Origin of the sequence: Bacteroides sp. ET225, from assembly GCF_024733745.1 — a bacterium.
GTDB classification, from domain to species: Bacteria; Bacteroidota; Bacteroidia; order Bacteroidales; family Bacteroidaceae; genus Phocaeicola; species Phocaeicola excrementipullorum.
Genome location: NZ_JANRHN010000016.1, coordinates 1 through 57671, shown reverse-complemented (window position 1 = coordinate 57671; position 57671 = coordinate 1). Strand labels below are relative to the sequence as shown.

Annotated in this window: 45 protein-coding genes (1 of these 45 running past the window's edge); 29 read left to right on the top strand and 16 right to left on the bottom strand. The window is 50.6% G+C overall.

Annotation, left to right across the window (positions count from 1 at the left end):
- From NW212_RS08555 to tilS, 3 genes are all read right to left on the bottom strand, one after another.
- On the bottom strand, positions 1-2270 hold the 5' portion of the coding sequence (locus NW212_RS08555) for a DUF5113 domain-containing protein (protein WP_258338234.1). 2131 nt of this gene lie to the left of the window's left edge; only the first 2270 of its 4401 coding nucleotides appear in the window; its start codon is at positions 2268-2270; its stop codon lies off the left edge, out of view.
- 213 nt (positions 2271-2483) lie between these two features.
- The gene (locus NW212_RS08550; RefSeq protein WP_258338233.1) at positions 2484-2660 is read right to left on the bottom strand and encodes a histone H1; all 177 of its coding nucleotides are present in this window, start codon (positions 2658-2660) and stop codon (positions 2484-2486) included.
- A gap of 117 nt (positions 2661-2777) precedes the next feature.
- The gene (tilS, locus tag NW212_RS08545; protein WP_258338232.1) at positions 2778-4061 is read right to left on the bottom strand and encodes a tRNA lysidine(34) synthetase TilS; all 1284 of its coding nucleotides are present in this window, start codon (positions 4059-4061) and stop codon (positions 2778-2780) included.
- A 146-nt stretch (positions 4062-4207) separates the two neighbouring features.
- Here tilS and feoB point away from each other — a divergent pair, with 146 nt between their 5' ends.
- Both feoB and NW212_RS08535 read left to right on the top strand, forming a co-directional pair.
- Positions 4208-6682, top strand: a complete 2475-nt coding sequence (gene feoB / locus NW212_RS08540; RefSeq protein ID WP_258338231.1) for a ferrous iron transport protein B — start codon at positions 4208-4210, stop codon at positions 6680-6682.
- A 12-nt stretch (positions 6683-6694) separates the two neighbouring features.
- Positions 6695-6898, top strand: coding sequence for a FeoB-associated Cys-rich membrane protein (locus NW212_RS08535; RefSeq protein WP_258338230.1), 204 nt, complete (start codon positions 6695-6697; stop codon positions 6896-6898).
- 101 nt (positions 6899-6999) lie between these two features.
- On the opposite strand, the gene NW212_RS08530 is transcribed toward NW212_RS08535, so the two are convergent.
- Positions 7000-7716, bottom strand: a complete 717-nt coding sequence (locus NW212_RS08530) for a DNA alkylation repair protein (protein WP_258338229.1) — start codon at positions 7714-7716, stop codon at positions 7000-7002.
- A 114-nt stretch (positions 7717-7830) separates the two neighbouring features.
- Here NW212_RS08530 and NW212_RS08525 point away from each other — a divergent pair, with 114 nt between their 5' ends.
- The 11 genes from NW212_RS08525 to NW212_RS08475 all read left to right on the top strand — a co-directional run bounded on the left by NW212_RS08525 (position 7831) and on the right by NW212_RS08475 (position 18566).
- A complete protein-coding gene (locus NW212_RS08525) occupies positions 7831-8244 on the top strand; it encodes a hypothetical protein (protein ID WP_258338228.1) in 414 nt (137 codons plus the stop codon).
- 98 nt (positions 8245-8342) lie between these two features.
- Positions 8343-9524, top strand: coding sequence for a tryptophan synthase subunit beta (trpB, locus tag NW212_RS08520; RefSeq protein WP_258338227.1), 1182 nt, complete (start codon positions 8343-8345; stop codon positions 9522-9524).
- Between the two features lie 43 nt (positions 9525-9567).
- Positions 9568-10968, top strand: coding sequence for an anthranilate synthase component I family protein (locus NW212_RS08515; RefSeq protein WP_258338226.1), 1401 nt, complete (start codon positions 9568-9570; stop codon positions 10966-10968).
- 18 nt (positions 10969-10986) lie between these two features.
- Positions 10987-11550 carry an aminodeoxychorismate/anthranilate synthase component II gene (locus tag NW212_RS08510; RefSeq protein WP_258338225.1) on the top strand — a complete coding sequence of 188 codons (564 nt, stop codon included), beginning with the start codon at positions 10987-10989 and terminating at the stop codon, positions 11548-11550.
- A 12-nt stretch (positions 11551-11562) separates the two neighbouring features.
- The gene (gene trpD, locus NW212_RS08505; RefSeq protein ID WP_258338224.1) at positions 11563-12558 is read left to right on the top strand and encodes an anthranilate phosphoribosyltransferase; all 996 of its coding nucleotides are present in this window, start codon (positions 11563-11565) and stop codon (positions 12556-12558) included.
- A gap of 23 nt (positions 12559-12581) precedes the next feature.
- A complete protein-coding gene (gene trpC / locus NW212_RS08500) occupies positions 12582-13373 on the top strand; it encodes an indole-3-glycerol phosphate synthase TrpC (RefSeq protein WP_258338223.1) in 792 nt (263 codons plus the stop codon).
- Positions 13370-14008, top strand: coding sequence for a phosphoribosylanthranilate isomerase (locus tag NW212_RS08495; protein WP_258338222.1), 639 nt, complete (start codon positions 13370-13372; stop codon positions 14006-14008). The genes trpC and NW212_RS08495 overlap by 4 nt, the downstream gene beginning before the upstream one ends.
- Positions 14005-14781: a tryptophan synthase subunit alpha gene (gene trpA, locus NW212_RS08490; RefSeq protein ID WP_258338221.1), complete on the top strand. Its 777-nt coding sequence runs from the start codon at positions 14005-14007 to the stop codon at positions 14779-14781. The genes NW212_RS08495 and trpA overlap by 4 nt, the downstream gene beginning before the upstream one ends.
- A gap of 108 nt (positions 14782-14889) precedes the next feature.
- The gene (locus NW212_RS08485) at positions 14890-15939 is read left to right on the top strand and encodes an asparaginase (RefSeq protein ID WP_258338220.1); all 1050 of its coding nucleotides are present in this window, start codon (positions 14890-14892) and stop codon (positions 15937-15939) included.
- Positions 15940-16041: 102 nt separating this feature from the next.
- Positions 16042-16731, top strand: coding sequence for a response regulator transcription factor (locus tag NW212_RS08480; protein ID WP_258338219.1), 690 nt, complete (start codon positions 16042-16044; stop codon positions 16729-16731).
- A 26-nt stretch (positions 16732-16757) separates the two neighbouring features.
- The gene (locus NW212_RS08475) at positions 16758-18566 is read left to right on the top strand and encodes a cell wall metabolism sensor histidine kinase WalK (protein WP_258338218.1); all 1809 of its coding nucleotides are present in this window, start codon (positions 16758-16760) and stop codon (positions 18564-18566) included.
- A 245-nt stretch (positions 18567-18811) separates the two neighbouring features.
- Here the strand turns inward: NW212_RS08475 and NW212_RS08470 are convergent, their stop codons facing one another.
- Both NW212_RS08470 and NW212_RS08465 read right to left on the bottom strand, forming a co-directional pair.
- The gene (locus NW212_RS08470; RefSeq protein WP_258338217.1) at positions 18812-19600 is read right to left on the bottom strand and encodes a DUF4738 domain-containing protein; all 789 of its coding nucleotides are present in this window, start codon (positions 19598-19600) and stop codon (positions 18812-18814) included.
- Between the two features lie 34 nt (positions 19601-19634).
- Entirely contained in the window at positions 19635-20951 is a 1317-nt protein-coding gene (locus NW212_RS08465; RefSeq protein WP_258338216.1) for a UDP-glucose/GDP-mannose dehydrogenase family protein, read from the bottom strand.
- A gap of 119 nt (positions 20952-21070) precedes the next feature.
- Here NW212_RS08465 and NW212_RS08460 point away from each other — a divergent pair, with 119 nt between their 5' ends.
- From NW212_RS08460 to hydF, 6 genes are all read left to right on the top strand, one after another.
- Positions 21071-22138 carry an SPOR domain-containing protein gene (locus NW212_RS08460; protein WP_258338215.1) on the top strand — a complete coding sequence of 356 codons (1068 nt, stop codon included), beginning with the start codon at positions 21071-21073 and terminating at the stop codon, positions 22136-22138.
- A 24-nt stretch (positions 22139-22162) separates the two neighbouring features.
- On the top strand, positions 22163-22705 hold the full coding sequence (locus tag NW212_RS08455; RefSeq protein WP_258338214.1) for an FHA domain-containing protein: 543 nt from the start codon (positions 22163-22165) through the stop codon (positions 22703-22705).
- A 101-nt stretch (positions 22706-22806) separates the two neighbouring features.
- Positions 22807-24282 (top strand): 4Fe-4S dicluster domain-containing protein, encoded by a 1476-nt coding sequence (locus NW212_RS08450; RefSeq protein WP_258338213.1) that lies wholly within the window; start codon positions 22807-22809, stop codon positions 24280-24282.
- Between the two features lie 9 nt (positions 24283-24291).
- A complete protein-coding gene (hydE, locus tag NW212_RS08445; RefSeq protein WP_258338212.1) occupies positions 24292-25347 on the top strand; it encodes a [FeFe] hydrogenase H-cluster radical SAM maturase HydE in 1056 nt (351 codons plus the stop codon).
- A 2-nt stretch (positions 25348-25349) separates the two neighbouring features.
- Positions 25350-26768, top strand: a complete 1419-nt coding sequence (hydG, locus tag NW212_RS08440; RefSeq protein ID WP_258338211.1) for a [FeFe] hydrogenase H-cluster radical SAM maturase HydG — start codon at positions 25350-25352, stop codon at positions 26766-26768.
- Between the two features lie 45 nt (positions 26769-26813).
- Entirely contained in the window at positions 26814-28004 is a 1191-nt protein-coding gene (gene hydF / locus NW212_RS08435) for a [FeFe] hydrogenase H-cluster maturation GTPase HydF (RefSeq protein ID WP_258338210.1), read from the top strand.
- Between the two features lie 104 nt (positions 28005-28108).
- On the opposite strand, the gene NW212_RS08430 is transcribed toward hydF, so the two are convergent.
- The 4 genes from NW212_RS08430 to NW212_RS08415 form a co-directional block, all read right to left on the bottom strand.
- Complete coding sequence (locus NW212_RS08430; protein WP_258338209.1) at positions 28109-28582, bottom strand: DUF4625 domain-containing protein; 474 nt, start codon at positions 28580-28582, stop codon at positions 28109-28111.
- A gap of 64 nt (positions 28583-28646) precedes the next feature.
- Positions 28647-29408: a DUF4625 domain-containing protein gene (locus NW212_RS08425; RefSeq protein ID WP_258338208.1), complete on the bottom strand. Its 762-nt coding sequence runs from the start codon at positions 29406-29408 to the stop codon at positions 28647-28649.
- 51 nt (positions 29409-29459) lie between these two features.
- On the bottom strand, positions 29460-31655 hold the full coding sequence (locus NW212_RS08420) for a TonB-dependent receptor (RefSeq protein WP_258338207.1): 2196 nt from the start codon (positions 31653-31655) through the stop codon (positions 29460-29462).
- Between the two features lie 135 nt (positions 31656-31790).
- Entirely contained in the window at positions 31791-32123 is a 333-nt protein-coding gene (locus NW212_RS08415) for a hypothetical protein (RefSeq protein ID WP_258338206.1), read from the bottom strand.
- A gap of 130 nt (positions 32124-32253) precedes the next feature.
- Here NW212_RS08415 and NW212_RS08410 point away from each other — a divergent pair, with 130 nt between their 5' ends.
- The 5 genes from NW212_RS08410 (at position 32254) to NW212_RS08390 (ending at position 40091) form a co-directional block, all read left to right on the top strand.
- Positions 32254-32676: a Fur family transcriptional regulator gene (locus NW212_RS08410; protein ID WP_258338205.1), complete on the top strand. Its 423-nt coding sequence runs from the start codon at positions 32254-32256 to the stop codon at positions 32674-32676.
- A 404-nt stretch (positions 32677-33080) separates the two neighbouring features.
- On the top strand, positions 33081-33704 hold the full coding sequence (locus tag NW212_RS08405; RefSeq protein WP_258338204.1) for a hypothetical protein: 624 nt from the start codon (positions 33081-33083) through the stop codon (positions 33702-33704).
- Between the two features lie 458 nt (positions 33705-34162).
- Positions 34163-34819: a response regulator transcription factor gene (locus NW212_RS08400; RefSeq protein WP_258338203.1), complete on the top strand. Its 657-nt coding sequence runs from the start codon at positions 34163-34165 to the stop codon at positions 34817-34819.
- A gap of 40 nt (positions 34820-34859) precedes the next feature.
- Entirely contained in the window at positions 34860-36950 is a 2091-nt protein-coding gene (locus NW212_RS08395) for a leucine-rich repeat domain-containing protein (protein ID WP_258338202.1), read from the top strand.
- A 510-nt stretch (positions 36951-37460) separates the two neighbouring features.
- Positions 37461-40091 carry an AAA family ATPase gene (locus tag NW212_RS08390; RefSeq protein ID WP_258338201.1) on the top strand — a complete coding sequence of 877 codons (2631 nt, stop codon included), beginning with the start codon at positions 37461-37463 and terminating at the stop codon, positions 40089-40091.
- Between the two features lie 75 nt (positions 40092-40166).
- On the opposite strand, the gene nqrF is transcribed toward NW212_RS08390, so the two are convergent.
- From nqrF to NW212_RS08360, 6 genes are read right to left on the bottom strand one after another with little or no spacing between them, the layout of a single operon-like run.
- Complete coding sequence (nqrF, locus tag NW212_RS08385; protein ID WP_258338200.1) at positions 40167-41435, bottom strand: NADH:ubiquinone reductase (Na(+)-transporting) subunit F; 1269 nt, start codon at positions 41433-41435, stop codon at positions 40167-40169.
- A gap of 18 nt (positions 41436-41453) precedes the next feature.
- Entirely contained in the window at positions 41454-42077 is a 624-nt protein-coding gene (nqrE, locus tag NW212_RS08380) for an NADH:ubiquinone reductase (Na(+)-transporting) subunit E (RefSeq protein WP_258338199.1), read from the bottom strand.
- 20 nt (positions 42078-42097) lie between these two features.
- Entirely contained in the window at positions 42098-42736 is a 639-nt protein-coding gene (locus NW212_RS08375; protein ID WP_258338198.1) for an NADH:ubiquinone reductase (Na(+)-transporting) subunit D, read from the bottom strand.
- Positions 42737-42750: 14 nt separating this feature from the next.
- On the bottom strand, positions 42751-43434 hold the full coding sequence (locus tag NW212_RS08370) for a Na(+)-translocating NADH-quinone reductase subunit C (protein ID WP_258338197.1): 684 nt from the start codon (positions 43432-43434) through the stop codon (positions 42751-42753).
- 11 nt (positions 43435-43445) lie between these two features.
- Complete coding sequence (locus NW212_RS08365; protein ID WP_258338196.1) at positions 43446-44621, bottom strand: NADH:ubiquinone reductase (Na(+)-transporting) subunit B; 1176 nt, start codon at positions 44619-44621, stop codon at positions 43446-43448.
- 26 nt (positions 44622-44647) lie between these two features.
- Positions 44648-46000 carry a Na(+)-translocating NADH-quinone reductase subunit A gene (locus tag NW212_RS08360; protein WP_258338195.1) on the bottom strand — a complete coding sequence of 451 codons (1353 nt, stop codon included), beginning with the start codon at positions 45998-46000 and terminating at the stop codon, positions 44648-44650.
- A gap of 457 nt (positions 46001-46457) precedes the next feature.
- Here NW212_RS08360 and NW212_RS08355 point away from each other — a divergent pair, with 457 nt between their 5' ends.
- From NW212_RS08355 to NW212_RS08335, 5 genes are all read left to right on the top strand, one after another.
- Entirely contained in the window at positions 46458-49199 is a 2742-nt protein-coding gene (locus tag NW212_RS08355) for a SusC/RagA family TonB-linked outer membrane protein (RefSeq protein ID WP_258338194.1), read from the top strand.
- Positions 49200-49210: 11 nt separating this feature from the next.
- On the top strand, positions 49211-50848 hold the full coding sequence (locus NW212_RS08350; protein ID WP_258338193.1) for a RagB/SusD family nutrient uptake outer membrane protein: 1638 nt from the start codon (positions 49211-49213) through the stop codon (positions 50846-50848).
- A gap of 254 nt (positions 50849-51102) precedes the next feature.
- Positions 51103-55644: a translocation/assembly module TamB gene (locus tag NW212_RS08345; protein WP_258338192.1), complete on the top strand. Its 4542-nt coding sequence runs from the start codon at positions 51103-51105 to the stop codon at positions 55642-55644.
- Positions 55645-55662: 18 nt separating this feature from the next.
- Positions 55663-56691 (top strand): agmatine deiminase family protein, encoded by a 1029-nt coding sequence (locus NW212_RS08340; RefSeq protein ID WP_258338191.1) that lies wholly within the window; start codon positions 55663-55665, stop codon positions 56689-56691.
- Between the two features lie 15 nt (positions 56692-56706).
- Positions 56707-57594 carry a carbon-nitrogen hydrolase gene (locus tag NW212_RS08335; RefSeq protein WP_258338190.1) on the top strand — a complete coding sequence of 296 codons (888 nt, stop codon included), beginning with the start codon at positions 56707-56709 and terminating at the stop codon, positions 57592-57594.
- Positions 57595-57671: the final 77 nt, after the last annotated feature.

The window sequence follows — 57671 nt, the reverse complement described above, 5'->3', positions numbered from 1 at the left end:
TCAACGTGTCCTCCCTCCTGCGTATATTTCCGGGCATTGTCCGCCAAGGTATTGATCATGAACAATGTCAAGGCCTTGTCTGCCTTTACAACGGCATCCGTATCCTTTACAACAAGCTGCAGATGTTTCATTTCAAACGAACGCCGTCCCTTGGCTGCCACGGCAAACAAATCCCGCAAGGCGAAATTCTCAATCTTCAGACTCAGCGTTCCCTGGCGCAGTTTAATCCACAAAGCCAGAATATCGTTGTATTCATTGATCTTATCAGCCAGTTCGCCTATATAGTCCAGCCTCATCCGGCTGACCTCATCATTCTGCCGAAATGCCTCTGTCCGAAGTTTCCGGATCTCGTTCACCATCCGGTCAATAAACGGAAGTATGCCCGTTACGATCGAAAGGCAAGCCTTCTTCACTTCATTTCTGCATTTGTTGTCAATCAGATGCTGTCTGTGGATATACTGCTCTTTCTCGAGCTGTTTCTTCTCATCGTCAAGCGAAACAAGATTCAATCCGTTTTCAATGGTCCACGCCACATAAGGCAGAAGCAGATTCAACAAAGCCATATCCTCTTTATGCAGTGCGGCAGAAAGAAAGAGCCGCAACGTACCTACCTGAACTGTCTTTCCCGGAGAAACCAAAGCGAACGAACGAACTGTCCTGTCATCGTCCGGGACAGCCTCTTCACCGTCCATATCTGCAAGACATATCTGCAAGTCAGACACTCCGAACATCGCATCCAGACCTTTCCGCAATGTTTCAGACACAGCCAAAGCCACCTCGTCCTGCGATACAGCATCGGCAGGAACAGAGCCTGTAATATGCTGGCAAAGCAAAAGCACCTGCTTCAGCCTTTCCACATAAGCAAGATTCTTCTTCCTCCAATAACGGTTAAGCACCACAAACAGGCAGGCAAACGCGAACAGCCCGCCGATAACCATAACCAGAAGCACATTCAACTGCCTTCCCTCACGCTCCAGCGCGACGTAACGGCTTTCAAGTTCCTTGTCCTGACGGGTATAGTCAAGAATATCCAGATAAATATTCCGGTTATAGTCAGACTCGGCCTTCATGCCCAAGGCCGAATAGCTCCGGCTCAACTGTTCACGCAATCGTGCGACCCATTCCGGAACAGTCTTGATTCCCTCCTCATTAATCCACTTCAGCTCGATCGAAGAAGCCGCATTGGGAATAAAGGTACGCAGGCGGTCGGTTGTATCCTCACAATGATAATACCTCTCATGATGGAGGTTCACATAATCCAATGCTGTCTGCAAATTGGGAAGCGCCTTTTCCGACTGTCCCGAATAATTGTAATAAGTGGCAATCGTGCGGTATGTCCCCGATATCTGATACCAGTCGCCATACTCCTTGAAAAGCTTCAGGGCATGACGGGCAAAACGCAAAGGCAAGCTATCGACGGAGAGTTCTTCCGGATTGACCATACGCAGCAGTCCCGCCCTTTCCCGGACCAACAACTGCCGGTTCCTCCTGAAGTTGAGCATCTCGGCCATAGCCTGCAACGCATTGGCTTCAAAGTAAATATAACCGCTATCAGAGCTTGCCTGCAAACATTCTACAAGATACGAGAACTCTCCAAGCACCGTTTCTTCACGTGTCGGTGCCTGATACATTCCTCCCGACCCTCGCATATACATATAATACAGCCATTGCCCTCGGTCGTTGCGCAACGAGCTGAGCGGAATGGAATCAATGGAAGCCAAAGCCTCGGCTTCCTGGTCCAGATAATAATAATAGACTCCTGAAACGATATAGAATTCGGACAGAGCATAATCGAAACGTTTCTGCAATCTCTCATCCTGAAGCCTGCCTTCCTCCCGAATGCGCCGGATGCGATTAAGCGCACTGTTTCTATAATCATAGAACTCTTTGTTCATCGAAGTACGCTGGCAGATTTTCATCATTCCCACATCTGCGACCAGACGCTCTATTTCATTTCTTCCTGCATCAGTCGCACGTTTGTAAAGCGAAGCGGCGCGTTCGAAATCCATCCGCATGAATGCGCAGAAAGCGCGGTTGTTCAAGGCCTCCGCCTTCTTTGCAGATCCTCCCTCTACGGCCAGCTTCCATGCCTGGTCCGCCAGACGGGAAGCTTCTTCAAGGTTTTTATAGCGCATTTCATATGAAAGACAATTCAGCGAATCGACCTTTTCGTCGTTCAGTCGGCTGGCAGAAGACTTGCATGAGGCCAGCACCAGCATCCAGAGCCATGCTACCCAACCGATACCGTCTTTCAAATCATATAAAACCATCGTCCAGATAAAAACATTTGTACAAATGTAGGAAGTTCCGGCCAAAAAGAAACGCTTTCCTCTTTAAAAAATAAAAAAAACGGCTTGAAAGAAATTCTTCCCAGCCGATGCAGACAGTCCGTTTCAGACACATATATAAAAAGAAGGAGTTGCTTCATGTTTTTACCAACAAGTCTGCAATTCCTTCTCTTGCACAAAAATGCACCACGAGTCTTATTTCTTTGATTCGTCCAAAGAAACCTTTCTGAATTCCTTCAAAGCCTTTTCCAACTCCAAAGATGCCTTGCGTGCACGAGTTCCTGCAGCTTTGTTTCCCTTTTCAATCTGCAGATCTGCATCTGTCATCATTGAATCATACAATTCTTTGATTTTTGCAACAATTTCATTCATAATCTTATTTTCGTTTTAAATTAAACATATTCAAATGTAAACACATTTGCTTCAAACTGAATATTTCCGCCAGCTTTTTTTGCATCTTTTAATACAATCATTTTCTTTTTGTACAAATCAACCAAGTTCCACCCACATTTTCAAAATTCTACGTGTTTCCGGAGTCACTCTGAACCGGTTGTCGGCACGTTCTCCCACCAGCCATACAATATCTTTTCCCGCACAAACAACCATCTGCCGTTCCTTGTCGAAAAGCGACTTCTTGCAATCCCGCAGATAGTTTCTCACGGACTTGAAGCCCTTCATGCCGAACGGAACGAACTTGTCGCCCGAACGCCACTTGCGCAGGAGCAATTCATCTCCGGCCTTGTCTGCATCCAGATAAGCCACCGCTCTGTCCTTCGGCACATCAAAAGGAGCCTCAGTCAATATAATCTCATGCCGCAGCACAAACATGCGTTCATCTTCCTGGCGCACCCTCCACCGAAGATTCCCATGATCTGTCACCAACACATACCCGGAAGTTTCAAACATTCTGCCCGACTCACCCAGCCGGAGGCAACAAAAAATATCATCCAGCTGCGAAGCGTTTACCCCCAGCGGATACAGCACTTCATGCAAGACGGATCTGGGGGCAGGCTCACGCAGCAAAACAGCTCCGTCAAGCATGTTTTCTCCTGCCAGCACACGCTCTGCGGCTTCGGTCACAGCCCGATGATACACTTCAGCCACTTCCTCCAGCCGAGAAGCCGTTCGGGATATGCTTTCGACAACCGACGGATTGACAGACTCAAGCAGCGGAATCACCTCCAGCCGGAGCTTGTTGCGCGTAAACTCGCTCTGAAGATTCGTACTGTCAGTCACGTAATCCTGACCGAGATATTTCAGATAATCCAATATATCTTCCCTGTCCACGCAAAGCAGAGGACGGACCACCTTTCCGTTCACCGCACGAATCCCCAGCAAGCCGTCTATTCCCGTGCCTCTGACCAGATTCATCAAAAAAGTTTCCACGCTGTCATTCCGGTGATGAGCCACCGCAACCACTTTCGCATCCACAGCTTCCGACACACGGGCAAACCACGCATAGCGCAAGTCACGTGCGGCCATTTCAACGGATATCCCCTTATCAGAGGCATAGCCCGCCGTATCGAAATCTGTCTTGTGGAGCTTTACTCCCAAATCTTCAGCCAGCGAAACGACAAACTTCTCATCGCGCACAGATTCTTCCCCGCGAAGATGGAAATTGCAATGCGCAGCCTCGCAATGATAGCCCAGACGAAGCAGGACACGAAGCAGCGCTACCGAGTCTGCCCCGCCGCTCAACGCCACAAGCACCTTGTCGCTTTTACCGAACAAGCGCTTTTCTTGTATGAATGCACTTACTTTTTGTTCAAACATAATGCAAACATATAAATTTCCCTCCACAATTGCCGTCCGGGAAAAACGATTCTTGCAACCGGACCGCTTTTATTTAAAAACAATCTAAATAATTTGCATGAACCGATACAATAATCTATTTTTGCACCAAACTAAAAAAATAAAACATGAGATTGTCTGAATTAGAAACCGGCCAGAAAGGAATGATTGTCAAAGTGCTCGGTCACGGAGGCTTTCGCCGGCGCATCATTGAAATGGGATTCATCAAGGGAAAAACGGTAGAAGTCATACTCAACGCCCCGCTGAAAGATCCCGTAAAATACAAAATCATGGGCTACGAAGTGTCGCTCCGGCGTCAGGAAGCCGCCATGATTGAAGTCGTAAGCGAAGAAGAAGCGCGCACGCAAAACAACGAAGACACATTTCTGAAGCCGATCACCCAGAACACACCGGTGCCGGAAGAAACGATGAGGCGTCTTGCCCGGGGCAAACGGCGCACCATCAACGTGGCACTGGTGGGAAACCCGAACTGCGGAAAGACTTCACTGTTCAACGTTGCCTCGGGAGGACACGAACACGTAGGGAACTACAGCGGGGTAACCGTCGATGCCAAAGAAGGGCACTTCGATTTCCAAGGCTACCACTTCCGCCTGGTAGACCTGCCGGGCACCTATTCGCTTTCGGCCTACAGTCCTGAGGAACTTTACGTCAGGAAGCATATAATAGAAGAAACCCCCGATGTCATCATCAATGTCGTAGACGCGGGAAATCTGGAACGGAACTTGTATCTTACCACACAGCTCATCGACATGAACGTGCGGATGGTTATCGCGCTGAACATGTATGACGCGCTGGAACACAGCGGGAACAAGCTCAACATACACGGGCTGAGCGAACTGCTCGGCGTGCCTATCGTGCCCACCGTCAGCCGTACAGGCAGAGGCGTTGACAACCTTTTCCACGTCATCATCGGGCTTTATGAAGGAGCCGACTTCATGGGGCAGAAGAAGGAAATAAAGAACGAAGTGCTGCGCGAGTTCCGCGAATGGCACGACCAGTGCGTGCAGGGACACAAGTATGAAGGCCCGAAAGAGGAAGACCCTTTCGCCCACCAGAGCTTCATCCGCCACATCCACATCAACCACGGGCCGGAAATCGAAGCGAGCATCGACGCCGTGAAAAAGGAAATATGCAAGAACGACAATATCCGCCATGAGTATTCCACCCGGTTCCTTGCCATCAAGCTCCTGGAAAACGACAAGGACATCGAGAGCAGGGTTGTAGCCCCGCTGCCAAACGGCAAGGATATCCTGGCTGTGCGCGACAAGGAAGCGGAGCGGCTGAAGCGGGCTGTGAACGAAGACAGCGAGCAGGCAATCACCGATGCCAAGTATGCATTCATCTCGGGCGCGCTGAAAGAAACCTATACCGAGACCAACACAAACACCGAAGCGTTCACCCGTGTGGTCGACAGCATTGTCACTCACCGCATCTGGGGATTCCCCATATTCTTCATCTTTCTGTACATCATGTTCGAAGCCACCTTCGTGCTCGGAGCCTATCCGCAGGCATGGATCGAATGGCTGGTGGAACTGATCGGGACAGGAGTAGAGCACTTCATGTCGCCCGGACCGCTGAAAGATCTGGTAATCGACGGCATCATCGGCGGTGTGGGAGGCGTCATCGTGTTCCTTCCGAACATCCTGCTGCTCTACCTCTTCATCTCGTTCATGGAAGATTCGGGCTACATGGCGCGCGCGGCCTTCATCATGGATAAAATCATGCACAAGATGGGACTTCACGGAAAGTCGTTCATTCCGCTCATCATGGGCTTCGGATGCAACGTTCCTGCAATCATGGCCTCGCGCATCATAGAGAGCCGCAAGGCACGGCTGGTCACAATGCTCATCAACCCGCTGATGTCGTGCAGCGCCCGTCTGCCCATCTACCTGGTCCTGATCGGCGCGTTCTTCCCCTCCAAAGCCAGTCTGGTGCTTCTTTCCATCTATGCCATCGGCATCCTGCTGGCCGTACTCATGGCGCGCGTCTTCACCAGATTCATCGTGAAAGGCGACGACAGTCCGTTTGTGATGGAACTTCCGCCCTACCGGATGCCGACCGCCAAAGTTGTGGCACGCCACACCTGGGACAAAGGCAAGCAATACCTCAAGAAAATGGGAGGCATCATCATGATCGCTTCCATCATCATCTGGTTCCTGGGATACTATCCGAACCATGAGGCATACGCCACAACCGCCGAACAGCAGGAAAACTCGTATATCGGACGTTTGGGAAAAGCTATCGAACCGGCCATCGAGCCGCTCGGCTTCGACTGGAAGATGGGAATCGGAATCCTTTCGGGAGTCGGCGCGAAGGAGCTGGTCGTAAGCACACTGAGCGTGCTTTACACCAATGAAGACGATGTAGAGAACATCAACCTGTCCGAACGCATCCCCATCACACCGCTGGCCGCCTACGGCTACATGCTGTTCGTGCTGATTTACTTCCCCTGCATCGCCACAATAGCGGCCATCAGGCAGGAATCGGGAAGCTGGAAATGGGCAGCCTTCGCCGCCCTCTATACCACGGCTCTTGCCTGGATCGTTTCATTCGCTGTCTATCAGATAGGCAGCCTGTTCTAAACCGAAAAGCTTATGGACTTACAAGACATACTGGTATATATAATAGTTGCCGGATGCGTGATATTCGCGTTCCGGCACTACATCAAGATTCTGTTCAGAAAAAAGAGCAAGGATCCGGGTTGCGGATACGGATGCGCAGGCTGCCCGCACGCATCCCGGGGATGCAGTGACGACAGACTCAAAAAGACAGGCGCACAGAAGAAAGCGCGCCAATGAACAAGCGGCAGGCACTGAAACACGAAGCCGCAGAAAAGGATGCCGGATTCAAGGCATACAGCACTTTTCCGGCTTCGTGTCTTTGTGCCTGAAAATCCGTTTCAGCCCACCCTCTTCATTTTTCTTATCAGATCTTTCGTATCCGCCGGAACGCGGTTCGACTCGATAATCTTCCGCAATGTCTTATTATAAGTGTCGCTGTCCAGCGAAGAATGTTTCAGATATTCCATCGTCCGTTCCGGAAACTTGACGAAACATACCGAAAGCGCCCATGCCACTCCCATCTTCACGTAGTATCCTTCTTGCCGGATCTGCTCGAAGCAGGCAAACATTTCATCCAGATGATCCCCGTCGACATAATATTCCATCATGCGCACGACACCGAAACGCACCTCAAACTCCCGCGACGATTTCAGCCACTCTTTCAGATATTCCCATATGCGCTCCTGGTGTTTCCTGAAATAAGCCTTTCCTCCGGCAAACTGAAAGACATCGCATTCCGACCAGCTTTCGATTACCCACACAAACTTTGTCACCCGATGAAGATATGCCTCGATGTCGTCATCGGGCTTGATGTAACCGAGCACCAGCCCCTGAAGCATCCTTTCCTCCAGATAATCATTGTCGGCTCTCTCCAGAAACAGTTCCCAGTCGTTTTTGGCAATCTGCCTGGCCAGGTTTCTCAGATCGGGCACACGGATACCTAATATATGCTCAACGCCCGGATGCAGGCTTTCCGTGAATTTGCGGTTTCCTTCCGCCGCCAGCCGCAGCAGATGCTCCCGCACCGTAAGGTCATTTATTTTCAAATCGTCCATTTTACGCCATCAATAAAAAACGGGGGTGAAGTTATTGTTTTTTATGCAAACGGCAATTGTCCGCAGACTAAAATTTGCAAACGATTGAACCATGCGGGACATCACGCACGGCACATGAAGGAAACAGACCGGCGAATGCCCGGCAGATTCTTCACCTCCAGCCTGGAGATTTATATCTTTAGGCTGGAGATACAGATTTTGTTCCGCAAGGCCACCTTTCCGTCACATTCGCCGGCAGTGCCGCAGAGCCTCCGGCCGACGGAGGCACACAGTCCTCTCCCTGCAACAGAAAAACAAGAGATGCAAGATTTCCGGCAAAAAAAAAACAGAGAAAAAGTTTTGGCTATTCAAATTTATCCGTATATTTGCAAGCGTATAGAAACAAACCGGAACAATCCGGCAATAAAACAACAGATAATACAACGCTATGTTACATACAATGGTAAATACATTCTTCTGGTGGCGCCTCTTGCAACTTCCAAAGTCGTAAGGGAAACCAGTCGCGTGTATATGTTACCATCCAAATAGAGCAAACCATATAGCAAAAGGGCTGTCGTACTTTACGGCAGCCCTTTTTGTTTTATCCCCAGACAAATCAGTTAATCACACTAAAATACAAAAACATCATGAAGACTTATCAAGTGAATCAAGAAGGCTACTACGGAGAGTTCGGCGGAGCATTCATCCCCGAAATACTCCACCGCTGCGTGGAAGAGCTGAGAAACTCGTACCTGCGCATCATGGAAAGCGACGGCTTCAAACAGGAGTTCGACACGCTGCTCCGCGACTACGTGGGGCGTCCTTCCCCGCTCTACCTCGCCAAAAGGCTGTCTGAAAAATACGGCTGCCGGATCTACCTGAAACGCGAGGACCTGAACCACACGGGAGCGCACAAAATCAACAACGCCATCGGACAGGCACTCATCGCGCAGCGCATGGGAAAGAATCGGATCATCGCCGAAACGGGAGCCGGACAGCACGGAGTGGCAACGGCGACGGTATGCGCCCTGCTGGGCATGGAATGTGTGGTATACATGGGAAAGACCGATGTGGAACGCCAGTATGTAAACGTGCAGCGGATGAAGATGCTGGGAGCGAAAGTGGTGCCGGTGACTTGCGGAAACATGACACTCAAGGATGCCACCAACGAAGCCATACGCGACTGGTGCTGTCATCCGGCCGACACATACTATATCATCGGCTCTACCGTGGGGCCTCATCCTTACCCCGATATGGTGGCCCGGCTGCAGTCGGTCATAAGCAAGGAGATCAGAAGGCAGCTTGCCGAGCATGAAGGGCGCGACTATCCCGACTACCTGATTGCCTGTATCGGAGGGGGAAGCAACGCAGCGGGAACCGTCTATCACTACATCGATGACGAAAGGGTGAAAATAGTGCTTGCCGAAGCAGGCGGGAAAGGAATCGGAACGGGACTGTCTGCCGCAACCATCCAGGCCGGACTGCCGGGAATCATCCACGGCTCGCGCACGCTGGTAATGCAGGACGAAGACGGACAGATTCTGGAACCTTACTCCATTTCCGCAGGACTGGATTATCCGGGCGTGGGTCCGATGCACGCAAATCTGGCCAGACAGCACCGGGCTACAGTTCTTGCCGTCAACGATGACGAGGCCGTCCGCGCCGCATTCGAACTGACCCGCCTTGAAGGAATCATACCTGCACTCGAATCGGCACATGCCCTGGGCGCGCTCGAAAAGGTGAACTTCAAGCCCGAAGACATTGTGGTGCTCACGGTTTCCGGCCGGGGCGACAAGGACATAGACACTTATCTGAAGTTCATGCAATGAAAAGACATAAGCTTCAAACATCACTTATCACATACATAAAGACATGAAAACATTTCACTACCATACAAAATACAAACTGATTCTCGGCGACCTGCATACGCCGGTAACCACTTATCTGAAACTGCGCGACCTGTTTCCGCAAAGTGCCCTGATGGAAAGCTCCGACTACCACGGATCTGAAAACAACCGGTCGTTCATCGGACTCGACCCGATAGCAAGCGTGTCTGTGGGCCACGGGAAAGCCGTAATGGTCTACCCCGACCGATCGAGGGAAGAACTGGATCTCACCGAATCGTTCAGACCCGAAAACGCCATCAGCAAGTTCCTCTCGCGCTTCAAGGTAGAAGGAGAATACGCACGATACTGCGGACTTTACGGATATACCACGTTCAACGCCATCCGCTATTTCGAGCACATCCCCATCAAAGACAGCAAAGACAGCAAGAACGATGCGCCGGACATGCTCTACATCCTCTATAAATACCTGATCGTATTCAACGACTTCACAAGCGAAATGACCCTGGTGGAGATGCAGAACGAAAACGAACCCGACCATATCGAGGAGGTGAAGAAAGCGATTGAAAACCGCAACTACACCACCTATCAGTTTCGCGCCACAGGTCCCGTCACCAGTACGCTGACCGACGAAGAGCACAAAGCAAACATACGCAGGGGCATCGGACACTGTCTGCGTGGAGATGTATTCCAAATCGTTCTTTCACGGCGGTTCGTCCAGCGCTACGAAGGGGACGACTTCCAACTCTACCGTGCATTGAGAAGCATCAACCCTTCGCCCTATCTGTTTTATTTCGACTTTGGGGGCTTCCGCATCTTCGGCTCTTCGCCCGAAACGCATTGCCGGATTGAAGGCCGCCACGCAACCATCGACCCCATCGCCGGCACCGTAAGAAGAAACGGAGATAAGGAAAAAGACAGGATACTGGCGGAACAGCTGCTGAAAGACCCGAAAGAAAACGCCGAACACGTGATGCTGGTAGACCTTGCGCGTAACGACCTGAGCCGCAACTGCCACGACGTACACCTGGATTTCTACAAGGAAGCCCAATATTACAGTCATGTCATCCACCTGGTAAGCCGGGTAAGCGGAGAACTGGACGAGGGGGCAGATCCCATCAAGACATTCGTCGACACGTTTCCGGCCGGCACGCTGAGCGGAGCGCCGAAAGTAAAAGCCATGCAGCTCATCAGCGAAATGGAGCCGCACAACCGCGGCGCATACGGCGGATGCATCGGATTTATCGGATTCGACGGATCGCTCAACCAGGCCATCACCATCCGCACTTTCGTAAGCCGCAACAACGAACTTTGGTTTCAGGCCGGAGGCGGAATCGTGGCCAAAAGCAATGAAGAAAACGAACTGCAGGAAGTTAACAACAAGCTGGCGGCACTGAGAAAGGCTATCTTTCTTGCCGAACAGCTGTAACAAAAAGCAAACTACATCATGAATATTGTAATCATAGACAATTACGACTCGTTTACATACAACTTGAGTCATCTGGTAAAAGAATTGGGAGCAACAGTCACCGTAGTGCGCAACGACCGGTTTGAGATGGACGAGCTCGGAAAATACGACAGGATTCTGCTCTCGCCGGGACCGGGGGTGCCGGAAGAAGCCGGAAAACTGCTTGACGTAATCCGCACATACGCCGGAAAAAAGCCGATCCTCGGAGTGTGTCTTGGCGAACAGGCTATCGGAGAAGTATTCGGAGGCAGGCTCACCAACCTAAAGAGCGTTTATCACGGCATACAAAGCCGCATCTCGATCGTAGCCGACGACCCTATTTTTGCGGGACTCCCCCGTGAGATAAGCGTGGGACGGTACCATTCGTGGGTAGTCGACACGGACGGCTTCCCGGAATGCCTCGAAGTGACTGCCGTCAGCAGCGAAGGGCACATCATGGCTCTCCGGCACAAAGAACTGGACGTGCGGGGCATCCAGTTTCATCCCGAATCAATCCTTACTCCCGACGGAAAACAAATGCTCCGCAATTGGATAAACCACTAAACAGATACAACTATGAAACAGATACTTAAACGACTATTCAATCACGAAACGCTTACGCAGGAAGAAGCGTGCAAACTGATGGCAGGTATCACAAAGGGAGAATGCAACGAGGCGCAGATAGCCGCATTCCTGACCGTATTCCAGATGAGAGGGGTAAAAGTGGACGAACTGATCGGATTCAGAGAGGCCTTGCTCGCTTCACGCATTCCGGTTGACCTGGCAGCCTACCGTCCGATCGACATCGTGGGTACGGGCGGCGACGGAAAGAACACATTCAATATCTCAACCTGTGCCTGCTTCATCGTGGCCGGAGCGGGCTATCACGTGGCCAAACACGGAAACTACGGAGCCACATCAGTGAGCGGGGCGAGCAATGTAATGGAACTGCACGGAGTAAAATTCACCAACCGGCAGGATATGCTGGAACGCTCGATCGAAAAATGCGGAATGGCATACCTCCACGCTCCCCTCTTCAATCCGGCCATGAAGACGGTAGCTCCCATCCGGAAGGCGATGCAAGTGCGCACGCTGTTCAACCTCCTCGGACCGCTTGTGAATCCCTGCCTGCCGGAATACCAGCTGCTGGGAGTGGCCGACCTTCCACAGATGCGCCTGTACACCAACACGCTCCAGCAGCTCGGCATCGGCTTCGCCGTAGTAAACAACCTGGACGGATACGACGAGATCTCGCTCACCGACGAGTTCAAGGTGATGACAAACCTTTATGAAACGATACACCGTCCTTCCGAACTTGGGTTCTCGCTCGTCAAGCAGGAAGAACTTCACGGAGGAAACACGCCGCAGGAAGCAGCCCGCATCTTCGACAATGTGCTGCAGGGAGAAGCCACAAAAGCGCAGACAGACTGTGTGCTGATCAATGCCTCGTTCGCCATTCAGGTCATGGAGCCTGCAAAATCGATCGAAGAGTGTGTGGCAATAGCACGCGAATCGCTCAACAGCGGCAGGGCACAGCAGACCTTCAAAAAATTCATCGAACTAAACAACTGAACATCTCATCAGAATAAAACAACATGAAAAAAGACATTCTACATGATATCATAGCACAGAAACAGATTGAACTGACCCAGCAGAAAGCGTCTGTACCCGAATCGGCGCTGGAAGAGATGCTTGACGGAAGGCCGGCGGACGGCCGCAGCATGAAAAAGGCGCTGGCCGAATCACGCGTGGGAATCATCGCCGAATTCAAGCGCAAATCGCCTTCAAAAGGCTGGATAAACCGGGATGCGAACCCGCTTGAAGTGGCCGAAGGATATGTCCGGAGCAAAGCCTCAGCACTTTCGGTACTGACAGACGAACCGTTTTTCGGCGGAACGCTGAAGGATCTGGCAAACATACGCAAGGCGGTGGAAGTGCCTGTTCTTCGGAAAGACTTCATCATCAGCCGCTACCAGCTTCTTCAGGCCAAACTGACAGGAGCCGACGCTGTTCTGCTTATCGCCGCCGCCCTGTCGCCCAAAGACTGCTTCCTGCTGGCACAGGAAGCCCACAACCTCAACCTTGAGGTCCTGCTCGAACTGCACAGTGAAGAAGAGCTGGGGCATTATAACGAGTACGTGGACATGGTGGGAATAAACAACCGGAACCTGGGGACCTTTCATACTGACGTAGAAAACTCGTTCCGCATGGCCGGGAAGCTCCCCAAAGATGCCGTCCGTGTTTCAGAAAGCGGAATATCTTCGCCCGAAACGATACACAGACTCAGAGAAGCCGGCTACCAGGGCTTCCTCATCGGAGAAACATTCATGAAAACGCCCGATCCGGGAAAAGCTTTGTCTGACTTCATCAAACGCCTGGACCTATGATCGTAAAAGTATGCGGCATGACCGACGGAGAAAATATCCGCCAGGCCGAAAAGACTGACATGCAATGGATGGGATTCATCTTTTATCCTCCCTCTCCGCGCTGCGTCCACCGCAAGCCCGACTATCTGCCCGAAACGGTCGGGCGTGTAGGGGTATTCGTTGACGCAGCGACAGAAGCGATCTTGCAGATTGCAGACGAGTGGAACCTGGAACTGGTACAACTGCACGGGAAAGAAACGCCGGAACAATGCAGCACACTGCGGAAAAGCGGACTGAAAACAATCAAGGCTTTTTCCGTGGGGAGCAGGGAAGCATTGCATTCCGTCGCTCCCTACGAGAACTCCTGCGACTTTTTCCTGTTCGACACACCCTGCACGGAACACGGAGGCTCGGGACGCTCCTTCAACTGGAGCCTGCTGAAAGACTATACAGGAAGCACCCCCTTCCTCCTGAGCGGCGGACTGAATCCGGACAGCATCGGAGCATTGTCCCGGTTCACCCACCCGCAATGGGCAGGAATAGACCTGAACAGCGGGTTCGAACTGGCGCCGGGCATCAAGGATACAGAAGCCCTCGGCAAGTTTATCAGAGAATTCAAAAAAATGTATTCACAACAAAAACAACAAGCATTATGAACCGTATCAACAAATTATTCAGCGAAAAAAAACACAATATCCTGTCGGTATATTTCTGCGCAGGAGATCCGACACCGGAAAGCGTACCTCAAATCATACGCACGCTTGAAAAGAAAGGAATAGACATGATAGAAATCGGAATCCCGTTCAGCGACCCGATGGCAGACGGTCCCGTGATCCAGAACGCAGCCATGCATGCGCTGCGCAACGGGATGACGCTGCGCAAACTGTTCGGACAGCTGGCCGGTATCCGGCAAGACGTAACCATCCCTCTCATACTGATGGGCTACCTCAACCCTATCCTGCAATACGGATTTGAAAACTTCTGCGCCTCCTGCCGCGAATACGGAATCGACGGGGTCATTATCCCTGACCTTCCGTTCAAGGAGTATCAGGAAGAATTCCGAGCCACGGCAGAAAAATACGACATCAGAATCATCATGCTCATCACGCCCGAAACAAGCGAAGAAAGAATCAGGCAGATTGACGAACATACCGACGGATTCATCTACATGGTTTCCTCTGCCGCCATCACCGGAGCACAAAAGAACTTCAACGAACAGAAGCAGGCTTACTTCAAACGGATCGACGGAATGAATCTGCGAAATCCGCGGATGATCGGTTTCGGAATCTCAAACCGGCAGACATTCGAAGCAGCCTCATCATACGCCGCAGGATGCATCATCGGAAGCAAGTTCATCACACTTCTGGAAGAAGAAAAAGGCGATGCAGCTAAAGCGGCCGACCGTCTGCTGGATGCGCTCAGACAATAAAAAACCGGGCAGGACGCGTACATTTTGCTATTTTTCCATCCCGTTTCTTCTCCATCACACCGAAAAATACTATCTTTGTGCCAATTAAGCATAGAAACAAAAGACAACATGATAAGACCAGATTATCCTTCCGTTCTGCTCATTTACACTGGAGGAACAATCGGTATGATAGAGAATCCGGAAACCGGAGCATTGGAAGCGTTCAACTTCGACCAATTACAGGAAAATGTACCGGAATTGAAGCGGTTCAACTACCGTATCTCATCGTATCAGTTCAATCCGCCCATCGACTCCTCCGACATGGAACCGTCACTTTGGGCCAAACTTGTGAAGATCATCGAGTACAACTATGAAAATTTCGACGGATTCGTCATTCTTCATGGAACTGATACGATGGCTTACACGGCCTCGGCACTGAGCTTCATGCTTGAGAACCTGAGCAAACCGGTCATCCTTACCGGAAGCCAGCTTCCGATCGGCGTTCTGCGCACCGACGGAAAAGAAAACCTGATAACTTCCATCGAAATCGCGGCCGCAAAACACGCGGACGGAACAGCCATTGTGCCCGAAGTGTGCATCTTTTTCGAGAATCATCTGCTCCGAGGCAACCGGACAACCAAAATCAACGCGGAAAATTTCAACGCTTTCCGCTCATACAACTATCCGGCTCTCGCCACAGTGGGCATCCACATCAAGTATGAATACGACAAAATCCGGAAAGTGGATCCGACACTGCCGATGCACGCGCATTATGTATTCGACACAAACGTCATTATCCTGACCCTCTTTCCAGGCATACAGGAAAATATCGTAAGCACCGTACTTAACCTTCCGGGACTGAAAGCCGTAGTCCTCAAGACATACGGATCGGGAAATGCACCGCAAAAGGAATGGTTCATCCGCCTGCTGGCCGACGCCACCCGCCGCGGCATCGTCATAGTAAACATATCGCAATGCCAGACAGGCATGGTAGAAATGGCGCGCTACGAAACCGGACTGCAACTCATTGATGCCGGCGTGATCAGCGGATATGACTCAACGGTAGAAAGCGTGCTCACCAAACTGATGTTTCTGCTGGGACACAATCTATCGCCGAAAGAAATACGCAACGAACTGAGCCACCCGTTGGCCGGAGAATTTACCCGCCCCAAACTGTAACATAATTGTAACAGTTATTTCATAAGGAAGAAACAAGATACGGCCATCTTTGCCCTCAAAAACAGACCAAACATTTCTAATTATAAAAAACGGAAACAAGCCATGAACAATGATTATCGTATATTGGTCGTAGATGACGAAGAAGATTTGTGCGAAATTCTGAAATTCAACCTTGAAATGGAAGGATATGCAGTAGACACAGCCAACTCCGCAGAGGAAGCTCTCAAACTGGATCTGGCTCAGTACAGCCTGCTGCTGCTCGACGTGATGATGGGAGAAATTTCCGGCTTCAAGATGGCCAGCATGCTGAAAAAGAACAAGGACACGCAAAACATACCCATCATATTCATCACCGCCAAAGACACGGAAAACGACACGCTCACCGGATTCAACCTGGGCGCGGACGACTACATATCCAAACCGTTTTCATTGCGCGAGGTCGTAATGAGAGTAAAGGCCGTGCTGCGCCGCACAGCCGGAGTGCAGACACAGACTCCCGAACAGCTTGCATATAAGGGGCTGGTGGTAAACATACCGCAGAAAAAGGTGACCATCAACGGCGAGGAAGCTCCGCTGACAAAAAAGGAATTTGAAATCCTTCTGCTTCTGCTGCAAAACCAGGGAAGAGTGTTCTCGCGCGAAGACATCCTTGCCAAAGTATGGCACGACGAAGTTTACGTGCTTGACCGTACCATTGATGTGAACATCACCCGCCTCCGCAAGAAAATCGGAGAATACGGCCAGCGAATCGTTACTCGCCTGGGATATGGATATTGTTTTGAATGTGAATAAAAAAGACTGCGACTGCTAAAACTGCCATGACTAAAATTTCTTTACGGTTTCTTTCGTTCAGCCAAAAGCTGTTCCTCTCTGTCGTGTTCCTTTTTCTGAGCTATGCCGTCTGCTTCATCCTCTTCCAGTACCAAAGAGAGAAGTCGTTCAAATCAGAACTGCTGAACATCCAGCTGCAAAACTACAACAACCAGGTATATGGTTTCATCGCCGACAACAAAGGCTTTACAGGAGAAACCATGCAGCATTATGTCACCACGCACATGATTCCCAACCTGCGGGTCACCATCATCAAACCGTCGGGACAGGTGATTTACGACAACACAAACCGAAACTGGAAGTCGTTTGAGAACCACGCGGACAGAGAAGAAATACAGGAAGCCTTAATGTACGGAAGCGGATACTCGATAGGCAGGCAGTCTGAATCGAATGAGGGGCAGGAATATTTTTACTCGGCACGCTACTACCCTCCCTACCGGCTCATTGTACGCTCTGCGCTTCCCTATAACGTAAGTCTGGCAGAACATTTGCGCGCAGACTCGGGCTACCTGTGGTTCGCGTTCATCATCTGTTTTCTTCTGCTTGTGATCTTCTACCGCTTCACCCGCAAGCTGGGAGTGTCGGTAACCAAATTGCAGCAGTTCGCCATGAAAGCGGACAGAAATGAGCCTATCGACATGGACATCCTGCAAACGTTCCCCAAAAACGAATTAGGAGAAATCTCCCAGCATATCATCAAAATCTACAAAAGACTGCACCGCACCAAAAGTGCCCTATACATCGAGCGCGAGAAACTGATTCTGCATCTTCAGACATCGCACGAGGGGCTGGGCGTGTTTACGAAAGAGAGAAAAGAAATCCTGGTGAACAATCTTTTCACTCAATACATCAACAATATATCCGACAGGCATCTGCATTCGACAGAAAAAATCTTTTCCATACCTGAGCTCCAGCCCATCAATGACTTTCTGTCCCAGAACATCAGCACGGAGAGTTTCAGCAAAGAGGAGAAGCGCTTCTCGATGCACATCAACAAAAACGCGCGCTCTTTCACTATCGAGTGCATCATCTTTCAAGACATGTCGTTCGAAATATCAATCAATGACATGACACAGGAAGAAGAGCAGGCACGCCTGAAACGCCAGCTTACCCAAAACATCGCTCACGAACTGAAGACTCCGGTAAGCAGCATCCAGGGGTATCTTGAAACCATCATCAACAACCCCAACATCCCGCAGGAAAATGTGCGCTCGTTTCTTGAGCGAAGCTACGCGCAAAGCAACCGCCTGACTTACCTGCTCCGCGACATATCGGTGCTGACACGCATGGACGAAGCCCCCGAAATGGTGGAAAAGGAAACGGTCAACCTCAGCAAGATTGTCGGAAACATTCTGAACGAGGTGGCTATGGGACTTGAAGAGAAACATATCACGGTGGTCAACAAGATGCCGATGAACCTTATTGTGACCGGAAGCAGCTCGCTGCTGTACTCGATTTTCCGCAACCTGACAGACAATGCCATAGCTTATGCAGGCACAAACATCAAAATAACCATCAGCTGCTTCCGGGAGGACGAACGCTACTATTATTTCAGCTTTTCCGACACTGGCGTAGGAGTCCCTGAAGAACACTTGAACCGCCTGTTCGAACGGTTCTACAGGGTAGACAAGGGACGCTCCCGCAAACTGGGAGGAACCGGCCTCGGCCTTGCCATCGTAAAAAATGCGGTCATGTTCCACGGAGGCACAATCTTCGCGAAAAACAGAGCAGAAGGAGGCCTTGAATTCGTATTTACACTGCTGAAAGATTCCGGACCCAATATACGGGAACAATGACACAATCCGAATGATACCGGAGCTAATTCTATGTTCCAGCGTTTGAACTATACAGTCCAGCAGCTGGACTGTATAGTCCACGTATGTGGACCGTACGGTTCACGCGCTGGACTATAGAATACACAAGCGCATGTGCGTATTTCCCACGGGAAAACACATACGCCTCAACTGCTCAGCGCAAAAAAGAAGCGAGCAAGAAAACCTCCGGAAAACGGAGATGCAACAGCCAAAAGAAGCGTCAGGAACTATCTTACCCGGTAGGTCAGTTCTCCGTCACGGCTGATGCCCAGTCTTACGTTATAGCAAATGGCACCGCCCGGAACGCAAAGAGTGGCCTGATACCAGAAGCCTTCGCTGTCGATCCCCGCAAAATTCATATCAGACAAGATGGCAGAGCGCAGAAAATCCGCAGGAACCACTTGCGAGAACATTTCCTTATTCATATCGCGTGCAAACAGGCATTTCTTTCCCTGGTATATACAGATATGGATAATGTTGTCGTAGTAAATGTTCTCAACGGGAAGCCCTTCTTCGCTCACGCCCATATTGACAACTTTCTTCCTGGTCGGATTGATGTAAGCATACCCTCTGAAACGTTCTCCGCCATAAACGATGACAGAGTCCTTTTCAACGACCTCATCGGCCGTTTCCGGCACTTCCACCGCTGTTCCGAACGAGATCGTGTCCGTTTCGGCCTTGTGCAGGGAAACCATATCGCCGGCAAGCGTCCGATATCGCAAGAAGTACATTCCCCTTTCCTGTATCGGATAGTTCAACGTGTCCGCCCCGAATACGACCAGCGTATCATTCCTCACTGTAAAAGACATGGGCAGGTTTATCTGGCTGGCATAATAGATGCTGTCGCCTTTGATCTTGAAAAGCGGAAGCTCCGTATTATCATCCAGCCATATCCCCTGAAGCTCATGCACAGCCGTCGAATCAATCTCATCCTTGCGCTCTTCGCCGTTCTTCTGCGACGAGTTACACGCTACGCATAAAAGCACGCAGAGTGCCGTGAAATGAAACTTTCTCATATTCTTTCCTTATGCCTTGCCTCTGCCAAGCCGGCTATTTGCTTCCGATGCAATGGTAGGCAATGCCTGATTCGGCAAGTTCTTTTCTGTCATAAATATTGCGTCCGTCAAAAATGACGGCATTGTTCATTGTCTTCTTGATGACTCCCCATGCGGGCAGACGGAATTCTTTCCATTCGGTCACGAGCAGCAAGGCATCGGCATCAAGCAAGGCATCGTACATGTCGCAGGCATAATAGACGGCATCCCCGAAACGGCGGCGGGCCTCGTCCATGGCGGCCGGATCGTAAGCACGCACAACGCATCCCGCCTTCAGCAGCCGGTCAACCAGCACCAGTGCAGGAGCCTCGCGCATATCATCGGTTTCAGGTTTGAAGGCAAGCCCCCAAAGAGCAATTGTCAGGCCTTTCAGATTCCCCTCATAATATTTCTCAAGCTTACGGAAAAGGATATCCTTCTGGTCTTCATTGACTGCTTCCACCATCTTGAGCACGCGCATCGAATAGCCGTGCTCTTCTGCCGTGCGGATAAGCGCCTTCACGTCTTTCGGGAAGCAGGAGCCGCCGTATCCGCAGCCCGGATACAGAAATTTCCGCCCGATTCTCGTATCTGACCCCAAACCGCTCCGCACCATGTTTACATCGGCGCCCACCAGTTCACAAAGATTGGCAATGTCATTCATAAAGCTGATGCGGGTGGCCAGCATTGAGTTGGCCGCATATTTGGTCATTTCAGCCGAAGGTATATCCATAAATATCACCCGGAAATTGTTGAGGAGGAACGGACGATAAAGCTTGCTCATCAGTTCTTTCGCCCTTTCCGAATCAACGCCCACCACCACACGGTCGGGAGTCATGAAGTCTTTTATGGCATTTCCTTCTTTCAGGAATTCCGGATTGGAAGCCACGTCGAAATCTATCTGAACGCCTCTGTTGCGCAGCTCTTCCTCTATCACGGCCTTCACCTTGCGCGCCGTCCCCACAGGTACCGTGCTCTTTGTCACCACCAGCACATAACGGTTCATGTTCCGCCCGATAGTATGAGCCACCTCAAGCACGTACTGCAAGTCTGCACTTCCGTCCTCATTGGGAGGAGTGCCGACAGCCGTAAATACGATAGACACATCGTCCAAACAGTTTTCGAGCGAAGTCGTAAAGCTCAGTCTGCCGGCCTTTACATTACGGAGAACCATTTCCTCCAGCCCCGGCTCATAAATGGGAATCTCACCCTTATTCAATGACGCGATCTTTTCGGCGTTCGTATCAACGCAAACCACATTCGCTCCGGTTTCTGCAAAACAAGTGCCCGACACCAAGCCCACGTATCCTGTTCCGACAATAGCTATATTCATATCCTTGAACTGTTTTTTTAAATGTTTCAGCGCACAAAATTATAACAAATTTGGATTAGATGAGAAATTTGCCTCAGAAAGATACTTCAGATAACAGAAAAAAATATTAATTTTGCGTTATGAATGAATTAGCGAAACATATAGAAGTATTGCTGCTTGAGAACGATTGTGTCATTGTTCCGGGGCTGGGGGGATTCATCGCGCACAACCGTCCGGCATCCTATGCAGAAGAAAAACATATATTCGAGCCTCCCATGCGCACCGTGGGGTTTAATCCGCAACTCATCATCAACGACGGATTGCTCGCGCAGTCATACATGCAGACATACAACACCGACTTTCCCGACGCAACGAGAAGAATTGAAAAGACGGTAAACGCAATCAAAGAAGACATTTATCGGGAAGGACAGGTAAAGCTGGAAAATATCGGCACATTATATTATAATATGAACGGACTGTATGAGTTTGAACCGTCAACCCGTTCTTTCTTCACTCCGGACCTTTACGGCCTGGAAGGATTCAGCATGGCTCCTCTCGCTGAAATCCGCCGCATACCTTCCGTTTCCGTGCCCGCCAAGGACGAAAGCAAAACAACGGTTTCGTTGTATAATTGGCTGCGCACCACTGTAGCGGTTGCAGCGGCTGTTCTGCTGTTCTTTATCCTCTCCACTCCGGTAGAGAACACTTACATAGACGACGCCAACTTCGCTTCGCTCGGCTCGATCGACATGTTCGATGCCATCCGCGACCAGTCTGTCGCCACTTCCCTTTCTCTGCAAAAGCAAAAAAGCCCGAGCAAAGAAGACGACAAGAAAAAAGCGCGCAACAATATCAATACGCTCAAGCCGGTCAAAGTAAAAACCGAAACCGTAGCGGCCAAAACAGCAACAAAAAACATAGCAAAGGCGGAGAAGAAGACTGAAAAGGCAGAGAAGAAAACTGAAAAGAAGGTTGCCGGAAAACGTTCCTATGTCATAGTGGCCAGCCTGACCAGCAATGCCGACGCGCAGAGAACGCTGAAGAGCTTCATAAAAGACGGCTATACAGACGCAGAAGTCGTAGAGTCGAACGGCCGCTTCCGCATCGCCCTCGGGCACTTCTCGAATGAAGCCGATGCTTACCGCAAAGTGCAGGAGATCAGAAAGATTGACAGCTTCAAGAATGCATGGGTCTTCACATCCAAATAACCATCTTATTCTTATTTTCCGCTTATGAAACGTGTCAGATGCCCCAAGTGCGACAATTATATACAGTTTGATGAAACAAAATACGAAGAAGGACAGTCGCTCGTCTTTGTCTGCGACAATTGCAAAAAGCAATTCAGCATCCGTATCGGAAAAACAAAGCTGAACGCAGCCAACCGCCGCGAAGAAAAAGTTGACGAAAAAGAAGGAATACAGGATTTCGGCAATATAACAGTCATCGAAAACATTTTCGCCTACAAACAAGTGTTCCCTCTCCACGAAGGAGACAACCTGATCGGAAGGCGCAACAAGGGGGACAAGATAGACATACCCATTGAAAGCAATGATCCGAGCCTGGACAGAAGACACTGCTACATCAATGTTTCAAGAAACAAGCAGGGAAAACTGACCTATACGCTGCGCGACAACAACAGCGTGACGGGCACGTTCCTGATGAACAGCCTGCTCGGGCCGAAAGACCGCATACGGATTGAAGACGGCGCCGTGGTGAGTTTGGGAGCCACGACCTTTATCCTTCATGAAGCGCTTGCCGAGGATACGGACAGATAAACGCCTGCCCGCATAAGCAGGCTTCCCGGATCCGGCATGCGTCCTGCATATCCCGCACATGAAACCCCGAAACGAATACTAACTTTTAACTTTTTACATACATGGCTTTTACTAACAACGTAATGATTGTCCGTCATAAGCTGCTGGAAAATCTGGTAGCCTTATGGAAGGAAAACCAACTTGTTGAGAAGATTGACCGCGTCCCCATCGAAATGACACCCCGCCGCTCGCAGCCCGTGGGACGGTGCTGCATACACAAGGAACGCGCTGTCAACAGATACAAATTGCTTCCGTTGCTGGGATGGGACATGACCGACGAAACCGATGAGCTGACTCCCCTGTCCGAATATGCCCGCAAAGCGTTGGAACGCCGCGGAAAGATCAAGGAGAACATCCTTTGCGTCATCGACGAAGCGTGTTCTTCGTGCGTGCAGGTCAACTATGAGGTAAGCAACCTTTGCCGCGGATGCGTGGCAAGAAGCTGCTACATGAACTGTCCGAAGGGAGCTGTCCATTTCGACAAGAAAACCGGACAGGCGCACATAGACCATGACAAGTGCATAAGCTGCGGACTGTGCCATAAAAGCTGCCCTTACCATGCCATCGTATACATTCCTGTGCCATGCGAAGAAGCATGTCCGGTAAAAGCCATCAGCAAGGACGAAAATTACATCGAGCATATTGATGAAAGCAAATGTATATATTGCGGGAAATGCCTGAATGCCTGCCCCTTCGGAGCCATCTTCGAAATATCTCAGGTATTCGACGTTTTGGAAGAAATAAGAAACGGGAAACAAGTGATAGCTCTTCCCGCCCCTTCTGTACTGGGACAGTTCAAAGCCAGCATCGATCAAGTATACGGCGCACTGAAACAAATCGGATTTGCTGATGTAATCGAGGTTGCGGAAGGTGCCATGCACACCACAAGCAACGAGGCGCACGAACTGCTGGAAAAACTGGAAGAAGGACAGAAATTCATGACCACTTCTTGCTGCCCGTCGTATATCGAACTGGTAAACAAGCATATCCCCGGCATGAAGCCGTATGTTTCGTCTACCGGCTCTCCCATGTACTACGCTGCACGCATCGCACGCAAGAAATATCCGGACGCTAAAATCGTATTCATCGGTCCGTGCATCGCCAAACGAAAGGAAGCGCAGCGCGACGAATGTGTGGACTATGTGATTACCTTCGAAGAACTGCATCCGATTTTCCGCGGACTGGGCATCGAACCGGAACAAGCCAATCCTTACAAGGTGGCATACGAATCGGTCTGCGAGGCTCACGGATTCGCACAGGCCGGAGGCGTTGCAGGAGCTGTCAAGGCTTATCTGGGTCCCAAAGCAGACGGCATCAAAGTGCTTCAGTTCTCTGACTTCAACAAGAAGAATATCGGCGTTCTCCGTGCGTATGCAAAGACAGGAAAAGTGGACGCACAGTTCATCGAGATGATGGCATGCGAAGGAGGATGCGTGACCGGACCAAGCGCGCACAACGATCCGATGGCAGGCCGCCGCCAACTGAACCAGGACCTGCTGAAACGTACACTGAAATACGAGAACCTCCGCGAAGAATAAACTCTTCTTATGATAGAACTGATCAAGCGTCTTCGTCGGGAACACACGTTAGCTCCCGACGAATTCCGCACGCTGCTGACCGGATGCACACCCAAGATGCTGGAGGATATCTGCGGAGAAGCCAGGGAAGTGGCGCAAGAATCTTTCGGAAACAGAATCTATATCCGCGGACTGATTGAGATTGGAAACGGCTGCCGGAACGACTGCTACTATTGCGGCATCCGCCGGAGCAACCGCCTTGTGAAACGCTACCGGCTGGACAATGACACCGTGCTGGAGTGCTGCCGGAAAGGATATGCCCTTGGATTCCGTACCTTTGTCTTGCAAGGAGGTGAAGAAAGCGAAGCCGCAGACGAAGCCATGGCAGAACTCATCAAACGCATCCGTGAAGAATTTGCCGACGCAGCCATCACGCTCTCGCTGGGAGAAAAGCCGGCCGAATCATACGAACGTTTTTTTCGGGCCGGAGCAAACCGGTACCTGCTCCGCCACGAAACGCACAATCCGGAGCATTACCGGACACTGCATCCCCAAAGCATGTCGCTCGTCCACCGGCTCCGCTGTTTGGACGACTTGAAGCGAATCGGATTCCAGACGGGTACGGGCATCATGGTGGGAAGCCCCGGGCAGACAGTGAATCATTTGATAGAAGACATACTCTTCATCGAAAAGTTCCGTCCGGAGATGATTGGGATCGGCCCTTTCATCCCACACTGCGACACACCTTTCGCTGCATCTCCTCCGGGAAGCCTGGAACAGACGCTGCTGATGCTTTCGATCTTCCGACTGATGCATCCGCATGCGCTCATACCTTCCACCACTGCGCTTGCCACCCTTTCGCCCAAAGGACGCGAACGGGGAATTCTGGCCGGAGCAAACGTGGTGATGCCCAACCTCTCTCCGGCAGAAGAGCGGAGCAAATACGCGCTCTACAACAACAAGGCTTCGATGGGAGCAGAATCTGCGGAAGGGTTGCGGCAACTGAACCGGCAATTGAAAAGCATCGGATATGAAGTTGATTACGGACGGGGAGATCACCCTTCCAGAACGAAAAGAACACTATAATTATGTATAAAAAAGAATCCAGAAAAGCGGAAGAATTCATTTGTCATGAAGAAATCATAGAAACCCTCGATTATGCAAAACAGCATGCAAACAATCTCGGCACAGTACGTTCCATCCTTGAAAAGGCCCGTGCCTGCAAAGGACTCACGCACCGGGAAGCTGCCATACTGCTGGAGTGCAGCGATCCGCAACTGACCGATGAAATTTACCGGTTGGCACGTGAAATCAAGCAGAAGTTCTATGGCAACCGGATTGTCATGTTCGCACCGCTGTACCTATCAAACTACTGCATCAACAGCTGCACTTACTGTCCGTACCATATCAAGAACAAACATATCGCCCGGAAGAAACTCACTCAGGAAGATATCCGGAGAGAAGTCATCGCCCTGCAGGACATGGGACACAAACGGCTGGCTATCGAAGCAGGAGAAGACCCGCTGAACAATCCGATAGACTATATCCTGGAATCCATAAAAACCATCTACAGCATCAAGCACAGGAACGGAGCCATCCGACGCGTCAATGTGAACATAGCAGCCACAACTGTCGAGAACTACCGGAAACTACGCGATGCAGGCATCGGCACGTATATCCTGTTTCAGGAAACCTACCACAAAGAAAACTACGAAAAGCTGCATCCACGCGGACCGAAAAGCAACTATGCCTATCATACGGAAGCGATGGACCGTGCCATGGAAGGAGGCATAGACGATGTGGGCATCGGCGTGCTGTTCGGACTGAATACGTACCGGTATGATTTCGTCGGGCTGCTGATGCACGCGGAACATCTGGAAGCGGCCTTCGGTGTAGGCCCGCACACCATCAGTGTGCCCCGCATCTGTCCGGCAGACGACATTGATGCCGGCAGCTTCAAGGATGCCATCTCCGACGAAGTGTTCCAGAAAATCGTAGCGGTCATCCGCATCAGCGTACCTTATACAGGCATGATCATCTCCACCCGCGAATCACAGCGGTCGCGCGAAAGGGTGCTCGAACTGGGGATCTCCCAGATAAGCGGAGGGTCGCGCACCAGCGTGGGCGGATATGCAGAAGCTGAACTTCCGGAAGAAAGCTCAGCACAGTTCGACATAAGCGACCACCGCACATTGGACGAAGTGGTGGCATGGCTGCTGAAATTAGGATATATACCCAGCTTCTGCACTGCCTGCTACCGGGAAGGACGCACGGGCGACCGCTTCATGTCGCTGGTCAAGACCGGACAAATCGCCAACTGCTGCACTCCCAACGCATTGATGACACTGCAAGAATATCTGGAGGACTACGCTTCTCCGGAAACAAGGCTCCTCGGAACAGACATGATCCGCCGGCAGATGGAAGAAATTCCCAACCCTGCCATACGCCGCCGTGCCGTAGAAAATCTGACACGGATCAAAGAAGGCAAACGCGACTTCCGATTCTGATTCTTCCGGAAAAGCCGCTTACGCAAACATTTAATATACAATTCTATGAACGAAACTCCCCGATCCAACCGCCTGCATATTGCCTTCTTCGGCAAACGCAACAGCGGAAAGTCTTCACTCATAAACGCGCTGACCAGCCAAACCATATCTGTCGTTTCTGACGTGCCCGGAACCACCACCGACCCCGTGCTGAAAGCAATGGAAATTCATGGCATAGGTCCCTGTGTCTTCATCGATACGGCTGGACTTGACGATGAGGGCCAGTTGGGCGAACTGCGCATAAAACAGACGCTGCGCGTCATGGAGCGCACAGACATCGCACTGATGGTATGCACAGACGGCGACATCACCCGGGAAATGCAATGGGCCGGACGGCTGAAAGAAAAAGATGTCCCCGTTATCTGGGTTCTCAACAAATGTGACCTGCTTGACGCTCCCCAACAGACTATGAGGCAAATCGAGCAGATATGCGGACAGGTGCCGCTTCCAGTCAGTGCAAAGCAGCGCCAGGGAACGGAAGAAATACACCGGCGGATTGCCCAGCTGCTGCCCGACGAAACCATGAACCGCGGACTGCTGGGAGGACTTGTTGAAGAGGGAGAAACCGTCATGCTGGTCATGCCGCAAGACCTGCAAGCACCCAAAGGAAGGCTCATCCTTCCGCAAGTGCAGACCATACGGGAGCTTCTCGACAGAAAGTGCCTGGTGATGAGCTGCACCACAGACAAGATGGACCAGATGCTCCAAGCGCTTGCACGTCCCCCCAGACTGATTATAACGGATTCGCAGGCTTTCAAAACAGTATACGAGAAAAAGCCGAAGGACAGCAGACTGACTTCATTCTCCATACTCTTCGCACAATACAAGGGCGACATCGATTATTTCCTGAAAGGTGCGGAAGCCATCGGAAGGCTTACTGAGGATTCACGCGTGCTGATAGCCGAAGCGTGCACCCACGCTCCCATGACAGAGGATATCGGCAGGGTGAAGATTCCGAACATGCTGCGCAAACGCATAGGCGGGGGACTGCAGATTGATGTGGTGTCGGGCAACGATTTTCCGGAAGACCTCTCCCCCTACAGCCTGGTCATTCATTGCGGAGCCTGCATGTTCACCCGCAAATATGTGCTCAACAGAATCGCTTCAGCTAAGGAACAGCACGTGCCGATGACGAATTACGGAGTTGCCATTGCATGCCTGACCGGAATACTTGACAAAGTTGAAATCACTCATTGATTCCAGAAGATTTATATAGAGGGTGTGCCAACACAAAATTTGGCAATCAACAGGAAATGGGAATGCCGCTCGTCTTGATAAGACGAAGAATCAGCCACTGAACCTTACTCTACAATTTTCAGACTGATGCCTTTCAACTGCTGCCATCCCGCCTTGTCTGTCAGCCGTACCATAAAGTGATAGTCGCCCGTATCGATGTTTTCGGGGATATCGATATCTACGCTTGCATGAAACAGCATCAGCCCCGGTTCAATGGAGTAGTTCTGATTGTAGACCCAAGGATTGACAGGCTTCTTTTTCGGATTGAGCGTACAGTCAGCTGCCGATGTGGAATGAGAGTGGTGGTCAAAATTGTTGTGTATCTCGATGTTAAAGCTGCCCAGTTCCCGGTTGTCCGTAAAGATATATCGGAAAGCGATGGTTTCACCTTTATGATAAACCTCGCAGTCGAGCGGCGACGGAAGTTCTCCGTCTGTGAAATCCGGTTTCTCCATGTCTTTTTCCGGGTCATCTTCATTGCCGGAACTGCATGATGCCACCAATACGGCGGCAAGCATTAAAAATACGATCTTCTTCATTTTGAATATCTGATTTGAATGAGGCTGTCCGCCATGCAATGGCAAGAACGGACAGCCCGGTTGTTTATTTTTCGGTTATTTGGATTCCTTCAACTTCTTCGGTCGTGGCATTGCCTTCGGCATCTGTCACGGTAAAGTGAAGATGGTATTCACCGGCGGGAGCATCGGCAGGCACTTCGATGTGTTCATGAAAGTGAACCGAAGTTTCCCCAAGATACTTGCCTGTGAAAATGGACGTAAACTCATATCCGGCATCACTGTTGTGCAGCTCCACCTCTATCCCGGCGATTTTCAAGGGTGCAGTTATATCCGCTTCCAAATGCAGCTCTTCTCCTGCTGCGGCTGTCTTGCCGTCATCTTTACCCACTTCAGCAAGTGCCACCTTGGGTGCCCCATCGGCAGGCACGGTAATTTTCAGTTCGGACGTGACCGCCGTGCTTTGCCCCTTTTGGTCTGTGACTGCCAGCGTCAGTTCATAGTCGCCTGCAGCGGTATTGGCAGGAATATCCACATGCTCGTGGAATGTAGCGTTGCGCACACCGATATACTTGCCGTCGGTCCATGATGCGGCAAGCACAGCATTTGTACCGTCCGCGCTTGCAATGCTCAGGTCTATGCGTCCGATAAGCCCCTCGGCTTCCAGCTCGCTTTCAAGATGCAGGTCTTTCCCTGCTACTACGGACTTGCCGTTTCCGCTTCCTACCTCGGCAAGAGCTACCACGGGTTTTGCCACGCCAGTCTGTTCGCCGTCGCTGTCGCACGACGATACTACGAATGTGATTGTACTGAGCAGCAACGATGCTGCCAACAAAATTCTCTGTTTCATTGTCTTTGGTGTTTTTATGGGCGGTATGCCCGGTTTATATTAACAGGTAATCTAGAAACTCCATGCAGCCATAAGCGAGAAGTTGCGCCCAGGTTCGGGTACGCCTATCAGTCGATAGTAACTGGTGTGATCGAAATACCGTCTGTTGAGGATGTTCTCGCAACGGAGCGTCACACGCAGCACGTTTCCGCCAAAGCGAAACGACTTCCCTGCCGACGCAGCCAAAAGCCAATATCCGGGAGTGGGTTCCTCGGGTGGCACGACTTCATTCTGCGCCCCGACTGTCCGGCATTCCACAGCCACAAAGCCGCTGTCGTCTTCATCGCTGGCAGGCAACCCGCAACGGAGTTCCATGTGTGCCGACCATGGGGTAGAGCAAGGAAGCGAATATCCTTTCTTCTCGCCCGAAAGTTGACGTGCATACAGATATTCCCCGTCCGCCTCCAGCACGAAATGCCGCAGGAAACGCCAAGAGAGCGAAGCCTCGAAGCCCCACCGTATAACCCGGCTTTGCATGTATCGGTAGAGTTGCAAGCCCTCGCGATATTCGGACGTGGGATTCAGATAGATGTAGTTCGGGAAATAATTGACATACGGGGTTAATGACACATCCAGCGACCCATGTTCGTATATCAGCCCGGCATCCGCCTGGTACGATTCTTCCGGCTTCAATCCGGCATTGCCTTCTTCGTAGCGGAAGATGTTGTAGTTGATACCATTCATGCCAAGTTCCTTGGCAGTGGGTATACGGAAACTCTTGCCTACATTGGCTTTCAGCAGCCAATCTCCTGTACGCCGATTGACGCCTACAGACCATGTGAAACAGCCAAACGACTGCCTCATGCCGGCGGAGCGCTGCACAAATACGGAATCACCGTCCGGCTGCGGTGTCTTGTACCAGTCACGATAGCTGTGGATACGCACCGTACCGCGGTCGAAGCGTATGCCTGCGCTGAAAATAAGGTCATCGCTGACGACAAAACGGTCGTAAGCATATCCGCCGAACGCCAGTTGCCCGAAGTCGGGCAAAATAAAGCCCCATCCGTCACGGCGGTTTTTCTGGTATTCGGCACTTGCTCCCGCTTGCAGCGAATGCCGTCCGAGCATCAGACGCAACCGGATGCCGGCAGATACCGTCTGCTTCGTGAAACGGCGCTCGAGCGTATTCGGAGGAACAGGCATGTATCCGTGGGAAACGGGTTCCGAATGCTCGCTCTGACGGTTGTGCTGGTAGGCAAAACTGCCCTCCACTGCCCCGCCGTGCCAGTGCCATTCGGTGCGGTTAGACAACATGAGATGGTTTACCGTATGAGAGGGCAAATCCACATCGCGGCACGAACGGTCATAGTCTATGTCCGACAGCATCACCTCAAGACCGTGGGCATTGGCGAAGAAACCGCTGCGTGTATTCACATCCGCCATGCGGAAGCAAGTTTTCATACGGCTTCCCTCGTAGCCGATCAGAAGACTTCCGTCAAGTTCGCGCCCGGCTGTGTTGCGTAACCTCCGGTCGTGAAGCTTGATGTAGTAAGAATAATAGCGTATGCTGTCGGTGGGTATGCGATAGTCGGCATAGTCGATGAGCGTGGCGTTCGCCTTGTACCAGAAGTCGCCGCTGCGCCCCGCCATGCGGAGCGCGGTGCCGACAGACTCGTTGTTGCTCCGGGCAAATAGGTTCACGCTGCCGCCGAAGCGTTCCTTCGGTGCACGGTCGCTTATGAGGTTTATCACGCCGCCGATGGCATCGGAGCCGTAAGTGACCGCTGCCGGACCTTTTATGACCTCCACCTTGTCCACGGCATATTGGTCGGTTTCCAGCCCGTGGTCATCCCCCCACTGCTGTCCCTCGTGCCTGATGCCGTTTTCCGCCACCAGCACACGGTTGAATCCCAATCCGCGTATAACGGGTTTCGATGCTCCGGATCCTACTGCCATCGCTTTCACGCCCGGCAGCCTCTCCAACGTTTGCATCAGCGAGCCGCCAAAGTTGTCCTCCACATACCCCCTTGTCACACCCAGCGTGTTCTGTGCCGAGCGCATCTGTATCTCCTTATAGCCGCTGTTTCCTTTTATCACCACTTCCTTTAGAGAAATGCCGTCCCTCATCATGCGCCCGATACTGTCGGCAGAAACATCGGCCTTCACTGTATCAACAGGGATACGGAGAGGCCCTGCGTTCATCGTGCAGAGCGCATGGCAAGGAATGACGAAAAACAGAAGCATGGTCATCAATGTCTTCTTTTCCATCTGAAAAAAAATGAATGTTGCTGTTTGTTGTGTAAATCCTCCTGTCCGGACAAAGTGCAACCTTTCCTGCATCACAACGCATCAGTTGCAAATCCTGTTTCTCTACAAGGGACAGAAGACCGTAAACGGATTTATCTAAACAAACATATAGGGAGGCGCACGCAACGAGGGTGACGGTCCTTTTCTCTGGATGACATCCGCATACGGACAGTCAATGAAAATATAGACCGGTTGCGCAAAAGGAACAAGAAGAATAGCCGGTGCTTCCACAAAAGGCGACAAGAAGAAATGGCATATCGGGCACGTACCGCCATCATCGCTGCCTTGCGAATGGCTGGAAGCGGAAGCGTGGCAGGTTGCAGCCATGGCTCCATCGTGAAAGTGCGTTGCCTTCACGATGCTTATCGGCATGAGGGTTAGCAAGAGTACCCATGCGATGATGATCCTGTTTCTTCTTTTCCTTTTCATTCTTCTAAGCTCGCGTGCAAAGATAATACTTCCCTTGTAAATGCAACAATGTTTCATATTCTATTTTAGTTAAATTTCATCACACGGGACAAAAAACGTATCTTTGCACCCGTCTTAATTAATACAAATTATGAACGCAACCGATATATTGAAAGAAAAGGGACTGAAAAAAAGTGCCCAGCGCATATCCGTCATCACGATTCTGCAACAGAAGCTGGTTCCCCTCACGGAAGAAGAAATAAAGGAGGACATGGGCGAAATCTATGACCGTGTGACTTTTTACCGCACAATGCAGGTGCTTGTCGGCATGGGGATTGTACACCGTATCGTGGTGGACAATACAACTACAAAGTACGCCCTGAACACGGATGGGGAAAACAAGTCGCACGTGCATTTCTATTGCAGAATCTGCCATGCCGTAATATGCCTGAAGGATGTCCCGGTACACCGCTACCAACTGCATGGCAATTACAAGCAGGAGGATTGCGAGGTCTTGATAAAAGGGGTGTGCCCTGCCTGCATGACCTTCGATTCAGACAACGAAACAAAATAGGAAAAGAACCATGGCAGTTGCTGTGAGAACATATTTTATTGTTGAACAAGGAATAACCGGAATAGTACAATGAATCACATGATTTGTCACTGGCACGGAGTGGCTTTATAAAGACCTTTCTATTAAGAAACTGTTTTGAATTTATCGTGTGCTGATTTGGGATGAGTTTTTGAGGCATTTCCGTTTGTGTGATGAGGAAGATAGCGGGCTATCTGACGAAGAACAGAAGCGGAAAAGACCAAAAAATAGCCCAAAGCACACACGAAAACGAATACATCAAGCCAAGAAAAACTTTTTGGAGAAATTCAAAACAGTTTCTAAGCCATCCGGTGCCTTTTCTCCCTTTTTATTCGTTTATTCCGGAAATATTTCGTAAATTCGGGACAAACCAATGAACAGCAGCTATGAAACCCATTTTTCACTTCGGATGCGGACTCGTCATGGGCTCCTTCCTCACAATGTTTCTGGCCTCGCTTTGGGGAATCTCTTCGCTGAACGAAAAAAGCCAGACAGATGAAAAAGAAACGGCACAGGTGGTGCAGCAGGAACAACCGTCCGCACCCGAAACTACCGCCGGCGAGAGCAAAACGCACCAGTCCCGAACTGTCGAAAAGAGAACGGTATCCGCACAGCCACAGAAGCGTGCAAAGAAACAGGAACCCGAACCTCAGCATACAGCAGCAAAGCCGCAGCTGAAACCGGTGACAACAGCGGAAATAGCTGCAGAAACGGAAGCCCTTCCCGAAGAAATAACACAGCAGACACCTCCGGAGCGCAACACCCGGACGACACGGACGCAGGAGGAAGAGAGCAGACAGTACACGGAAATACAATGGAAAGGGGAATCTTATTCGCTTTACATCGGAATGCCGAAGGAAGCCGTGCGCGAAATATTCGGAAAACCCGGAAACGTAAACGTGATGAATCTGTACGACGGGGTACACGAAAACTGGCAGTACCGGTCGAGAGGGCACATGTTGATGCTCTCGTTCATCAACGGAAAACTGGACGGGATCATGCAGCTATAATTCCCCAACCAACAGACGGGCAACAGACCGGCATCTGCTCCCCTGTCTTTACAGCAGGCTGTGAAAGGAAAGGTTCTGCCAGCCTATGAAACAACGGCATTTCCTGCGGAATAATCTGTATCTCCAGGCTAGAGATATACATCTCCAGCCTGAAGACATACATCTTCAAGCTAAAGATGCACGTCTTTAGACTGAAGACAGACTTTTCTGCGGGAAATCCCGCCGTTGTTCATGCGAAACAACCCGAAAATGAAACGGCAGTTTCCGCATCGGGAACGCGCCGAATTCAAGACGACGACAGAAGCTATCATTGGAAAAACAGGTCCCGCATACCGACAACAGGCATGATTTGACCGAAAAACCACTAACAAAGCCTCTAAAATCACGGTTTTTGATGATGCCGTATATCTTAAAAAAACTTTTCTTTGCAACATAGTTCTAAACATAGTACTGAATTGATGGAAGAAGGGAAAGACATACGGATGCTACTGGTGGACGATCACGAACTGGTATTGCAAGGATTGAAATACATCATAGAATGTTCATTGCCGGATGTGAAGCATATCTGTACGGCATCATCCGGCCGAGAAGCCATTTCCCTCATTACATCCCAACATTTTCATTTGTGCGTGCTGGATCTGGAACTGCCCGACATGTCGGGGCTGGATGTCATCGCCTGCATCCGCGAGAAAAATGCCGGCACACGCATCATTGTGAACACCATGCACGAAGAGCTGTGGTGCATCAAGGAACTGCTGCAGCGCCAGGTGGACGGTATTCTGTTCAAGTCCGTTTATCCGAGCGAAATGCTGGAAGCCATCCGCCGCATATTGCGGGGAAAGACCTATTACTGCGAGCAAGTGCGCCGGACACGCGCCAAAATGGAACGCAGCGACAAGCAACGGCGCGACACGCTGACTCCACGAGAGTTGGATGTGCTGAAACTGCTGTCTGAGGGGAAGACCACGCAGGAAATAGCACGCGAACTTTGCGTATCAACCAATACCGTCGACACGCATCGCCGCCATCTGCTGGACAAATTGGGGGCGCGCAACGTGGTCGACCTCCTCATGACCGCCATAGCCAAAGGAATTATCACGGTCCGCAAACGCTGATTCTTTATTAATATACAATTTACCATTAATCTTATAGCTTATGTTACGAAACTGGTTACTGTTATTATTTCCTCTTCTGTTCTTCTCAAGTTTTAGCGGCTGTTCCGATGATCCCGATGACGAATGGTCAGATAACAATGACTCGTCGATAGGGGTATCCGACAATGAAAGTTCTACACTTGACGGCGCCCCCGCCTTCGCGCGTTTTGAGGATTCACAGCTTGACGTACCCTCCAATCCATTGGAACCCATATCGGTGGTTCTCTACACCAACCTGGCTGCTCCGCAGGTCGAAATTACGACGGACGAGATAGAAGAGTTCGTTTACGTCTATGAAATAACGCCGCCTGACATGGGAAACGACGGACGATGCGAGGTGATGCTGAACGTATTTCAGAACCATCTGCAATATAACGATGAAACAGGCAGTGAAGAAGTACGCTCAAGACAAGCCACACTGAACATCGTTTCCGGAGGAAAGAACCTTGCCTCTCTGAACATCGTACAGGAAGCGCCGCCCTTCTGCTCGCTGGACGGCAATGTACAGTCTACCTTCAGTACCCTTAGTTTCCCTTTCACAGCTACCGAGTCCACCGCAGAAATATGCTATTATCTTTCTGAAACTCCCCTTTCCAGTTCGGAGGCGTCAGACATTCTTTCTGACAACTGGCAACATGAACATGAAGAACTTGTTTTGTCAGAAGGACAGACAACGTTTTCACTGGATTTCGACGGCCTTTTCGCAAATACAACCTATTATCTCTATATCCGTCCGCGGGACGAGTTCGGCAACATGTTAGACGATGACTATTACAGCGAATACACCGCTTCCACAGCTGCCGGGGAAAGCGAACAAGACCTTGTGCTGCTGGTCAGTGCCAACCCTGCCAATAACTTTACGGTATATATACCTCTTCACAGCGATTACACAACAGGTACGTTGGATTGGGGAGACGGCACAGTGGAAACAGTGAACAGCGGAACATACCATAGCAACATTTATCATAAGTACAATGTCACCTCGACCACCGAGTTTCAAGTACGTTTCAGCGGGAAAATGACCAATATGAGCCTTAGCGCCTTCGGTACTGCTCCTACTTCTGCACGGGAAAATACATTGTTAGGTATTCTTCAATGGGGATATACGGGATTGGAAGAAATCGATCTGGGTTATTTCACAAGCCTTTCGTACGTGGCAACGGATACACAAGGTGCTTTCCGCAACATGAAACACTTTGGTGTAGAACCATACGGAGGAAGTTTCACGGAAACCAGCATTACAGAAATCCCCGAAGGTTTCTTTGACTATGCTGTCAATGCAACGAGTTTCGACTTCACTTTTGGCGGATGTTCAAAGCTGGCTTCTCTGCCTAAGGGATTATTCAAGAACTGCACGAAAGCAAAGAGTTTTCAGCGTACTTTCATCAGTTGCACCTCACTGACAGAATTGCCTGCCGACCTGTTCAGCAATTGCCCGGAGGTAACCACATTCGAAACAACGTTCCACAGCTGTTCCGGACTGAAAGCAATCCCTGCGGGACTTTTCGATGCCTGCACCAAGGTTACCAGCTTTGAAGGCACTTTCGGCGACTGCACTTCGCTGACCTCAATTCCGTCCGGACTGTTTGCCCATAATAAGCAGGTGAATTACATAGGCAAATGCAGTCGCCGTGATGATCATTTAAACGGCGGCAAAGGAGTGTTCGAGGGTTGTACAAGCCTGAGAGAAATACCTGACGGCCTGTTTGACTCATTCACAGAGCTTTGGGATGCGTCTTTTGCTTTCAGCGATTGTAAAGAAGTGAAAACATTGCCTGCTGATTTGTTCAGAGCTTGTACTAACCTGCAATATCTGGAAAGTACTTTTGAGAGATGTTCTAACCTTCAGTCGCTGCCAGCCTCACTGTTTGACAATAACCGTCAACTGAGATTTCTTATCTCACTGTTTAAAGGTTGCACTTCTTTGTCCGGTGAATCACCTTATACAACGATAGGAAGCGGCACGAAAGTACACCTCTATGAACGCAGCAATTATAATACCGAATTCGTAACGCCCAATAATTATACGGGATGTTTCCGTGAGTGCACAGGCTTGTCAGACTACGATGCCATGCCGGGATATTGGAATTAAAATATCAGGCATCCAAAGCCTTCTGCCGAAAGACCGCCGGCAAATGCATGGATGCTGAGATTTCTTGCTTGACTGACGGGGGTGCGGCTTCAAAAAGCTGCGCCCTCATTTTTTTTCACAGAAATCCGGCAAAAAACTTGTACATGTCAACACCTGTTTCTATATTTGCGGCAGAACGATGAAATAGACCAATCATGCTTCAAAAGTTTCAAATCAAAGAAAACAGACAGAAAATCATTTCCAGCCGGCAACAAGACGTTGCTAGGGTTGAAAGTGAATGTTGTCGTGTTCTTTGATTTGATGGACACCCCTCCGGCAAAACAGGTTAAGTGCGCCCAAAGCAGACGGGGCCGGAGAAATCTTGGGAGATCCGAAACACTCCAATGTTCTTAAATGCATTTCCTCATTTTTCAAATGAAGACATGTTATCCTAATAAGGATATGCAGACTGCATGTCCTCTTTTTGTTATGCACCTTATTGAAATATCTCACCGTTAAAAACTTGAAGCCATGATTGATAATGTATACAATGAAACACCACTGACTGACGGATTTGACAAATTTATAGAAGACTCCAACAAAACAGAAACCGAACGCTGCACGTATGACAATATAGACTACATTGTCCCTGCAGGCTTTTCGCCCGCCACCTACTCCTTCCGGTCGGCTGAACTGATTCTTGACGGGAACAACCTGATGGACAAGGAAACGAACTTCAAGGCCTGCCTCCCCGACACCCGGTTTGCAATATCCTTTTTTCTGTTTGTCACGCAGGTAGAAAATGAAGGATGCTGCGACGATGAAGCAGTGCAGGCATGGCTGTATAAGAAAGGAAAGCGGAAAGCACTTGCTGTCCGAAAGGAAATCCCGAACGAAGACGGCATTTATTTCGATTTCTCCGAACTGGGCGACAGCCTGAGTCCGGGCGAATACTTTCTGCTTCTCAACAACCTGGAAGCGTCGGAAAGCGACTGCAACTTTGAAGCCATGGGGACAAACCTCAGGTTCTCGTTCTCCATCCTGCCCGACGGACGCCATCTGGCACATCCCGACATACGGAACATCCGACTGCATCGTGACCGGACACCGCTTGCCGGCACTTCCGGACGGATAAGTCTTTCATTCAGTCTTTCAAGAGCCATGCGGAAATACGATGAATTCACAGCCTGCTGTTATGACGAATCATTTTTCCTCATGGACAGGATTTTCATCTCACAAAGCCCTGAAATGCCGCAGAGCAGAAAAGTCTGCACCAGCCTCAATTCACCGTTTATCTGGATGCCGGGCCAATACACTTGCCTGCTCAGCCACAACGGAGAACCTTTCCATAAAATATCTTTCAGCCTGGAAAATGAAAGGATATCCGTAAAGATGAGTGAAAGCATCAAGAAACACTCATCCGAGTACATACTCTTGAGATACATGGAATCCGACCGAAGAAACTCGTTCTATTGGAGCGAGCTGAGGCGTACCCCCGGATTCGGAAGCATAAAGCGAAAGGCGATGGAATACTTTCAGGACAACGCACTGAACTTAATGCGGAAAGACTGCGATCTGGGTCCGATAAGACGGAACATGAATTTCCTGTTCATCGGAAAAGAAACTGAAGGAACAAAGAACGCAATAAAAGATTTCGCCTTCATTCTCTGCGAAACCAGAAATTTCAACTATGTGGATGCAGAAGAACTGACCGAACAGAAAAACCTGGCTGACCCCTATGCCGCGGTCAACGGACTGTTCGAGGGACTGACAGAAGGCGTTGTCTGCATCTCCAATCTGTATGCCCTGCTGAATGCCAACGAAAACAGATTCTTTCAAAAACTGGAAAAGAAACTGAAGACAGAGCGGAAGCTCACGCTGTTTTTCCTTGGAACAGATGCCGAAATCAATCAAGTGTTCGAAACCAATCCGACGCTAAAAGGCCTCTTCCCCGAGAAAAACAGCGTTGGATTATGCAGCTATACGGTTTCCGATATCGCCCATGCTCTCCAGAACACGCTGAAAAAGCAGCAGTTCTCATTCTCGGAAGAAGCGGAGCTGCGCCTTACCAAACTGCTGGCAGGCATGGATGCCAAAGGAAAACTGAAGAATTGGGGGGCAGAACAGGTGGAACAGTTCTTCACCGGTTCCATTCTTCCCTGCTTCCGGCAACGCATTCTGGACATGGAATGCCAGGAGGAAACAAGCATGAAACAGAAGCTTTCAAAGATTAAGGCCGAAGACATACATGACGGTTTTACCGACGGAAAAGACACATCATTCGAACAGGAAATGAGCGGACTGAATGCGATGACCGGACTTCACGAGGTGAAACAGCTCCTCAACGCAACATTCAACCAACTGCAGTTTGATGATCTCCGAAGCAGAATGGGACTGGCCGTCCGGAAAAAAGGCATCCACCACATGATATTCACGGGCAACCCGGGAACAGGAAAAACGACAGTGGCCAGAATGATCGGAAAAATCTTCCATGCGATGGGACTCCTTTCGAAAGGCGACGTAATCGTGACGGAAAGAAGCCGGATGGTAGGACAGTTTCTCGGCGAAACAGAACGCAACATGCAGGAGATTTTAAGGAAAGCGCAAGGCAATGTTCTCTTCATCGATGAAGCCTACACACTGACAGCAGACAAAGACAATCGAAAGGATTTCGGATACCGGGCTGTCGAATGCCTGCTCACAGTCCTGTCCAGAAACAGCCCGGACATGATAGTCGTTCTGGCCGGATATGAAAAGGAAATGAACCAAATGCTGGCAACCAACCCCGGACTCCGCGGACGGTTCCCTCACACGCTCCGGTTCGAGGACTATTCGGCAGACGAGCTGATGGAAATAGCCCTGCAACTCTTCCGGAAAGAAGAATATATCCTGACCGGCGAAGCGGGCAGGCAACTGTACGAAACCATCAGCGAAGCGGTTGCCGACAAGACAGAAAGCTTCAGCAATGCCCGCTGGATAGAGCAATATGTGTATAGCGGCATTCTTCCGGCTATGGCCGCACGGGTGCTGAACCGGGGCGGAGCAATTGACAAAGAGTCTTGCCGGACGGTTGAAAAAGAAGATGTTGAAACGGCATTTCTCAAATTCAAGCCTCGCCAGATAGAAACGGCCGTGATACCTCGCATCGGCTTTCGGGCATAAATCAGCAAAAAGGTGTGCCAAAACGGGAATCCCCGCATGGCACACCTCTCTCCATTTTATATGATGCTCCGAGATTTATCCTCCAAAGTTATCATACATGATTGAACTTGGATCAACTCCCAGACTGTCAAGCATCTTAACTACTGCATTCGACATCGGTCCGGGACCGCACATGTAGTATTCAATATCCTCAGGCGCCTCATGATTCTTCAAGTAAGTATCATACATTACCTGATGAACGAATCCCGCCGTATATTTTACACCAGCCGCATCGGCAGCAGGATCCGGACGGTCAAGCGCAAGATGAAAATGGAAATTCGGAAAATCCTTTTCCAGCTGCAGGAAATCCTGAAGATAGAACACCTCGTTCAGCGCACGTGCTCCATAGAAATAATGCATCACACGATCCTTCGTGCCCAATGTACGCGTCATGTGCATGATCTGCGCACGCAACGGAGCCATACCTGCACCACCGCCTACCCATATCATTTCTTTCTTTGAATCGAATATCGGATGGAAATCTCCGTAAGGACCGCTCATCAGCACCTTGTCACCCGGCTTCAGGGTAAAGATATAAGACGAAGCGATACCCGGATTGACATCCATAAATCCGCTGCGGTCCGGTTTGAACGGCGGAGTGGCGATACGCACTGTCAGCATAAACACATCTCCCTCTGCCGGATAGTTCGCCATAGAATAGGCACGCACCGTCGGCTCCGTATTCACACACTTCAATGAGAACATGTTGAACTTCTTCCATGCAGGCAAGTATTCGTCACCGATCAGCGCCTTGTCTATATCCTTGTCATAATCCATCGTAAACGCGGGAATCTTGATCTGCGCATACGATCCGGGGATGAAGTCCATGTGCGCTCCCGCAGGCAACTGCACCTTGAACTCCTTGATGAAAGTGGCCACATTCTTGTTGGAGATTACCGTACATTCATACTCCTTGACACCCAGGACAGACTCGGGAACCTTGATAGCCATGTCGCCCTTCACTTTCACCTGGCAGCCCAAACGCCAGTGGTCCTTCTGCTGCTTGCGGCTGAAATGTCCCACTTCAGAAGGAAGGATCTCGCCTCCTCCATCAAGCACCTGGCACTTGCACTGTCCGCACGAGCCTTTGCCCCCGCACGCCGACGAAAGAAACACATCGTTTACCGCCAGCGTATTGAGCAGCGTAGATCCCGATTCAACTTCCATCACTTTGTCACCGTTGATGGTCAGCTTCACCTTTCCGGAAGTCACCAGAAACTTCTTTGCCACCAACAGAATCACAACCAGCACCAGAATGGTCACCAGAAACACTCCGATGCTTGCCAATATAAAATGCATATCCATAGTCTTGCTTCCTTTCCGTTAAATGTCCAAACCTGAGAAACACATAAAGGCCATCGCCATCAGTCCGACGGTTATGAACGTGATGCCCAAACCTCTCAACGGAGCGGGCACATTCGAATAGGCCATTTTCTCGCGAACGGCAGCCAGCCCCACGATAGAAAGCATCCATCCCAGCCCCGAACCTAAGGCATATGAAATGGAATCCCACACATCACCTATATATTTCGGATCGGAAGGAGTAAGATTGATGCGCTGCTGCATAAAGAGCGACGCTCCCATAATGGCACAGTTCACGGCAATCAGCGGCAGAAAAATACCCAGCGACGCATAAAGCGAAGGGCTGAAGCGTTCGACCGCCATCTCCACAAGCTGCGTAATAGCTGCTATGACCGCAATGAAAAGAATAAAGCTCAAGAAGCTGAGGTCGATTCCCAGAATGCCGTCGGCCGCCAGCACTTTAGTCTGCAACAGATAATTTACCGGAAGGGTCACCACCAGCACGAAAGTTACGGCAATGCCCAAACCGACAGCGGTCTTCACATTCTTCGATACAGCCAGATACGAACACATGCCGAGGAAGAAAGCGAAGATCATGTTGTCCACAAATATCGAACGGACCAATAAACTAAAAAAATGTTCCATAATTTCTTTTCGGTTAGACGTTAATCATTTTCTTGCAGTTCTTTATGCTTTGCACGCTGGTACCAGATGATACATGCCACGATGATCAAAGCCATCGGCGGCATCAGCATGAGTCCGTTGTTCACGTAACCTGCCTCTTTCACTGCATCGTAATTCAGTATATTATATCCCAACAGGGTTCCCGATCCCAGAAGTTCTCGTATGAAAGCCACCATCACCAGAATCTTGGCGTAGCCCAAACCGTTTCCAAGGCCGTCAAGACAGGACTCCCACGGACCGTTCGCCATGGCAAACGCTTCCAGCCGTCCCATCAGGATACAGTTGGTAATGATCAGACCTACATAAACCGAAAGCTGTACGCTCACATCGTATGCAAACGCCTTCAGCAGCTCGCTCACAATGGTTACAAGCGCAGCCACTACCACCAGCTGCACGATGATGCGGATGCGGTTCGGTATAGTCTTCCGGATCAATGAAATCACCACATTGGAAAACGCCGTAATGATGGTAACCGAAAGTCCCATCACAATGGCCGGCTCCAGCTTGGAAGTAACAGCCAGTGCCGAACAGATGCCCAGCACCTGCACCGTCACCGGATTGTTCATGCTAATCGGAGCAGAAAAGACCTCTTTGTTCTTTGCTGAAAATAGATTTCCCATCGTTTATCTCCTCCTCATTCGTTTTTTAAAGTTAAGAATTTAGTGTAATGCGCCAAACAACTTTTCAGCATGGCATCCACACCGACAGAAGTGATCGTTCCTCCGGAAATGCCGTCCACCTGATACTCGGGACTTTCCACTTTTCCGAACTTCACCACGCCCAGTCCGATGTTTTCGCCGTCCATTACCTGCTTGTCCTTGAATTCGCCCTGAAAATGTTCGCCGGCAATTTCAGCTCCCAGTCCCGGAGTTTCGGAAGCGTGAGAGAAATAAGTGCCGTAAACCGTATTCTTGTCCTCATTCAAGGCTATATATCCCCAGATAGCTCCCCACAAGCCTGAGCCATAAACGGGAATCACATATTTTTTCTGGCCGTCCACCTCACATACAAAGATATGGGCACGTCCGTTCTCCTTGAACTCTTTTTCGTAACCGGTAACAAACTTGCCTTCGTAAGGGGTCAGCGTTCCGTCGCCGGCAACGATCTGATCTTCCTTCACAATCCTGGCAAATTCCGATTCCACATCCTTCACCCCCCGAATATTGAGTGCCGAAAGAATCTGGTTCTTCGTGTCAAGCTCCACATTCTTGCCCTGCAGATCGCGCAGTGAAGAATTGACAAAAGCCAGCAGGAATGCAACGATAACCACAAGTACCGAAGCATAAACAATCGTATAAGAATTACTGTTTGTATTCATCGTATCCCGTTTTAGTTGTTAGACACAGCACGTTTCGCACGGCGTGAGATATTGTTCTCCACCACCACATAGTCGATGAGCGGAGCAAAGATATTCATCAGCAGAATCGCCATCATCATCCCTTCGGGATAACCCGGATTGAGCACGCGGATAATAATTGCCATGGCTCCAATCAGGAAACCATACACAAACTTGCCGTTCTCGGTACGCGAAGAAGTAACCGGGTCGGTCGCCATGAATACGGCTCCGAAACAGAACCCTCCCAAACACAAGTGCTCATACCAGGGCATATGCGCTATGGCCGTATCCGGTCCCCACGCATTGAACACCGCTCCCGTCAGCGCGCCGCCAACAAACACCGACAGCATGGTTTTCCAGCTTGCCACACCGCTCCACAGCAAAATCACCGCTCCGATGGCTATGGCGATGACACTGGTTTCGCCGATCGATCCCGGAATCAGTCCGGTCACCATATCCCATGAAAAAGCCGGACAGTCGGCAGCCGTAGCGGCAGTCTTGGCAATTCCCAGCGGAGTGGCGGTTGTCAGCCCGTCGACTGTTGCGCCTATCCCGAAAATGCTTTCGCCGGCCACCCACACCCTGTCGCCCGACATGCTTGCCGGATAAGCGAAGAACAGGAAAGCGCGCGTCACCAGAGCCGGATTGAAAATGTTCATTCCCGTACCGCCGAACACCTCTTTCGCAAAGACCACAGAGAAAGCGACGGCAATGGCCAGCATCCACAACGGACAGTCTACCGGAACAATCATCGGAATCAGCATTCCCGAAACCAGGAATCCTTCCTGAATCTCCTCCTTCTTCCATTGGGCCACAACAAACTCTATTCCCAGTCCCACCACATAAGACACGATGATCTTGGGCAGTACGGCCAGGAAGCCATAGAAAAACATTTCCCAAAAGCTGCCTTCTATGCCGGCAGCGTGGAAATGCTGATAGCCAACATTGTACATTCCGAACAGCAGCGCCGGCATGAGCGCAATCACTACAAACGACATGATCCGCTTGCTGTCGATGGCATCATGGATGTGAGTTCCCGTCTTCGAAGTCGTATTCGGAACAAACAGAAAGGTTTCGAATCCATCGAACACGGAACGGAAAGCATGATATTTGCCTCCCTCCTCAAAGTTCGGCTTTATCTTGTCAAGATAATTTCTTAATGCATTCATTCTATTATAACGGTTTTAATTTGAAATTAGCACATTTCCTTGCGGAGCATGTCAAGGCCTTCACGAACGATACGCTGCAGTTCCATCTTCGACGAACAGACAAATTCGCACAGGGCAAAATCCTCCGGAGCCACTTCATAGATGCCAAGAGCCTCCATCCGGTCAATGTCGCCGGCTATAATGGCCTTGATCAGATATTCGGGCAGGATGTCCATCGGGAACACCCGGTCATATTCGTTTGACATAATCATGTGGCGTTCTCCGCCTTTTACACGCGCATCGAGCACATATTCCTTTTTTCTGCCCGAAAGCCAGCTGAAATAAGAATGGCTCACGCTGAAATCTCCGGTACGGGGCATAATCCATCCCAGCATTTCATGCACGCCACTGCCTTCCGGAATCACGGTCAGCTGGCTGTGGAATGCGCCCAGAAAACCATTGGCGGAAATCTGTTTTCCCGTCAGCACGTTTCCGCTGATATAGCGCAGCTCGCTGTCCGGAGTCACGTTACCGGCAAACACATTTGTCAGCAGAGCACCTACCTTCAGCTTGCAGTAGGCAGGCCTCAGCACCTCCGAACCGGTCAGCGCAACCGTGCGCGTCAGATCGACGCGCCCCGTATTGAACAGGCGCCCGATAAATATCACAGCCTGCGGATCGACCGTCCAAACGGTTTCTCCCTTGTTTACGGGAGCGATGTGATTGATCTGCACGCCAACATTTCCGGCCGGATGAGGACCGTCAAAAACCGTAACGGCCACATCTTTTGCCCCGGTCAGCGCAGAAGAAGTCTGATGCACGCTGACACCTAAATACGTTTTCGCTATCTTGGCCAAAGCACTGAGCCCTGTCTGAAAATCAGCCTCCTGCCCTTTCAGCACAAACTCAAAATCGGGAGCCAGCGGACTGCTGTCGAAAGCCGAAACGAAAATAGCTCTCGGAGCCACTGACGGGTCAGCTATCACGTCATACGGACGCTGGCGCACAAACGCAAACATACCCGATTCAAGCAAAGCCTCCTTCACAGCCTGCGCGTCCATCGACGCAACTTCTTTCCTGCCGAACTCTTCAAAATCCTGTTCCGCAGCAGCCTCCACGGTAATGCTCATCACTTTCCGTCGCGCCCCGCGCTCTACACTTGTCACAACTCCACTGACGGGCGACACGAACTTAACTTCTGGATGATTCTTGTCGATAAACAAGGGTCCTCCGGCCATTACATACTCCTGCTCCTTGACAACGACTTTCGGAGAAACGCCCGTAAAATCATCGGGACACAGTGCATAGAATCCCGGTTCCTTCACTGGCTTTACCTCTGCCGCAGCCTTTCCTTTCAGGTTTATGTCCAGGCCTTTACGCAATTTGATACAATTTGCCATATTGGATTACAAAAAATGGTTTCAATATTTTGCCTGCAAAAATAACGAAAAAAAAGAACGAAAGACATCTTTCGCCTCCTAATTACTGAAATATTTCTTTAAATCTCCCCGCAACGGTGTCATTCCACCCGGCACGGTCCGCATTCTGCAACACCGGGTGAGCAATCGGCGCATCGGCGAGAAGGCCGCAGAAAAACGAATGCAGCCCGCAAGAATCTTTATCTCCAGCCTAGAGATGCAAATCTCCAGCCTAAAGATATATATCTTCAGACTAAACATACAGATATCCAGACTGAAGACAAACATTCCAAAGGCTTCGGCCGGCTTGCGGATACATAAAAATCTCCCAATCCGCCTGCCGCAAACAGGACAATGCAGCCTCATCTGCCCCGCCAATGATTAGGATTTGTCAAAAATATTGTTTATTTTCGCAAAAACCGCGCACCTTAGAAATGATATGAAAAAAGAAAAACACCTTCTGACAGCTTGCATCGTCTTTTCTTCATTGTGCCCGCAAACGCTGGCGGCACAGGAAAAAGAACAGCATACAGAATCTGTACGCGATTCTGTATTGAACATCGGGTATGCCCAAGGCAGCCTGATCAACCTTTCGGGTTCGGTAGAACGCATCACCGAACAGCAGATGAACAAAGAACAGATCACCAATCCCCTGGAAGCCATCCAAGGACGCGTGGCAGGGCTGACCATTCTGAAAAGCAGCAACGGCATGGCGGCCCTGGAGTCCGTGCGGATGCGGGGAACCACTTCGCTGACAAGCGGAAACGATCCGCTCATCATCGTTGACGGCGTGTTGGGCGATCTGACCATGCTGACATCCATCTACCCTGCCGACATCGAAAGCTTCACCATCCTGAAAGACGCTTCCGAAACGGCACAGTACGGATCACGAGGAGCTTCGGGCGTCATCAACATCGTCACCAAGAAAGGAACGGCCGGAAAAACGCGCGTAAATTACAGCGGCAGTTTCGGAATAGCCCACGTTTACCGTCACCTGGACATGCTTTCGGGCGCAGCATACCGGAAGGTGGCTGCCGAGAACGGCCTGCACTTCCTTGACAAAGGCTATGACACGGATTTCCAGAAAGAAATCGAACAGACAGGCCTGCAGCAGAACCACAACATAGCTTTCTACGGAGGAGGAGAGGCTTCAAACTACCGCGTTTCGCTGGGCTTCCAGAACCGCGAAGGGGTCATACAGAACGAAAGCATGAAGCTGTTCACCTCAAACATGAACATGAGCCAGAAGCTGCTGGACGGACTCATCGACTGCGAACTGGGACTGTTCGGCTCCGTAAAGCGCGACCGGACGCTTTTCGACTACCAGAAGACATTCTATTCGGCAGCAACGTTCAACCCCACCTTTCCCAACCATAAGAATCCCGAAACCGGAGGATGGGACCAGATAACCGCAGCCAGCCAGATCACCAACCCGCTGGCATGGATGGAAGTGAACAACCAGAATGCCACGTCTTACTTCAGCGCCCACGCCCGGCTCACGCTCCATCTGATGAAGGATCTGAAACTGATACTGTTCGGCTCGTACACATACAGCGACAGCGAAGACTCGCAATACCTCCCTACCAGCGTATGGGCACACGGACAGGCTTACCGGGGCGACCGCAAATCGGAATCGCTTTTGGGAAACCTCATGCTGACCTACCGCAAGCGCAAGGGATCGCACTTCTTCGATGTGTTGGCTTTGGGCGAACTGGAGAAAGACACATATAAAGGGTTTTACACCACTGCAACCAACTTTTCTTCCGACGAAAACGGGTTCAACAACCTGCAGGGCGGAGCGCTCCGCCCGTGGGAAGGCACCGGATCATATTACGAAGACCCGCACCTGGTTTCGTTTCTGGGACGCGTCAACTACACGTTCGGCAACCGCTATGTCCTGACCTTAAACGCACGCACAGACGCTTCGTCCAAATTCGGGACAAACCACAAATGGGGATTCTTTCCTTCTGCGTCCGTTGCGTGGAACATCTCGGAAGAAGCCTTCATGAAACGTTTCCGCTATATAGACAACCTGAAAATCCGCATGGGATACGGACTTGCAGGCAACCAGGCCGGCATCGACTCATATACCACCATGGCTCTGGTACGCCCCAACGGGATAACGCCCGTCGGCAACACGCCTCTCGTCACATACGAAAGCCTCCGGAACGTCAATCCCGACCTGAAATGGGAAGTGAAGCGCACATTCAATGCCGGATTCGACCTGGGGCTGTACGGCAACCGGCTTCTGCTTTCGGTCAACTACTACAACTCGAAGACCACGGACATGCTTTATTCATACAATGTCAGCGTGCCGCCCTTTGCCTACAACACCCTGCTGGCAAACCTGGGCTCCATGCGAAACAGCGGAACGGAAATATCCATAGGCATCACTCCGCTGAAGACAAAAGACATGGAGCTGAACATCAATGCCAACATCACCTTCCAGCAGAACAAGCTTCTCTCGCTGAGCGGAATGTACAACGGAGAATATGTGTCGGCTTCCGAATATACGGCCATAGCCGGACTGAACGGAGCAGGCACGCACGGAGGATACAACAACATCGTATACCAAATCGTGGGACAGCCTCTGGGAGTCTTTTACCTGCCTCACTGCGAAGGGCTCGTTTCGGACGGACAAGGGGGATACACCTATCAGATAGCCGACCTGAACGGAGGAGGGGTAAACCTGGAAGACGGAGAAGACCGCTATATAGCCGGACAAGCCATCCCGAAAACGCTGCTGGGCTCAAACATCAGCTTCCGCTACAAGAACGTGGACATCTCTTTGCAGATAAACGGAGCTTTCGGACATAAGATATACAACGGAACATCCCTCTCGTACATGAACATGAACAGCCTGCCCGACTACAACGTGCTGGAAGATGCACCCGGGCAGATGATAAAGGACCAGACGGCCACCGACTACTGGCTGGAGAACGGCAATTACGTCAATTTCGATTACCTTACCGTCGGATGGACTGTCCCCTTAAAGCATACCCGCTTTCTGAAAGGGCTGCGTCTGGCAGGCACCATCAACAATCTGGGAACCATCAGCAGTTATTCGGGACTTACCCCACTGATAAATTCCAGTCTGGCAAACAACACGCTGGGAGTGGACGACAAGCGCACCTATCCGCTTTCGCGCACGTATACCGTCAGCCTTAACCTCAACTTTTAATCCGGAACGTTATGAAAACACAATATGCCTTTATCTTTTTGCTGCTCTTTCTCCTGCCTGGAGCTACTTCATGCAGCAAATTCCTGGAAGAAGATCCACGCGACAGCCTTGACGAAAGCACGGCCTACGAAACGCTGCAGCAATTGTTTCAGAACGGAGTGCTGTCGCTCTACAACCACATCGGCGGATACAGCGACAGCCAAGGACTGCAAGGAACCGGGCGAGGCGTATACGACCTGAACACCTTTACCACCGACGAAGCCATCATGCCGACAAGAGGAGCCGACTGGTATGACGGAGGATTCTGGCAAGGACTCTACCTGCACCGGTGGGGAGTGAACAACGATGCGATACACGACACGTGGGAGTATCTCTACAGGGCCATCATCCTGTGCAACAAATCGCTGGAAGCAATCCAGTCGTACGCCCAGAAGCATCCGAACGAAGACACACGCATCTACACGGCAGAAGTGCAGGCACTGAGAGCCATGTTCTACTATTACACGATGGACTTGTTCGGCAACATTCCTCTGCTCCTAACCTCTGACGTGCACGTAAGCGACATCAGGCAGCAGAACCGGAGCCAGACGTTCCGCTTCATTTTCAACGAACTGCAAGAGGCTGTTCCCCTATTGAGCAAGGAGCGCAGCAACCAGCCGGGCGTCTATTACGGAAGAATGACACAGCCGACGGCACATTTCCTGCTGGCAAAGCTGGCTTTGAATGCCGAAGTGTATGCAGACGACCTGTGGACAGACGCTGACAGGCCAGACGGCAAACAGCTGTTCTTCGACGTAGAAGGCAGCCGTCTGAACGCCTGGGAAACCGCAGAGTACTACTGCCGGCAGATCGCTGCCGCCGGATACACGCTGGAACCGGACTATACACTCAACTTTGCCATCTTCAACGAATCGTCGCAGGAAAACATTTTTGTCATACCGATGGACAAGACGCTCTACACCAACCAGTTCATCTATCTGTTCCGTTCGCGGCACTACAACCATGCCAAAGCGTATGGACTAAGCGGAGAGAACGGTTCGAGCGCTACTCCCGAAGCCCTGGAAACATTCGGATATGACACTCCCGACACCGATCCGCGCTTTGATTTCTGCTATTTCGCCGGTCCTGTAAAAGACCTGGACGGGAATCCCGTCTTGCTGGACGACGGACAAACGCCTTTGGTCTACGAGCCTTGGCAGGTCGGTATCGACCTTTCAGGAAGTGCATACGAACAAACCGCCGGAGCACGGATGAAAAAATACGAGGTGGACAAGAACGCACTGAAAGACGGGAAACTGATCAACAACGACATCGTTCTGTTCCGCTATGCCGACGTGCTGCTGATGCTAAGCGAAGCAAAGGTGCGAAACGGAGAAAACGGCGATGCAGAACTGAACGAGGTGCGCGGCCGGGTAGGTGCCGCTCCACGGACGGCCACACTTGAAAATCTGCTGGCAGAAAGGCAGCTGGAACTCGCATGGGAGGGCTGGCGCCGCCAAGACATGATCCGTTTCGGCACTTTCACTCGGTCCTACAGCTTCCGCCCCCAACTGGAGAATGAAGCGAGCGGATTTACCACCGTATTCCCCATTCCCGAAAAAATACTCGAGATGAACGAAACGATGAAACAGAATCCGGGATACGAATGACCCAACGCAGCCTCATAAAGAAACGGATTGGGCGATGATTATTTCCTGCCGCCGATTGAAACTGAAGGAACGTGTCTGGCGTTCAAGCGTTCCTTCAGCGATGCGCTGCGGCTAATGAAACCGGAATACCGTTTCAGCAAACCGGAACGGAATCATACCTTCTGGAGCCAAGACGTAAAAAATTACTAATAACCCGTTCCCCTAAGAGAGTTATTCAAACGTTATTTGTAATTTTGTCAGCTAAATCAAGGAAAATGAGCCGAGCCGCACGTATAAAAGAAACCATCCGCTTCACCATTATTTTCATACTGGTGTGCTATTTCGGACTGATAGCTCTTGTCGGTACGCCGAGAGTGCAGCAGCGCCTGTCGGCCTTGGTTTCAAAAGAGCTTTCCGGTTTCTTCCAGACCAACGTACAGGTAGGCAACATTGATTTAGGATTTCTCAACCGAATCATCATACAGAATGTTCGGATTGACGGCCGGAACGGAGAGAAAATGTTCCACATCTCACGCCTGTCTGCAAAAGTCGACCTGTCTTTTCTTTTCCACCAAAAGATACGTATCAGCAGCGCCCAGCTTTTCGGACTCAATGTCAGTCTGACAAGGGACAACCCGGAAGCTCCCCTCAACTGCCAGTTCATCATTGAGGCACTGACGCCTGAAAACAAGACACAGGCCAGACGACCCATAGACCTCCGCATCAATTCTGTTCTGATACGACGCGGACAGTTCAGCTACGACATCAAATCCGTGCCCGAAACAAAGGGCGTGTTCAATGCCGGACATATAGCCATAAACAATCTTTCAGCAACGATATCCCTGAAAGCCTTTCAAAGCGACTCGCTCAACCTCCAGCTGCGCCGCATGAGCTTCAGCGAACAAAGCGGCTTCCAGCTCAAACGCTTCCGCTTCAAAGTTACGGCCAACCAACGGGAAATCTGCCTGAACGACTTGTTCATGGGACTCCCCCGCTCGGCTGTTTCCATCGACACGCTGGCTATCAGCGGACAAGACCTCAACAAACCGGCCGCGGTTTCCGACAACCTGAAATACGGTGGCCGGATACGGGCCTGTGTCACTCCGGCCGACCTGTCAGCCTTCGCTCCGGTTCTTTCTAACTTCACAGACTCTGTGAGCATGAACCTGCGCTTCCATGGAAAAGGGAAGCAGATAAACATCCCCTACTTTTCACTGAACGGGGCAAACGGAGGGCTGGAACTCAGCGCAACCGGAATGGCTGACGGAAACACAGCCCCGCTCCGTCCTTACTTTTTCGGAAACGTGAAAAAGGCTTCGCTCACCGAAACGGGAATCGAATGGCTGGTCAAGAACTTCAAAGGAAGCGGAACGCAGGTCCCGCCCATCCTGAAACGGCTGGGATATGTTTACTTCAAAGGCGACCTGTCAGGCTATCCGACCCAACTGACCGCACACGGACTGTTCCAGACAGACCCGGGCGACATAAACGCCAACATAACCATGTTTACCGACACAGTGAGCGGACTGAAGACTTATTCCGGAAAAGTGTCGGCTGATGACTTCGGACTGGGACTGTTGCTCGGGAAAGAAGACAAACTGGGCAACGCTTCGTTTAATCTTGAACTTCAGGACTTCAAATACCGCAACAAGCTTCCTGAATCTTACATTAAAGGAACCGTCACCTCGCTCGAATATAACAAATATGTCTACAAGGAAATTCTTCTTGACGGCAATCTTAAGCCGGGAGGATTTAACGGACACGTTTCGCTGAATGACCCCAACGGCAACATCGAGATCAACGGAAGCTTCGTCACCGGCCAACAGACTCCGGATTTCAACCTGAAGGCTGTAATGCGGAATTTGCGTCCGAACAAACTGCGCCTGACTGAAAAATACGAAGATACAAATGTTTCTCTCAATCTTACAGCAGACTTCAGCGGGCATTCAATCGACGACATGCAAGGAAAAATAACGCTGGACAGCCTCAACATAAACAGTCCGGAAGACAGCGAAAAAAGCTATTTCATGCCATACTTGCAGGTATTGGCAGGACCTTCGGGCAACACAGAAAAAAGCGTCCGGATCGAATCGCCTTTCCTGCATGGCGAGGTGCTGGGAAACTATTCCTACCGCACCGTCCTGACAAGCATCCGCAAAATCATATCGCAGCATATCCCCTCATTGATGTCGCAGAAAGAAAAGGATGCTGAAACTAACAACAACTTCAGGTTCCGGCTGTCTGTCGACAACAGCGATTTCTTCAACAAGGCCCTGCAGATACCTTTCGAACTGCAGATGCCCGCCACTTTTTCAGGACAGCTCAACGACAGCCTGCATAACATCAGAATAAACGGCTACCTGCCTCAGTTCACTTATCAGGGAAAATATTACGAATCGGGAACATTGCTGTGCAACGGCGACACCGACAGGCTGCAATGCCAGTTACGCGCCAGCCTGCTGATGAAAAAGGGGGCGATGTTCAACATCTCCCTGCAAACGCAAGCCCGGAATGACAAGCTGAGCACCACACTGTTCTGGGGAAACAACACCCGCCAGACATTCAGCGGAAAAATCGAGGCGGTAACCGCATTCCTCAGAAACCCCTCCACAAACGAGCTGGAAACAAATATCGACATACACCCAAGCAACGTCATTCTGAATGATACTGTCTGGAAAATGCATCCGACAAACCTCAGCATCAAAAAAGACAGCATCGAAATCCGGCATTTTCTCTTCGAGCACGGCAACCAATATATAAGCGCAAACGGAAGAATCGGCAAAAACAACGTTGATTCATGCCTTGTTGACATGAAAAATATCCGGCTGAACTATCTCATGGACATCATACAGTTCCGTTCAGTCAGCTTCAACGGAAATGTAAGCGGCAGAATCTGCCTGCGCAACCTCATGACTGACCCGGACATTCAGGCACGGCTGAATGCCGACAACTTCTCCCTCAACGAAGCGTTACTGGGACAGGCTGCCATCAAGGGATCCTGGGACAAGGAACTTGGGGGAATCAGACTGACAGCCGACATCAGGCGCGATGCAAACTGCTCGACATTCGTCGACGGATACATATCGCCCAAACAAAAGGGGCTCGACCTGCACATCCGTGCCGGAGGTACACCGCTGTCTTTTCTCCAGCCTTTTGTCAGAAAGATATTCAGCGACGTGAACGGAGAAGCGTACGGAAACGTCCGGCTGTTCGGACCGTTCGCCCAGCTCGACCTCGAAGGCAGTGCAAAAGCGCGCATGGGAATGAAAGTCAACATTCTCAACACCCGGTTCGAAGCAGAAACTGATTCTGTCCATATCTCCTCCGGAATTTTCCGCTTTAAAAATGTCAGGCTGAAAGACAGCAAAGGACATACCGGGCTTGCTAATGGCATCCTTACGCATACCAAAATGAAAGACATGCACTACCGGTTCTCCTTCAGCACCGACAACATGCTTGTCTACGATACAAAGGCAGGCTCTCCGGAGTTTCCCTTCTACGGGCATATCTACGCCACAGGCAATGTCAGCATACAAGGAGGGGACAACCAGCTAAACGTGGACGGGACGGTGCGCGCCGACGCTCAGACAAGTTTCTCATACATACTGAAGGCTGCGGCAGAAGCGACAAACAGCAGCTTCATAACATTTGTAGACCATACTCCACGCCGGCAGCAGCTTGATGTAAACGCTGAGATCTATCATTACCTGAATTCACAGGACAAGGATGAAGACAACGAGGACCAGACGGACGTCCACATCAATCTGCAAATAGAACCGACCGAGCAGGCAAGCATGAAAATCATCATGGATCCCGCAGCCGGCGACAACATATCGGCACACGGCACCGGGAACCTGAGAATCAATTTCTACAACAAAGGAAATTTCCAGATTTTCGGCACCTATAATATAACTGAGGGAATATACAAAATGAGCCTCCAAAACGTGATCCGGAAAGACTTTATACTCCAGCCGGGAGGAACAGTAACGTTCAGCGGCAATCCGCGGAGCGCCGACCTCAACATACAGGCTGTATACACGGTCAATTCGGCCTCGCTCAACGACCTGATAGCCGATGCATCATCATCGAAAGGAAACGTAAGGGTCAACTGCCTGATGAACCTGAGCGGCAACCTTACATCACCGGAACTGAAGTTTGATCTGGAGCTTCCCACGGTCAGTGAAGAAGACCGGGAACTGGTGCGCAGCCTGACCAGCACGGAAGAACAGATGAACACACAGATCATCTACCTGCTTAGCGTCGGCAAATTCTACACCTACGATATCGCAGCCGAGAATGCCACCCAGACAGACGCAACAAGCTCGCTGGCTTTCAGCACCCTGTCAGGACAGCTCAACAACATGCTCTCGCAAGTGATCAACAGCCAGAACTGGAACGTAGGAACCAACCTGACAACAGGCGAAAAAGGATGGAGCGACGTAGAGGCTGAAGCAATCCTTTCCGGACGCCTTCTCAACAACCGGCTGATAATTAACGGAAACTTCGGATACCGCGAAAACACGCTGCAGAACACCAACTTTGTAGGAGATTTCGAAGCAATCTGGCTTCTGACACCCAACGGCGAATTCCGCCTGAGAGGATATAACCAGACCAACGACCGGTATTTTACCAAGTCAACCCTGACAACTCAAGGCATCGGCCTGATGTACAAAAAGGACTTCACCAACTGGAGAGAACTGTTTGACTGGTTCCTGCGACGGAAACGGAACCGCACTACCAGACAAGCGGAAGAAGAAGAACGCAAGGCAGCACTGCAAAATCAGCCGGCTGTGCAACAGAAAAGAGAACAAGAATGAAGATAAAGCAATTCAAACATGGAAAAAACTTATTATTTACCCGCTGAATGGCATAAGCAAAGTTACATACAGCTCACTTGGCCGCATAACGAAACCGACTGGGCATATATGCTTGATGAAGTAGAAGAATGTTTTCTGAACATAGCCCGCGAAATAGCGTCCCGGCAACCGCTGCTGGTGGTAGCGCCCAACTTTCCGGAGAAACTGAAAGACTTCCCATTCAGACAGCAGATACGCTTCGTACAATGCCCTACCAACGATACATGGGCACGCGACCACGCATTCATCACGCTCATAGACAGACATGCAGACCCGCTGCTGCTTGACTTCTGCTTCAACGGATGGGGTATGAAATTTGCAGCCAACAAAGACAATCTGATCAACCGTCACCTTTCCGGAAGCGGCATACTGAACGGCGACTACACCAACTGCCGGAATTTCGTACTCGAAGGCGGATCGATAGAAAGCGACGGTGAAGGAACCCTCCTCACCACGTCCACTTGTCTGCTTGCCCCTAACCGCAATGATACCATGACACGCGCAGACATCGAACGGTATCTTATTGAGAAATTCAACCTGAGGCAGGTGCTTTGGCTTGACTACGGCTATCTGGCCGGGGATGATACAGACAGCCATATCGATACGCTGGCAAGGCTCTGCCCTGACCACACCATCGCTTACGTACAGTGTACAGACAGGAACGACGAGCACTATGGCGCACTGCTGTCAATGGAGAACCAACTCAAAACATTCCGCACGCTGGACGGCGATCCTTTTCATCTGCTCCCCCTGCCTATGCCCGACGCCATTTATGATGACGAGGGACAACGGCTTCCGGCAACCTATGCCAACTTTCTGGTCATGAACGAAGCCGTACTCTATCCCACATACAACCAGCCGGAAAATGACACGAAAGCAGCTAAAGTGCTGGCTGAAACATTCCCCGGAAGAGAGATTGTCGGCATAGACTGCCGCGCACTGATCCGCCAGCATGGCTCGCTCCATTGCGTGACAATGCAATATCCAGAATCCGTTATTTCATTATAAAAGCAAATTGAACATATGAAAAGAACCATCCGCGTTGGCATAGTCCAGCAATCATGCACCAGCGACATCAAACTGAACCTTGAAAAGCTGCATCATAACATTGCGGCTGTAGCACAGGCTGGAGCGCAACTCGTCATCCTTCAAGAACTCCATAACACTCCCTACTTCTGCCAGACAGAAGACACCGGGATGTTCGATCTTGCAGAACCTATACCCGGACCTTCCACCGGCTTCTACAGCGAAATAGCCGCAGCCTACAGAATCGTCCTGGTAACGTCACTTTTCGAACGCCGCGCACCGGGACTCTATCACAACACAGCAGTCGTATTCGACAAAGACGGAAGCATAGCCGGGAAATACCGGAAAATGCACATACCTGACGATCCGGCCTATTATGAGAAATTCTATTTCACACCGGGCGATCTGGGATTCGAGCCCATCGAAACATCCGTCGGGAAACTCGGCGTACAGGTGTGCTGGGACCAATGGTATCCGGAAGGCGCACGCCTGATGGCGCTTAAAGGAGCCGAACTGCTGATTTATCCCACAGCCATCGGTTGGGAAAGCACAGATACACAAGAAGAGAAAATGCGCCAGTTAGGGGCATGGGTCACCGTACAGCGCGGACATGCTGTCGCCAACGGACTTCCTGTGATTGCCGTAAACCGCGTAGGACATGAGCCGGACCCTTCAGGCATGACAAACGGAATCCAGTTTTGGGGAAACAGTTTCGTTGCCGGTCCGCAAGGCGAAATTATAGCCCAGGCAGACAACTTGAAAGAAGAGAATATGGTGGTTGAAATCGATATGGAACGCTGCGAAAACGTACGCCGCTGGTGGCCGTTCCTCCGCGACCGCCGCATCGATGAGTTCGGACAACTCACGAAACGGTTCATCGACTAAGGCAAACAAGCCAGAACATGAAAAAACGGACAGAACGCTAAAAGATCATACGCCAAACGACTTTTAGAGCCTGTCGT

Coding starts and splice junctions, on each gene's coding strand:
- tilS (WP_258338232.1), bottom strand. CDS start 4,061: ATGTTTGAACAAAAAGTAAGTGCATTCATACAAGAAAAGCGCTTGTTC.
- NW212_RS08425 (WP_258338208.1), bottom strand. CDS start 29,408: ATGAAACAGAGAATTTTGTTGGCAGCATCGTTGCTGCTCAGTACAATC.
- NW212_RS08450 (WP_258338213.1), top strand. CDS start 22,807: ATGGCTTTTACTAACAACGTAATGATTGTCCGTCATAAGCTGCTGGAA.
- NW212_RS08360 (WP_258338195.1), bottom strand. CDS start 46,000: ATGGCAAATTGTATCAAATTGCGTAAAGGCCTGGACATAAACCTGAAA.
- NW212_RS08495 (WP_258338222.1), top strand. CDS start 13,370: ATGATCGTAAAAGTATGCGGCATGACCGACGGAGAAAATATCCGCCAG.
- nqrF (WP_258338200.1), bottom strand. CDS start 41,435: ATGGATATGCATTTTATATTGGCAAGCATCGGAGTGTTTCTGGTGACC.
- NW212_RS08415 (WP_258338206.1), bottom strand. CDS start 32,123: ATGAAAAGGAAAAGAAGAAACAGGATCATCATCGCATGGGTACTCTTG.
- NW212_RS08355 (WP_258338194.1), top strand. CDS start 46,458: ATGAAAAAAGAAAAACACCTTCTGACAGCTTGCATCGTCTTTTCTTCA.
- NW212_RS08340 (WP_258338191.1), top strand. CDS start 55,663: ATGGAAAAAACTTATTATTTACCCGCTGAATGGCATAAGCAAAGTTAC.
- NW212_RS08530 (WP_258338229.1), bottom strand. CDS start 7,716: ATGGACGATTTGAAAATAAATGACCTTACGGTGCGGGAGCATCTGCTG.
- NW212_RS08550 (WP_258338233.1), bottom strand. CDS start 2,660: ATGAATGAAATTGTTGCAAAAATCAAAGAATTGTATGATTCAATGATG.
- NW212_RS08485 (WP_258338220.1), top strand. CDS start 14,890: ATGATAAGACCAGATTATCCTTCCGTTCTGCTCATTTACACTGGAGGA.
- NW212_RS08365 (WP_258338196.1), bottom strand. CDS start 44,621: ATGAATGCATTAAGAAATTATCTTGACAAGATAAAGCCGAACTTTGAG.
- NW212_RS08375 (WP_258338198.1), bottom strand. CDS start 42,736: ATGGGAAATCTATTTTCAGCAAAGAACAAAGAGGTCTTTTCTGCTCCG.
- NW212_RS08345 (WP_258338192.1), top strand. CDS start 51,103: ATGAGCCGAGCCGCACGTATAAAAGAAACCATCCGCTTCACCATTATT.
- feoB (WP_258338231.1), top strand. CDS start 4,208: ATGAGATTGTCTGAATTAGAAACCGGCCAGAAAGGAATGATTGTCAAA.
- NW212_RS08510 (WP_258338225.1), top strand. CDS start 10,987: ATGAATATTGTAATCATAGACAATTACGACTCGTTTACATACAACTTG.
- trpB (WP_258338227.1), top strand. CDS start 8,343: ATGAAGACTTATCAAGTGAATCAAGAAGGCTACTACGGAGAGTTCGGC.
- NW212_RS08455 (WP_258338214.1), top strand. CDS start 22,163: ATGAAACGTGTCAGATGCCCCAAGTGCGACAATTATATACAGTTTGAT.
- NW212_RS08350 (WP_258338193.1), top strand. CDS start 49,211: ATGAAAACACAATATGCCTTTATCTTTTTGCTGCTCTTTCTCCTGCCT.
- NW212_RS08395 (WP_258338202.1), top strand. CDS start 34,860: ATGTTACGAAACTGGTTACTGTTATTATTTCCTCTTCTGTTCTTCTCA.
- NW212_RS08390 (WP_258338201.1), top strand. CDS start 37,461: ATGATTGATAATGTATACAATGAAACACCACTGACTGACGGATTTGAC.
- NW212_RS08470 (WP_258338217.1), bottom strand. CDS start 19,600: ATGAGAAAGTTTCATTTCACGGCACTCTGCGTGCTTTTATGCGTAGCG.
- NW212_RS08430 (WP_258338209.1), bottom strand. CDS start 28,582: ATGAAGAAGATCGTATTTTTAATGCTTGCCGCCGTATTGGTGGCATCA.
- trpA (WP_258338221.1), top strand. CDS start 14,005: ATGAACCGTATCAACAAATTATTCAGCGAAAAAAAACACAATATCCTG.
- trpC (WP_258338223.1), top strand. CDS start 12,582: ATGAAAAAAGACATTCTACATGATATCATAGCACAGAAACAGATTGAA.
- NW212_RS08475 (WP_258338218.1), top strand. CDS start 16,758: ATGACTAAAATTTCTTTACGGTTTCTTTCGTTCAGCCAAAAGCTGTTC.
- NW212_RS08460 (WP_258338215.1), top strand. CDS start 21,071: ATGAATGAATTAGCGAAACATATAGAAGTATTGCTGCTTGAGAACGAT.
- NW212_RS08420 (WP_258338207.1), bottom strand. CDS start 31,655: ATGGAAAAGAAGACATTGATGACCATGCTTCTGTTTTTCGTCATTCCT.
- NW212_RS08335 (WP_258338190.1), top strand. CDS start 56,707: ATGAAAAGAACCATCCGCGTTGGCATAGTCCAGCAATCATGCACCAGC.
- NW212_RS08370 (WP_258338197.1), bottom strand. CDS start 43,434: ATGAATACAAACAGTAATTCTTATACGATTGTTTATGCTTCGGTACTT.
- NW212_RS08465 (WP_258338216.1), bottom strand. CDS start 20,951: ATGAATATAGCTATTGTCGGAACAGGATACGTGGGCTTGGTGTCGGGC.
- NW212_RS08405 (WP_258338204.1), top strand. CDS start 33,081: ATGAAACCCATTTTTCACTTCGGATGCGGACTCGTCATGGGCTCCTTC.
- trpD (WP_258338224.1), top strand. CDS start 11,563: ATGAAACAGATACTTAAACGACTATTCAATCACGAAACGCTTACGCAG.
- NW212_RS08535 (WP_258338230.1), top strand. CDS start 6,695: ATGGACTTACAAGACATACTGGTATATATAATAGTTGCCGGATGCGTG.
- hydE (WP_258338212.1), top strand. CDS start 24,292: ATGATAGAACTGATCAAGCGTCTTCGTCGGGAACACACGTTAGCTCCC.
- NW212_RS08525 (WP_258338228.1), top strand. CDS start 7,831: ATGAAGGAAACAGACCGGCGAATGCCCGGCAGATTCTTCACCTCCAGC.
- NW212_RS08400 (WP_258338203.1), top strand. CDS start 34,163: ATGGAAGAAGGGAAAGACATACGGATGCTACTGGTGGACGATCACGAA.
- hydF (WP_258338210.1), top strand. CDS start 26,814: ATGAACGAAACTCCCCGATCCAACCGCCTGCATATTGCCTTCTTCGGC.
- nqrE (WP_258338199.1), bottom strand. CDS start 42,077: ATGGAACATTTTTTTAGTTTATTGGTCCGTTCGATATTTGTGGACAAC.
- NW212_RS08410 (WP_258338205.1), top strand. CDS start 32,254: ATGAACGCAACCGATATATTGAAAGAAAAGGGACTGAAAAAAAGTGCC.
- hydG (WP_258338211.1), top strand. CDS start 25,350: ATGTATAAAAAAGAATCCAGAAAAGCGGAAGAATTCATTTGTCATGAA.
- NW212_RS08480 (WP_258338219.1), top strand. CDS start 16,042: ATGAACAATGATTATCGTATATTGGTCGTAGATGACGAAGAAGATTTG.
- NW212_RS08515 (WP_258338226.1), top strand. CDS start 9,568: ATGAAAACATTTCACTACCATACAAAATACAAACTGATTCTCGGCGAC.